General features: G+C 35.4%; 56 protein-coding genes, 1 tRNA gene and 1 other annotated feature (2 of these 58 cut by a window edge). Of the genes, 44 read left to right on the top strand and 13 right to left on the bottom strand.

From position 1 onward, the window contains the following. The 8 genes from BN1225_RS04945 to BN1225_RS04910 form a co-directional block, all read left to right on the top strand. Window positions 1–885, top strand: the 3' portion of a protein-coding gene (locus BN1225_RS04945; protein WP_041138689.1) for an alpha-L-fucosidase. The gene continues 402 nt to the left of window position 1, outside the view; 885 of the gene's 1287 nt are visible here — the last part of the coding sequence; the start codon falls outside the window, past its left edge; it ends in the stop codon at window positions 883–885. Then, window positions 882–1349, top strand: a complete 468-nt coding sequence (locus BN1225_RS04940; protein ID WP_041138688.1) for a metallophosphoesterase family protein — start codon at window positions 882–884, stop codon at window positions 1347–1349. Before BN1225_RS04945 ends, BN1225_RS04940 begins: the two co-directional genes overlap by 4 nt. Before the next feature lie 78 nt (window positions 1350–1427). Then, window positions 1428–1925: an outer membrane protein assembly factor BamD gene (locus BN1225_RS04935; protein WP_041138687.1), complete on the top strand. Its 498-nt coding sequence runs from the start codon at window positions 1428–1430 to the stop codon at window positions 1923–1925. Window positions 1926–1936: 11 nt separating this feature from the next. Next, window positions 1937–2254 carry a hypothetical protein gene (locus BN1225_RS04930; RefSeq protein WP_041138686.1) on the top strand — a complete coding sequence of 106 codons (318 nt, stop codon included), beginning with the start codon at window positions 1937–1939 and terminating at the stop codon, window positions 2252–2254. A 110-nt stretch (window positions 2255–2364) separates the two neighbouring features. Further along, window positions 2365–2441 (top strand) — tRNA-Arg (locus tag BN1225_RS04925). Window positions 2442–2573: 132 nt separating this feature from the next. Next, window positions 2574–2924 carry a MazG nucleotide pyrophosphohydrolase domain-containing protein gene (locus BN1225_RS04920; RefSeq protein ID WP_197066536.1) on the top strand — a complete coding sequence of 117 codons (351 nt, stop codon included), beginning with the start codon at window positions 2574–2576 and terminating at the stop codon, window positions 2922–2924. 80 nt (window positions 2925–3004) lie between these two features. Continuing rightward, the gene (locus tag BN1225_RS04915) at window positions 3005–3406 is read left to right on the top strand and encodes a MerR family transcriptional regulator (protein WP_041138684.1); all 402 of its coding nucleotides are present in this window, start codon (window positions 3005–3007) and stop codon (window positions 3404–3406) included. A gap of 123 nt (window positions 3407–3529) precedes the next feature. After that, the gene (locus BN1225_RS04910) at window positions 3530–4441 is read left to right on the top strand and encodes an AEC family transporter (RefSeq protein ID WP_041138683.1); all 912 of its coding nucleotides are present in this window, start codon (window positions 3530–3532) and stop codon (window positions 4439–4441) included. On the opposite strand, the gene BN1225_RS04905 is transcribed toward BN1225_RS04910, so the two are convergent. Further along, the gene (locus tag BN1225_RS04905; RefSeq protein ID WP_041138682.1) at window positions 4431–5300 is read right to left on the bottom strand and encodes a LysR family transcriptional regulator; all 870 of its coding nucleotides are present in this window, start codon (window positions 5298–5300) and stop codon (window positions 4431–4433) included. The two genes, BN1225_RS04910 and BN1225_RS04905, sit on opposite strands and share 11 nt — an antisense overlap. Before the next feature lie 76 nt (window positions 5301–5376). Here BN1225_RS04905 and BN1225_RS14040 point away from each other — a divergent pair, with 76 nt between their 5' ends. Continuing rightward, a complete protein-coding gene (locus tag BN1225_RS14040) occupies window positions 5377–6771 on the top strand; it encodes a carboxylesterase family protein (RefSeq protein ID WP_052466356.1) in 1395 nt (464 codons plus the stop codon). A gap of 200 nt (window positions 6772–6971) precedes the next feature. Continuing rightward, a complete protein-coding gene (locus tag BN1225_RS04895) occupies window positions 6972–8213 on the top strand; it encodes an acyltransferase family protein (RefSeq protein WP_041138681.1) in 1242 nt (413 codons plus the stop codon). Window positions 8214–8224: 11 nt separating this feature from the next. Here the strand turns inward: BN1225_RS04895 and BN1225_RS14035 are convergent, their stop codons facing one another. After that, window positions 8225–9337 (bottom strand): helix-turn-helix domain-containing protein, encoded by a 1113-nt coding sequence (locus BN1225_RS14035; RefSeq protein WP_052466354.1) that lies wholly within the window; start codon window positions 9335–9337, stop codon window positions 8225–8227. A 238-nt stretch (window positions 9338–9575) separates the two neighbouring features. Between BN1225_RS14035 and BN1225_RS04885 the strand changes: the two genes are divergently transcribed. The 5 genes from BN1225_RS04885 to BN1225_RS04865 all read left to right on the top strand — a co-directional run bounded on the left by BN1225_RS04885 (window position 9576) and on the right by BN1225_RS04865 (window position 14228). After that, window positions 9576–11036: a flotillin family protein gene (locus BN1225_RS04885; RefSeq protein ID WP_443984282.1), complete on the top strand. Its 1461-nt coding sequence runs from the start codon at window positions 9576–9578 to the stop codon at window positions 11034–11036. Between the two features lie 163 nt (window positions 11037–11199). Beyond that, complete coding sequence (locus BN1225_RS04880) at window positions 11200–11400, top strand: FeoA family protein (protein WP_317621627.1); 201 nt, start codon at window positions 11200–11202, stop codon at window positions 11398–11400. A gap of 10 nt (window positions 11401–11410) precedes the next feature. Continuing rightward, window positions 11411–11632, top strand: a complete 222-nt coding sequence (locus BN1225_RS04875) for a FeoA family protein (protein WP_041138679.1) — start codon at window positions 11411–11413, stop codon at window positions 11630–11632. A gap of 50 nt (window positions 11633–11682) precedes the next feature. Further along, window positions 11683–14061: a ferrous iron transport protein B gene (gene feoB / locus BN1225_RS04870; protein WP_041138678.1), complete on the top strand. Its 2379-nt coding sequence runs from the start codon at window positions 11683–11685 to the stop codon at window positions 14059–14061. A gap of 23 nt (window positions 14062–14084) precedes the next feature. Next, window positions 14085–14228, top strand: a complete 144-nt coding sequence (locus BN1225_RS04865; protein ID WP_041138677.1) for a FeoB-associated Cys-rich membrane protein — start codon at window positions 14085–14087, stop codon at window positions 14226–14228. 158 nt (window positions 14229–14386) lie between these two features. On the opposite strand, the gene purM is transcribed toward BN1225_RS04865, so the two are convergent. The 3 genes from purM to BN1225_RS04850 form a co-directional block, all read right to left on the bottom strand. Next, window positions 14387–15637, bottom strand: coding sequence for a phosphoribosylformylglycinamidine cyclo-ligase (gene purM, locus BN1225_RS04860; protein ID WP_041138676.1), 1251 nt, complete (start codon window positions 15635–15637; stop codon window positions 14387–14389). A 131-nt stretch (window positions 15638–15768) separates the two neighbouring features. Further along, on the bottom strand, window positions 15769–16104 hold the full coding sequence (locus BN1225_RS14840; protein ID WP_041138675.1) for a hypothetical protein: 336 nt from the start codon (window positions 16102–16104) through the stop codon (window positions 15769–15771). Window positions 16105–16107: 3 nt separating this feature from the next. Beyond that, complete coding sequence (locus tag BN1225_RS04850; protein WP_041138674.1) at window positions 16108–16299, bottom strand: hypothetical protein; 192 nt, start codon at window positions 16297–16299, stop codon at window positions 16108–16110. Between the two features lie 160 nt (window positions 16300–16459). Between BN1225_RS04850 and BN1225_RS04845 the strand changes: the two genes are divergently transcribed. The 4 genes from BN1225_RS04845 to BN1225_RS04830 are packed head-to-tail and all read left to right on the top strand — an operon-like array spanning window position 16460 to window position 22900. After that, on the top strand, window positions 16460–17824 hold the full coding sequence (locus BN1225_RS04845) for a Wadjet anti-phage system protein JetA family protein (protein ID WP_041138673.1): 1365 nt from the start codon (window positions 16460–16462) through the stop codon (window positions 17822–17824). Continuing rightward, the gene (locus BN1225_RS04840) at window positions 17825–18448 is read left to right on the top strand and encodes a DUF4194 domain-containing protein (protein ID WP_041138672.1); all 624 of its coding nucleotides are present in this window, start codon (window positions 17825–17827) and stop codon (window positions 18446–18448) included. Beyond that, a complete protein-coding gene (locus BN1225_RS04835; protein ID WP_041138671.1) occupies window positions 18417–21719 on the top strand; it encodes an SbcC/MukB-like Walker B domain-containing protein in 3303 nt (1100 codons plus the stop codon). The genes BN1225_RS04840 and BN1225_RS04835 overlap by 32 nt, the downstream gene beginning before the upstream one ends. Then, complete coding sequence (locus tag BN1225_RS04830; RefSeq protein ID WP_041138670.1) at window positions 21698–22900, top strand: Wadjet anti-phage system protein JetD domain-containing protein; 1203 nt, start codon at window positions 21698–21700, stop codon at window positions 22898–22900. The genes BN1225_RS04835 and BN1225_RS04830 overlap by 22 nt, the downstream gene beginning before the upstream one ends. Window positions 22901–22954: 54 nt before the next feature. Here the strand turns inward: BN1225_RS04830 and BN1225_RS04825 are convergent, their stop codons facing one another. After that, entirely contained in the window at window positions 22955–23497 is a 543-nt protein-coding gene (locus BN1225_RS04825; RefSeq protein ID WP_041138669.1) for a beta-class carbonic anhydrase, read from the bottom strand. Between the two features lie 193 nt (window positions 23498–23690). Here BN1225_RS04825 and BN1225_RS14735 point away from each other — a divergent pair, with 193 nt between their 5' ends. The 8 genes from BN1225_RS14735 to BN1225_RS14030 all read left to right on the top strand — a co-directional run bounded on the left by BN1225_RS14735 (window position 23691) and on the right by BN1225_RS14030 (window position 31246). Further along, the gene (locus tag BN1225_RS14735) at window positions 23691–23828 is read left to right on the top strand and encodes a MerR family transcriptional regulator (RefSeq protein ID WP_156133048.1); all 138 of its coding nucleotides are present in this window, start codon (window positions 23691–23693) and stop codon (window positions 23826–23828) included. A 325-nt stretch (window positions 23829–24153) separates the two neighbouring features. Then, window positions 24154–24933, top strand: coding sequence for an ATP-dependent sacrificial sulfur transferase LarE (gene larE, locus BN1225_RS04820; RefSeq protein ID WP_041138668.1), 780 nt, complete (start codon window positions 24154–24156; stop codon window positions 24931–24933). Window positions 24934–25153: 220 nt separating this feature from the next. After that, on the top strand, window positions 25154–25897 hold the full coding sequence (gene larB, locus BN1225_RS04815; protein WP_041138667.1) for a nickel pincer cofactor biosynthesis protein LarB: 744 nt from the start codon (window positions 25154–25156) through the stop codon (window positions 25895–25897). Beyond that, window positions 25894–27144 (top strand): nickel pincer cofactor biosynthesis protein LarC, encoded by a 1251-nt coding sequence (gene larC, locus BN1225_RS04810; RefSeq protein ID WP_041138666.1) that lies wholly within the window; start codon window positions 25894–25896, stop codon window positions 27142–27144. Before larB ends, larC begins: the two co-directional genes overlap by 4 nt. A 94-nt stretch (window positions 27145–27238) precedes the next feature. Then, window positions 27239–28249, top strand: coding sequence for an aldo/keto reductase (locus tag BN1225_RS04805; protein ID WP_041138665.1), 1011 nt, complete (start codon window positions 27239–27241; stop codon window positions 28247–28249). Between the two features lie 17 nt (window positions 28250–28266). Beyond that, window positions 28267–29421, top strand: a complete 1155-nt coding sequence (locus tag BN1225_RS04800) for an aldo/keto reductase (protein ID WP_041138664.1) — start codon at window positions 28267–28269, stop codon at window positions 29419–29421. Window positions 29422–29563: 142 nt separating this feature from the next. Then, window positions 29564–30565 carry a C45 family autoproteolytic acyltransferase/hydrolase gene (locus BN1225_RS04795; protein ID WP_041138663.1) on the top strand — a complete coding sequence of 334 codons (1002 nt, stop codon included), beginning with the start codon at window positions 29564–29566 and terminating at the stop codon, window positions 30563–30565. Between the two features lie 123 nt (window positions 30566–30688). Next, complete coding sequence (locus BN1225_RS14030; protein ID WP_052466352.1) at window positions 30689–31246, top strand: 2'-5' RNA ligase family protein; 558 nt, start codon at window positions 30689–30691, stop codon at window positions 31244–31246. Between the two features lie 146 nt (window positions 31247–31392). Here the strand turns inward: BN1225_RS14030 and BN1225_RS04785 are convergent, their stop codons facing one another. Genes BN1225_RS04785 through BN1225_RS04760 form a run of 6 tightly spaced genes read right to left on the bottom strand, consistent with a single transcriptional unit; the run spans window position 31393 to window position 37574 of the window. Further along, a complete protein-coding gene (locus BN1225_RS04785; RefSeq protein ID WP_041138662.1) occupies window positions 31393–32640 on the bottom strand; it encodes a nitrogenase component 1 in 1248 nt (415 codons plus the stop codon). Then, complete coding sequence (locus BN1225_RS04780) at window positions 32637–33935, bottom strand: nitrogenase component 1 (RefSeq protein WP_041138661.1); 1299 nt, start codon at window positions 33933–33935, stop codon at window positions 32637–32639. Before BN1225_RS04780 ends, BN1225_RS04785 begins: the two co-directional genes overlap by 4 nt. A 1-nt stretch (window position 33936) precedes the next feature. Beyond that, complete coding sequence (locus tag BN1225_RS04775) at window positions 33937–34755, bottom strand: ABC transporter ATP-binding protein (protein ID WP_041138660.1); 819 nt, start codon at window positions 34753–34755, stop codon at window positions 33937–33939. A 2-nt stretch (window positions 34756–34757) separates the two neighbouring features. Beyond that, a complete protein-coding gene (locus tag BN1225_RS04770) occupies window positions 34758–35762 on the bottom strand; it encodes a FecCD family ABC transporter permease (protein WP_074434801.1) in 1005 nt (334 codons plus the stop codon). 9 nt (window positions 35763–35771) lie between these two features. Beyond that, on the bottom strand, window positions 35772–36809 hold the full coding sequence (locus tag BN1225_RS04765; RefSeq protein WP_041138659.1) for an ABC transporter substrate-binding protein: 1038 nt from the start codon (window positions 36807–36809) through the stop codon (window positions 35772–35774). Between the two features lie 18 nt (window positions 36810–36827). After that, window positions 36828–37574 carry a nucleotide-binding protein gene (locus tag BN1225_RS04760; protein WP_041138658.1) on the bottom strand — a complete coding sequence of 249 codons (747 nt, stop codon included), beginning with the start codon at window positions 37572–37574 and terminating at the stop codon, window positions 36828–36830. Between the two features lie 367 nt (window positions 37575–37941). Between BN1225_RS04760 and BN1225_RS04755 the strand changes: the two genes are divergently transcribed. Further along, entirely contained in the window at window positions 37942–38661 is a 720-nt protein-coding gene (locus BN1225_RS04755; protein WP_052466349.1) for a DUF3298 domain-containing protein, read from the top strand. Window positions 38662–38672: 11 nt separating this feature from the next. Here the strand turns inward: BN1225_RS04755 and BN1225_RS04750 are convergent, their stop codons facing one another. Beyond that, on the bottom strand, window positions 38673–39338 hold the full coding sequence (locus tag BN1225_RS04750; protein WP_041138657.1) for a Type 1 glutamine amidotransferase-like domain-containing protein: 666 nt from the start codon (window positions 39336–39338) through the stop codon (window positions 38673–38675). A gap of 164 nt (window positions 39339–39502) precedes the next feature. Between BN1225_RS04750 and BN1225_RS04745 the strand changes: the two genes are divergently transcribed. From BN1225_RS04745 to BN1225_RS14835, 16 genes are all read left to right on the top strand, one after another. Continuing rightward, entirely contained in the window at window positions 39503–40423 is a 921-nt protein-coding gene (locus BN1225_RS04745; protein ID WP_041138656.1) for a DUF3196 family protein, read from the top strand. Window positions 40424–40488: 65 nt separating this feature from the next. Next, window positions 40489–41763 (top strand): trigger factor, encoded by a 1275-nt coding sequence (tig, locus tag BN1225_RS04740; RefSeq protein WP_041138655.1) that lies wholly within the window; start codon window positions 40489–40491, stop codon window positions 41761–41763. Window positions 41764–41812: 49 nt separating this feature from the next. After that, window positions 41813–44137 (top strand): endopeptidase La, encoded by a 2325-nt coding sequence (gene lon, locus BN1225_RS04735; protein WP_041138654.1) that lies wholly within the window; start codon window positions 41813–41815, stop codon window positions 44135–44137. Window positions 44138–44186: 49 nt separating this feature from the next. Beyond that, complete coding sequence (yihA, locus tag BN1225_RS04730) at window positions 44187–44789, top strand: ribosome biogenesis GTP-binding protein YihA/YsxC (protein ID WP_041138653.1); 603 nt, start codon at window positions 44187–44189, stop codon at window positions 44787–44789. A 146-nt stretch (window positions 44790–44935) separates the two neighbouring features. Then, complete coding sequence (locus tag BN1225_RS04725; protein WP_052466347.1) at window positions 44936–46684, top strand: EAL domain-containing protein; 1749 nt, start codon at window positions 44936–44938, stop codon at window positions 46682–46684. 149 nt (window positions 46685–46833) lie between these two features. After that, window positions 46834–47535: a polyphosphate polymerase domain-containing protein gene (locus tag BN1225_RS04720; protein WP_041138652.1), complete on the top strand. Its 702-nt coding sequence runs from the start codon at window positions 46834–46836 to the stop codon at window positions 47533–47535. Further along, window positions 47528–48199: a DUF4956 domain-containing protein gene (locus tag BN1225_RS04715; protein ID WP_041138651.1), complete on the top strand. Its 672-nt coding sequence runs from the start codon at window positions 47528–47530 to the stop codon at window positions 48197–48199. Before BN1225_RS04720 ends, BN1225_RS04715 begins: the two co-directional genes overlap by 8 nt. A gap of 8 nt (window positions 48200–48207) precedes the next feature. Then, on the top strand, window positions 48208–49839 hold the full coding sequence (locus tag BN1225_RS04710; protein ID WP_052466346.1) for a carbohydrate-binding domain-containing protein: 1632 nt from the start codon (window positions 48208–48210) through the stop codon (window positions 49837–49839). A 90-nt stretch (window positions 49840–49929) separates the two neighbouring features. Further along, window positions 49930–50694 carry an HAD-IIB family hydrolase gene (locus BN1225_RS04705; protein WP_041138650.1) on the top strand — a complete coding sequence of 255 codons (765 nt, stop codon included), beginning with the start codon at window positions 49930–49932 and terminating at the stop codon, window positions 50692–50694. Window positions 50695–50742: 48 nt separating this feature from the next. Beyond that, window positions 50743–51555, top strand: coding sequence for a hypothetical protein (locus BN1225_RS04700; RefSeq protein WP_041138649.1), 813 nt, complete (start codon window positions 50743–50745; stop codon window positions 51553–51555). Further along, a complete protein-coding gene (locus BN1225_RS04695) occupies window positions 51552–52472 on the top strand; it encodes a hypothetical protein (RefSeq protein ID WP_041138648.1) in 921 nt (306 codons plus the stop codon). The genes BN1225_RS04700 and BN1225_RS04695 overlap by 4 nt, the downstream gene beginning before the upstream one ends. Before the next feature lie 99 nt (window positions 52473–52571). After that, entirely contained in the window at window positions 52572–53648 is a 1077-nt protein-coding gene (locus BN1225_RS04690; RefSeq protein WP_041138647.1) for a hypothetical protein, read from the top strand. A 64-nt stretch (window positions 53649–53712) separates the two neighbouring features. Beyond that, window positions 53713–53916: a binding site (T-box leader), on the top strand. A 39-nt stretch (window positions 53917–53955) separates the two neighbouring features. Further along, complete coding sequence (locus BN1225_RS04685) at window positions 53956–54579, top strand: DMP19 family protein (protein WP_041138646.1); 624 nt, start codon at window positions 53956–53958, stop codon at window positions 54577–54579. Between the two features lie 10 nt (window positions 54580–54589). Further along, entirely contained in the window at window positions 54590–57223 is a 2634-nt protein-coding gene (locus tag BN1225_RS04680; RefSeq protein ID WP_041138645.1) for a valine--tRNA ligase, read from the top strand. Window positions 57224–57300: 77 nt separating this feature from the next. After that, a complete protein-coding gene (locus BN1225_RS14730) occupies window positions 57301–57447 on the top strand; it encodes a hypothetical protein (protein ID WP_156133047.1) in 147 nt (48 codons plus the stop codon). 114 nt (window positions 57448–57561) lie between these two features. Continuing rightward, a protein-coding gene (locus BN1225_RS14835) for a hypothetical protein (RefSeq protein WP_187117533.1) crosses the window boundary here: on the top strand, window positions 57562–57671 show its 5' portion. Its footprint extends 49 nt past the window's final position; 110 of the gene's 159 nt are visible here — the first part of the coding sequence; the start codon lies at window positions 57562–57564; the stop codon falls past the right edge of the window.

Raw genomic sequence — 57671 nt, 5'->3', positions numbered from 1 at the left:
TATGGAGATAAACAACATCCGGAAAGAAGAAATGAAGCTTTTAAAGATACATTGCATGATTTTGATCGTTATTTAACATATATGCATGGACAAGTTGAAGAATTGTGTACACAATACGGACCGATTGATATCATGTGGTTTGATTTTTCTTATGACAACATGACAGCGGAAACTTGGAAAGCTCAAGAATTAGTAGAGATGGTTAGAAAACATCAGCCGGATATTATTTTAGATAATCGTTTGGAAGTCAGCGGTGAAGGATTTGGTTCACTGGCAACGCAGCATCCAACGGATTATTCAGGGGACTTTGTTTCACCAGAACAGGTCATTCCTCCTTATGGCATTTTAGATGACATGGGAAATCCGGTATTATGGGAAGCCTGCATTACAATGAATGATAACTGGGGTTACCATTCTGCAGATCATAATTTTAAAAAATCATCGACTATCATTCGTAAATTAGTGGAATGTGTATCAAAAGGCGGAAACATGATCTTAAATGTCGGTCCAGATGCACGCGGACGTTTCCCTAAAGAATCTATTCGTATTTTAAATGAAATTGGAGAATGGATGGCAGATTATTCTAAAAGCATTTATGGCTGCGGACCTGCCGAACTCACAAAACCGGATAACGGACGTATGACCCGAAGAGGAAATAAACTTTATTATCATATAATGGAAATGTCAATTGGCGGAATTCCACTATTTGGCATTCGTAAAGATCAGATTGAATCGATTATTTTATTAAATGATGGAACAGAAGTGAAAGTGATGGATTACTGGACCGTTAATAACTATCCGGATATTGTTTTCATCAATTTTGCCGGAGCAAATGATTTACCTAATCCTATCGATACAGTATTGGAGATTACCTTAAAATCGTGAAAAAAATAGTCATCATGTCTGATAATCATGGTCGGGCTGCAGATGTAATTCAGGTGTTGGAAGATAATGAAGACGCTGATTTATTTATTCATTGCGGTGATAATGAAGGCTATGATGATCAGTTATCAGAATTTGTAGCTGTCCGCGGAAATAACGATTGGACGTCAGATTTAAAGGATTATGAGATTATTGAATTTGAAGGGTATCGTATAGGTGTTGTCCATGGTCAATATTTTGGCTATTTCAATAAAGAAGAAGCAATGAAAGAATTTGCAAAAGAAAATCAATTGGATATTCTTTGCTGTGGACATACACATATGCCAATGAATATCGATATTGAAAACATCAAAATAATTAATCCGGGATCAACGCATTTACCTCGTGGTGGATCACCGGCAAGCTATGCTGTTCTTTATATGGATAATGGAAAAATGAATGTGGAATTTATTGAAATGAGATCGTAATGATCTCTTTTTTTGTATAAATTTTTATAAGAAACACACATTATATTGAAAGCTATAAATAGAATGTGAGGGATGATGATGAATCATACATTGAAAAAGTTAATAACATTTTTTATCTTCAGCATGATGATCTTTGTTTTAAGTGGGTGTCAATCCAGTCCTAAAACAACAGCCGAAACATTACAAAAGGATGTTGAAGGAATGATTGATAAAGGGAAAAATGAAGCTAAAAACATCGGCAATAATTTAGAGAATGATGTAGAAGAAGCCATTAAATATATTGATACCCATATGCAGGACCCATTTTCTGATTATGAAGTGACGAAACAAATGGGATATTATAGTTCTTATTTAGAAAATATTGCCGGGACAAATGAAGAGGCAGGCAATCATGAAATTGCAAAACTAGGAAAAAACGTACGCAGTTTCATCAGCAATGTCAGCGGTGGAATTGAAAGTGAAACCAGCGAAATTTCCACTGGATTAAAGAATGATATATCGACTGGATTAGGTAAGATTAACGAAGCAAAAGATGATATGGTACATAAATTCAGCGAAATGATTAAGAACGGATAAGGAGGATAACCATGAATAAGAAAAGTAAGAATAATTTAGAACAGGCTGTTGATTTTGTAGATGATAAAGTAATCGATCCAATTGCCAATAGTGATATGGCAAAGAAAATGGGCGAATACGCTAAAGATGCGAAAAGAATGGCAAAAGATGGTGTTGAAGAAGCCAGTGATGGTATGATGGAACTAGGCGAAAATGTCGCTTCTATGCTTGAAGCGTTTAAAAACCATCAGGAAGTAGAAAAGTTGGAAAAAGACGTTAAAAAAGGATTTGACAAACTAGGTAAATCTGCTCGTAAAGTCGCTAACGATGTAAAAGATATCGTTGACTAAAATGAAAGAATCTCACATCCATTAGGCTGTGAGATTTTACTAATTTTATCAAAAAATGATTGACTAATAAGTTGATTAATGATAATATGTAAAAGCAGTCAGTAAGAGATGTCTACGTAGCTCAGCTGGATAGAGCACACGCCTTCTAAGCGTGCGGTCACAGGTTCGAATCCTGTCGTGGACGCCATTTGAATTTGAACACACTTCGGTGTGTTTTTTTCTTTCCTTTTAAAAGATGAATTGTGGAATTTTAAAGATTAAGGAATATAAAAATTAAATCAGCAAAATTATGCTATAATGGTGAAAACGGAGGGATATTATGTCAAAGCAGATAGAATTGTATGAACGATTATCAGAAACAAATACATTGCAGGAAGTACAGGAATATATTAAGCAAGTCATTGAACTGCGTGGATTTGATCAGCAGGAAATTGAAAAAACAATGTTGATGATGACAGAAGAAGTGGGAGAACTGGCTAAAGCGATAAGAAAAGATGCTACAGATTTAAGAACGGATAAGAGTAAGATCAGTCATTATGATACGATTGAAAGTGAAGTGGCAGACACTTTTATTGTCCTTTTAAGTATTTGTAATAAATTAAATATTGATTTATTTAAGGCGTTAAAAGAGAAAGAAATGCAAAATTGTCAAAGACAATGGACAAAATAATAAGATAAAGACTATCTTTTCTTGACATTTCCTTAGTTTAATGATAATCGTTATATAGATTTATTTAAACGGAGGATATTATGGGATATACAATAGGACAGGTTGCGGAAAAATTGAATTTACCCAGTTCAACGATTCGTTATTATGATAAAGAGGGTTTATTGCCCTTTATTGAAAGAAAGAGTTCAGGAGTGAGAGTATTTTCTGAATCTGATTTGGGAATGCTTGGGATTATTGAGTGTTTAAAAAATACCGGTATGCCAATTAAAGATATTAAGCAATTTAGTATTTGGTGTGCAGAAGGAGATGCCACTTTGCAGCAGCGTTATGACATGTTTTTAGAAAGAAAACGGATTGTTGAAGCACAAATGGCAGAACTTGAAAAATCAATGAAAACAATTGAACATAAATGTCAGTATTATAAAAAGGCATTGGAAGCAGGTACGGAAAGTATCCACAAACAAGCTGCAGCAAGAAAATAGCAGAAGCTATTTCATTGTTCAGCTTTTTGTTTTATATAGATTTAAACCTATAAATATATAATCATATATATATTTTATATTATGAAAGCGTTTGTATATAATAGGGTTAAAGGAGGAATGAGTATGAAGCTTGTCTCAATTTTATTTCAGCAAATCACGATTATGTTTATCTTCATGTTTATTGGCGTACTCTTGTTTAAAACAAAAAAGCTATCCATGGAAGGAAGTAAGGCTTTAGGAAATATATTGATCTATGCTGTTATGCCAGCCGTTGTGATTAAAGCCTTTTTAAATGAAATGACCACGGAACGTTTAAAAGGCTTAGGAATTGCTTTCGGTTTTTCTTTAGCGGCACTTTTATTAGCCATGATTGTTTCCCAATTCGTTTTCAAAAAAAGACCCATTGAAAATTTTGGGGCGTCTTTTTCCAATGCCGGTTTTATCGGAATTCCTTTAGTTTCTGCCTTATATGGTGATGAAGCGGTCTTTTATGTATCTGCTTTTGTTGCATTGCTTAATCTATTGCAATGGACATATGGTGTTTTTGTGATTACTAAAAATAAAAAAGCCATCTCGTTAAAGAAAATATTTACCAATCCAATTTTAATCAGTTTAGCAGTCGGACTTATTTTATTTGTTTGTCGTATACAGGTGCCAATGATCGTCAGCAGCAGTATTCAAGGAATCGCCAGTCTGAATGCACCGCTTGCGATGTTTAGTTTAGGCACTTATTTAGCTCAAGTCTCATGGAAAGAAATCGTGACAAACCGTTATGCTTATTTAAGCAGTATCGTGCGACTGCTTGTCATTCCTTTGCTGACATTGGGGATATTGTTTTTTGTTCCTAATACCTATCAGACTATGAAAATGGCAATTTTAATTGTCGCTTCTACCCCGATCGGGTCTAATGTTGCCATCTTTGCACAAATACATAATCAAGATTATAAACAAGCAGTACGGATTGTATGTTTAAGCACGTTGTGTTCTATTCTTACGCTGCCAATGATCATGATGCTTGCGGATATTATTTGGTAAACTGTTGAAAATACTCTATAATATGTGCAGTTAGGGCTTTAGCGGAGCTGCTTTGATATTGATCTTTTTGCCAATGCAGATAAATATAGCGAAAACAATCGATATCATGAATAGGCTTGATGACTAAATGGGGATAAATATCCTGTTTCCATGTGATTTCCGGAATCAAAGCCACATCCATGCCAAGATTCAATAATTCACGAAATGTATTGGGATTATCACTGTAAAGATGGATATTAGGTTCAAAATGACATTGCTGACAGTAATAATGAAGCAGTTCATACAGATTACTTTGAGGGTCCAGACTGATAAATAAATCCTCTTTTAGATCCTGTAAAGCAATACTTTCTTTGGAAGCGAGCGGATGATCAATCGGTAAGATTGCTACCAAGCGCTCTTTAAGTAAAAGATAATCGTTGGTATTAGCCTGACGTGCTGCATAAAGCGTAAGATTACTTTCGTTAGGGAAGGGTTGATTACTTGTAGATTGACTGATCATGAAATGAATATCCGGATGACGTTGGCGGAATGTTTTGAGTAAATCAGGCAGAAGAGAAGATGCCGCTTGAATTTTAAGAGAAACGGTTGAATGGTTTATACCTTTCAAATCGGCAATCTCACTTTGAATATTCTCAAGTGCAGTAAAAATATGCTGACCATAACGTTCAACGATCCGACCGTATTCATTTAATTGAAGATGTTTCCCTTGACGATCAAATAAGGGGGTATCCAGTTCGTTTTCTAAACGTTTGATCGTCTGGCTTAGCGACGGCTGAGCAATATGCAGGTCTTTAGCGACTTGGCTCATATTTTCCTTTTTGGCTACCTGCATAAAATAGTATAATTGTAGTAATTCCATATGCTTTCCCTCTTTCATTATAATAAAGTATAAAGGAAACCGAAGATTTAAGCAATTGAATAGGAGAGATAAGAAAATGATCATTGAAACAAAGTTTGGGAAAATAAAAGGATATAAGGAAAATGGTTTATATTTATTCAAAGGAATCCCCTATGCTGTAGCAGAACGCTTTAAAGCACCACACAGTATATCTTGGGATGGGATATTAGATTGTACCCATTTTCGTGATAAAGTCGCTCAAATTGTGGAAGGAGATACGGAAACAGAATGCAGTGAAGATGGTTTGAATCTGAATATTTATACACCTTCTTTAGATGGGACGCTGCCTGTTTTAGTTGAAATTCATGGGGGAGCATTTCAAAGCGGCAGCAATCAGAAAATGGATCCCCATCATGTCATTGGGAATAGGAAGTTTGTCTATGTAACGATTAACTATCGTTTAGGTGTGTTAGGCTATCTTTATTTAGGGAAAGAGGAGTTTTCGGCATCGGGGAATAATGGAACATTGGATCAAATTGCAGCGTTAAAATGGATTCACGACCATATTTATCAATTCGGCGGAGATCCTAATAAGGTTACGGTTCTAGGCAGCTCAGCAGGCGCAAAGTCATTAGGTGCCATCATGATGCATCTTCAGGCTAAACAGTATTTTCAGCAGGTAATTTTAGTCAGTGGGGCTGCACAAAGTGTTCGTGATATGCAAACTGCCCAAAAGATTACCGATCGCTATAAAAAAATCATGAAGATCAATGATGTTCGTGATTTACTGACAATGCCGGTATCTGAACTATTGAAAGGACAAAAAGCGTTATGTGAAGGATTTGGCAGTACCTGTGTTTTTGGACCGGTTGCTGATGGTATCGTTATTCCTGTTGACTTTTATGAAAAACTTGAATCTAAAGACTATTGGCAGGGGAAAGCCATCATTGGCAGTTCCAAGCATGAACTGACCTTTTTTAAGATGATGGGCATTGATTTTCAGCTTTACGGTAAGCAAATTGCCAGAGAATTATTTGGTCAAAATGCAAAGATTGCCATTGAGGATGCTAAAACTTTAATGACAACCTATAGTGAAGAAGAGGCTTGGGTCAAAGTGCTGTCTGATTATATGTATCGTACATATAGCTATCGTTTGGGTAAAATTTTAACCAATAATGGCAGTACGGTCTGGCAATACAGCACAGAGTTTCTGCCGGCATGTCATTGTATGGATCATATCCTTTCGTTTGAACCGAGAGCAAAGCTGGAGAAATATTTTCCCAATACTCAAGATAAAAGCGAAATTGTAGAATTAGGTGATCAGATTAAAGAAGCCTATCTGTCATTTGTTGAAGAAGGTAAACCAAATATCGAAAACTGGAAGCCATTAAACCAAATGCATTGTCAGATGATTTGGGACCGTCCAAGTCATGTTGAAATGATTGAAGATGAAGTATGTGATCGTTTTCCCAATCAAGTATATAAATTATAATTAATAACGGTAATATAAACTGTATTCTTTGTTATGAAAACAAAATGAATGAGAGTCATCATGTAAAATGATACTCTTTTTTTATACTTTTAAAGGGAACAATCGATAGCTGAATAAAAAATAAGATGACAAAAAGACATATTCATTATATATTAGTAAGTAATTATGATAATTTATAATGAAAGTTGGATATGTGTTGAATGAAGTATAAGAATGAAATAGTAATTGTAATTGTTGTATCGATGCTTATTTTGATTTTAAAATGGATCAATGTTTTTCAAATAGAGAATGGTTTTGGAAACCCGTGGGTGATTTTAGCTATGATAATTGGGTTTAGCCTGATCGGTATTCGCCTTCAAAAAAGTATGGATAATAATTATCAGCATCATAGAATGAACTACAACAATTTAGATGTTTTAAAGTATCTTTGTGCTGTATTAATTATTATTTTGCATTTACGTCCTTTTTTTGATTACTCTAACCCTCTTGACCTCGCTTTTAATAATATCATTACCCGGGTATGTGTCCCATTGTTTTTTTTGATTACCGGTTATTTTACAGCCATTAAAGAAAAAAATCAGACGAATTATATCAAAGGACATATAGCTAAAATGATCCCTTTATATTTAACCTGGAGCGTGCTTTATATTCCGATATTAATTCATGATGCGATTCGCTACTTACCAACGATTCAAGGTTATTTGAACAATCTGCAGCTCTCGACACCAATCTTGATGGTGTTGCTTGTTGTGTCATCTCCGCTGGTCTTGATCATAACATTAGTTTATACAGGAGTTTATTATCATTTATGGTACTTCCCTGCAGTTATGCTGTCATTGCTGGTACTAGGAAAATGGAAAGAACGTTTCCCGGTAAAAAATCTATTGATCTTATCTTTTGTTTTATTGCTTTTTGGAGCAACGGAGACTTACTATGGAGTTTTACCATTGACCATTCAGCAGGTGATTACTTTCTATTATAAGGTATTCTTTACGACCCGAAACTTTCTTTTCTTTGGCTTGTTTTATGTAGTATTAGGATATTGTATGGGGAAAAAGAAAGAACTTTATTCAGAACACTGCGTATCCAAATTGATCATTTCGATGTTTTTTCTAGTGTTTGAGGCAATTATTCTGCATGATTTTGATCGTCTCAACAGCAATATTTTGCTTTCCTGTATACCTTTAACGTACTATTTGTTCATCTTTACTTTATACTTGACCCGTAAGAAAGAAAAAAAGATAAATCTCCCATATCGAGATTTATCTAAATATTATTACTTGGTTCATCCGGCTGTTATTGCGTTATGTTTTTCAGTATTTCACATCTTAAGCATAGAAACAGATCCATATTATCAGATTGCGGTCATTTTATTGTTTACACATATTGTTTCTTATCTCTTTATCCTTTTGAAACGGTACTGCAAACGATTGCCCATTTGATTTAAGGTATCTTATTCAGGATAAATTTCCTCCTTGGATATGATCGCACTCTCATCATTGATATAGATGCTGATCGATTTTGCTTGCTGAGTAATTTCAAATACATGGATGTACTTATTGGCAAGAAGGACATTGTTTCCTCTGATTTTAATTGTTAAATCTCCTTTTTCATATTCGGTGTTGATCTTTGTATAATCTAAGGCTTGACCGATGACGATCAAATATTGTTTCTTATTTGATGGATCATTTACAATCAATGTGTCTTCTTCAAAGAGAAAGTTAGGCTTTGCGAGCAGTTCTTTCAATAAAGTCAAACGTGTAGCTTTATCGACTTCTTTTAAAACTTCACTTTGATTATCGATGATGTGTTCAAAGTTATAATGACTTAAGTCATCAGCGAACATCTCTAATCCAATCTCGAGCATACCATCATAGTAATAGAGATCCCCTGTACTAAAATCCATATAATTACCGTTTTGATTAAATAGAAAATAGGTTCTTTGCTCATCTTGATAGATATGAATTTTTAATAAAGCTTCCTTTTGGTATGTAAAATGCAGGGTGGCACACCATTTTAAATTGGATACAGCGTTCAATTCTTCATTTGCAATTTTAATGAGCTGATCTACTTTTATGTTTTTTAAAAACTGAGTGTGTTTGTGGGTATCATAAACATTCAAATAAGCGTTACTGATTGCTATGTCATTTCGACCTACTGGCTTTACAGGTGACCGATAATTTAAACTTGCTTTATTGACCATATCGCCGCTGACCAGTAAATTTTTATTGGTATACTTACTTTGAAAACCTCTTGAATCACGATAATATAAAACAGTGAGCCAAAAGCATAAGAAACATAGAACGCCAATCATGTATTGATAGCGTTTTTTCTTTTGTTTTTCCTTTTTCGCAATATATTGATTGCCATCGAGCAGTTGTTCATAATCCAATTCTAAGATTTTGGCAAGATGGGGAATGGTTTCGATATCCGGATAGCCACTGCCGGTTTCCCAGCGTGAAATCGTTTTATTGGATACGTGCAGAAGATCAGCTAATTCCTTTTGTGTAAGGTGTAATTGAGTGCGTCTTTCTTTGATTAATTTACTGAATTCATTGGTTGTCATAAGAACCCCTCCCTACTTACAGAATATCGGCTAAATAAAGATTCGTCAATCAAATGAGGTTCTATGATTCATAGACTCTTATTTGCAATGGATTTCTTAAAGAAAAGAGAGTATTTTTATGAAAAGGATTGAATATATAATAAAAGGCATAAAGATCACCAGACGAGTTTTGTCGATATTTGTTGCCCTAATAAAAAGAAAAATGGTAAAATAAAGATAAGAAAAGGGAGGGATGGACATGGAGATTATGGATATGCTGACAAGCAATCTGCCGGTCATTATTGGCATTATTGTTTTCGTTTTAGTCGTGGTTATCGTAGTTACAGGGTATGTGAAGGCTTCTCCGGATACGGCTTACATTATTTCCGGGTTAAGAAAACAACCTAAAGTATTAATTGGGAAAGCGGGGATCAAAATACCTTTCTTAGAAAAGAAAGATGAATTGAATTTACAGTTAATCCCGATTGATGTTAAAACATCAAATGCGGTACCAACAGCGGATTATATCAACATTAATGTAGATGCAGCTGTTAATATTAAAATCAGCGATGATCCGGATCGTTTAAATCTGGCGGCTCAGAACTTTTTAAATAAACCGGTGGAATATATCGCCAATGTTGCAAGAGAAGTATTGGAAGGGAACATGCGTGAAATCGTAGGACGTATGAACCTTGAAGAAATGGTATCCGATCGTCAAAAGTTTGCAGAGCTGGTCAAAGAAAATGCAGAACCTGATTTAGCGAAAATGGGATTAGATATTGTCTCTTTTAATGTTCAGAATTTTGTAGATGGAAATGGGGTAATTGAGAACTTAGGGGTTGACAATATCGTTAAGATTCAAAAGAATGCCGCTATTTCCCGTGCTGTCAGTGAAAGAGATATTGCTCAGGCACAGGCGAAAGCTTCTCAGGAAGCCAATGACGCAAAGGTTGATGCCGAAACAAAGATTGCTGAACGTAATAATGAATTAGCAATCAAACAAGCGGAATTGAAAAAGATTGCCGATGCAAAGCAAGCCGAAGCTGATGCAGCTTATAGAATTCAAGAAGAACAATCTCGTAAATCCATTGAAGTAGCAACTGCGGATGCCAATATCATGAAGCAGGAAAAAGAGATTGAATTAAAACGTAAAGAAGTAGAAGTCAAAGAACAAAGCTTGGATGCGGAGATCAGAAAACAGGCGGAAGCGGAAAAGTTTGCTTCACAACAAAAAGCTGATGCGGAACTGTATAAACGTCAAAAAGATGCAGAAGCCAAACTCTTTGAAAAACAAAGAGAAGCCGAAGCTAAGAAAGCCGATGCTGAAGCGGTGAAGTATCAAATGGAGCAGGAAGCTGCCGGGATTGCCGCAAAAGGGGAAGCTGAAGCAAAAGCAATTGAAGCAAAAGGGGTTGCAGAAGCAGAAGCTTTGAATAAAAAAGCAGAGGCCATGAAGAAATATGGAGAAGCAGCAGTGATGGAAATGTACTTCAATATGCTGCCTAAAGCAGTGGAAGCCGCCGCTAAACCATTAGAAAAAGTAGATAAGATTACGATGTATGGTGAAGGAAACAGTGCAAAACTCGTATCAGATATCGTAAAAACAGCGACTCAAGTCAGCGAAGGAATGAATGAATCGATTGGAATTGATTTGAAAAGTGCCATTGTAGGCTTTTTAGGTGGAAAAATGACAGATCAAGGAAACGATGACGATAAGTAATGAAGAGAAGTTCATAGAGTAATCTGTGAACTTTTTTAGTTTAGAACGAAAATTCATTTTAAAAGTTATCTCTTTCTAACAAAATGACTTGACAACCGGACGATGTTAGAATATACTAACATTAGTAAAAAAAAGAAAGAAGATGAAGATGATGCCTTTGAGTATGGTGAAAATTGGGGAACCCAACGTTATTTGTAAGATTGGCGGTAAAGAGGAGACGCGCCGTTTTTTAGAAAATCTTGGTTTCGTACCGGGGGGAACAGTGATGGTTGTTTCCGAAATAGGTGGAAATATGATCGTTAATGTCAAAGATTCAAGAGTTGCTATCGGTAAGGATATGGCAAATAAAATCATGGTTAGATAGGGGGATTTACATGAGAACATTAAAAGAAATCAAGTGCGGTGACACTGTAAAAGTGATAAGGCTGGAAGGTGAAGGACCGGTTAAGCGACGTATCATGGATATGGGAATAACCAAAGGTGTTGAGATTTTTGTAAGAAAAGTAGCACCCTTAGGTGATCCGGTAGAAGTGACTGTACGTGGTTATGAATTATCATTACGTAAGGCAGATGCTTCCATGATTATCGTGGAATAATTTTTTTGAGATAAAAGTTAGGAATAACTAACATAGTGGGAGGAAATAGAATGATTAAAATTGCTTTAGCCGGGAATCCCAATTGCGGGAAAACAACATTATTTAATGCTTTAACGGGATCTAATCAGTTTGTTGGAAACTGGCCGGGGGTTACCGTAGAGAAAAAAGAAGGAAAATTAAAAGGACATAAAGATGCCGTAATCATGGACTTACCGGGGATTTATTCACTTTCCCCTTATACATTGGAAGAAGTAGTAGCAAGAAATTACTTAATCAATGAAAAACCGGATGTTATTTTAAACATTATAGATGGAACAAATATTGAAAGAAACTTATATTTATCGACGCAATTAATGGAATTAGGGATACCTGTTATTATTGCTGTCAACATGATGGATATTGTAAAAAAATCCGGAGATCAGATCTATATTGATCGTTTGAGTGAAAAATTAGGATGTGAAGTCGTAGAAATTTCAGCTTTAAAAGGGGAGGGAATCAAAGAAGCAGCAGATCGTGCTGTTTGGTTAGCACAGCAGAATAAAAAAACACCGGCTGTTCATCATTTTCAAAGTGAAGTGGAAACGATCTTAAATCGCATTGAAGATAAATTAGGAAGTCAGATTCCTAATGAACAAAAACGATTCTTTGCAATCAAATTATTAGAAAAAGATGATAAGATAGTGACGTTGATGAATGTTGTTCCCAATGTTGAAGATGAAATCAAAGAGATCGAAGACATGATGGATGATGATACGGAAAGTATTATCACAAATGAACGTTATCTTTATATATCATCGATAATTGATGAATGCTGTAAGAAAAACAGTAAAGGGAAACTCACCGTTTCCGATAGGATCGATCACGTTGTCACGAATCGCTTCTTAGCACTGCCAATCTTTGCCTTAGTTATGATCCTAGTCTATGTTGTTTCGGTGACAACGGTAGGAGGCTGGGCTACGGATTGGGCGAATGATGGTGTCTTTGGTGATGGGTGGCATCTCTTTAGTATCGGCACCACCGATTATGAAAATGCTGTCGAAGAATATGATCGAGCAGAACAAATTCTAGTTGCTTTTGATGAAGGGGAAGATGTTGCTCAAATCATGGATGAAGAGGAAAATGTAACGGAAACAGTGACACTTAACGATTCGGTTGTTTCTAAAGCAAATGAAATTGCAGAAGCCGGAGAGCCGGATCCCTCTGAATTTGGTGTCTGGGTGCCGGGTATTCCGGGAATTCTTGAATCAGGATTAGATGCATTGAATTGTGCAGATTGGCTTAAAGGCTTGATTTTAGATGGTATTGTTGCCGGCGTAGGGGCAGTTCTGGGGTTTGTTCCGCAGATGTTAGTTTTATTCTTATTCTTAGCGTTCTTGGAAGCCTGTGGTTATATGGCACGTGTTGCTTTCATTATGGATAGAATTTTTAGAAAATTTGGATTATCTGGAAAATCATTTATTCCCATGCTGATTGGAACAGGCTGTGGTGTTCCGGGGATTATGGCTTCAAGAACCATTGAAAATGATCGTGATCGAAAAATGACAATCATGACCACTACATTCATTCCGTGCAGTGCTAAATTACCCATTATTGCTTTAATTTCAGGAGCTTTATTCCATGGTGCGTGGTGGGTAGCTCCAAGTGCTTATTTTGTCGGAATTGCGGCGATTATCTGTTCAGGAATTATGCTTAAAAAAACAAAGATGTTTGCCGGTGATCCTGCTCCGTTTGTTATGGAATTGCCTGCTTACCATATGCCCACTGTGAGCAATGTTTTAAGAAGTATGTGGGAACGTGGATGGTCATTTATTAAGAAAGCAGGAACGATCATCTTATTATCCACTATCTTTGTTTGGTTTACTTCATACTTTGGCTGGATTGACGGACAGTTCAGAATGCTCGATGCAATGGAATTAGATCATAGTATCTTGGCTTCAATCGGAAATGCGATTGCGTGGATTTTTACACCGTTAGGTTGGGGAGACTGGAAATCCGCTGTAGCCGCTATTACCGGATTAGTGGCTAAAGAAAATGTTGTGGGTACATTTGGTATCTTATTTGGTTTCTCGGAAGTAGCTGAAAACGGAACTGAAATTTGGACTATGTTAGCAGCCAGTATGACTGCTGCCGCCGCTTACTCCTTCTTAGTCTTTAACTTGTTATGTGCTCCATGCTTTGCGGCTATGGGGGCTATTAAACGAGAAATGAACAACGCAAAATGGTTTTGGTTTGCAGTGGGATATCAGACTGTATTAGCCTATGCTGTAGCATTGTGTGTCTATCAGTTTGCCACTTTCTTTACTACCGGGGCATTTGGTATTGGAACGATGATTGCGTTAGTGATTACGGCAGGCTTCTTATTCTTGCTGTGCAGACCTTATAAAGAGAGTCAGCGGTTAAATGTAAGCAGTGTAATGAGTTCTAAATAATCCATTTAGAAAGGAGAACGATAATGGGAACTTTATTAGTAGGGTCAATCGTGGTCTTGGTTGTTGTCATGATCATTCGTAATATGATAAAAGATAAAAAAGCCGGGAAATCCATTCAATGCAGTTGTGGCTGTGGACACTGCCCGAGTCAGTGCCATCACGAATAAAACAATCGCGATTTTCTATGTTTATTTAATTAAGAATATCTTTGGTATAACAATGAAAAAATGAGTATGCATTTAAGTATACTCATTTTTTATATATCCTGTATTTGTTTTGGTTGATCACTTAATAACTCATTAGCTAAATATAATCAGCGGTTGAGTTAAAGCCAATTTAATTGTTGAGTGAAGGTGATTTTTGTATGGCCTTTTTTTATTTTACCAATCTTATAGCAAGGATAGTATTGCTGTATATGATGTTGGACTTTTTGAACTCGATGCGGCGGTACTACCACATTGAAGCCGACACCGCAGTTAAATGTATTCAGCATCTCTTCGTCACTGATATTTCCGTGAGTTTTAATAAACTTAAAAATAGGCAGTAATTGAATTTTTGATAAATCGATTTCAGCGGTGAAGCCATCAGGAATAATACGTGAGAGATTGCCTTCGATGCCGCCACCGGTAATATGTGCCATACCATGCAGACAGTCTTGTGCAAACAAATCCTTTAAAGCTTTGTAGTAGGGCGTATGAGGCTTCATGATTTGTTCGATAAAAGTGATTCCGTCGATTTTATCTAATTTGATCTGCGGCATTTGATCCATCATTAAACGTACTAAGGAATAGCCGTTGGTATGGAGTCCATTTGAAGCAATGGCTAAAACAATATCCTCCTCTTCAATCGCCCTTCCATCACAAATCTTTTGCTTTTCCACAATGCCGGCAATGCTGGAAGTTAAGACATAAACGCCTTGATTTAACACTTGTGGCTGGATAGAGGTTTCACCGCCAACCAATGAACATTCGTTTTCTTTACAAGCATCTGAAATTCCTTTTACTAATGCATTGATAGTATCTTTTTGTGCGTTTGCACAGACAATGGTATCAAGGACAGCTAAAGGTTTTGCTCCCATCACGATGATGTCGTTTACTAAATGATTGATCATGTCATGGCAGATCGATTCACTATATCCATATTCCATCGCTAATTTCTGTTTTGATCCGGGTTCTTCGGATTTTAAGACAAGGACCGGCTCTTTAATATTGGGGTAGTGAATATCATATAGAGAAGCAAATGGACCTAAACCATTTAAAACACGCTGATCTTTTGTTTCTAAGTGCTTTGCCATCTCTTTTTTGATAGTATCCGTATACGTGATATCAATCCCGGCTTTACTATAAGAAAGTCCTTCTTTAACTTTCTCATTACCGATAAGAATTTCATCCACAGTGACATTCAGTGCTGTGGCAAGTTCATATAATGATTCAATATTGGGATAAGTCGATCCATTTTCCCATTTCGATACAGCTTGAAAAGAAATATTTAAACGATCAGCTAATTGTTGCTGTGTCAAGCCTAACCCTTTTCTCTTTTCTGCAATAAAACGTCCTACTTTGATGCTGTCTAACATATGTTTTCCTCCTTGCTTTCTATCTTGATTATAATTGGTAAAGTAAAACAAGTACAATAACGCTCTATTAGAATTTAATGGCTTAATTCAACTGTAGATAGAATAAAACAAGACTCCCAAAGAGCCTTGTTTTATTTTGCCCGACGCAAAAACTCGAAAAAAGCAAAGATGATAGAGATGATTGTCAATACGGAAACAATAAGTTGAGACATATTGGTGGCATATTCAGCCAGTTCGGGAACGATTGCACCTAGAACTAAAAAGTAGATACACCAGATTAACCCTAGAATCAGAAAGAGGAAAGTAAGATATTTCATGATGTTGGCTATGATTTTTATCATATGCCCGGTCGCCGCTATTTGTCGCTCACTGTAAGTCTTTTTTAATACTAATCGCCAACTTCCGATTAAAAAACCGACAATGATGCCCAGTGAAATACCTACACAAATATTATAAAAGAAATCCATACTCTATTCTCCTTTTTCAAAAATCCGATCAATTTGACGAAGACAGCTATGAGTGCTGATTTCTGTTGGAATCATGCCAATATCAACCAATCTTTCTCTTGCGTATTGATCAATGATATTTCGATGCTGATTCATCACTGCTGTAACCATGTTGGAAGCGGAATAACTAAGACTGACATATTCATATTTTTTCATTCGCTGATCTCCTTTATTCTTTTATTTCATTCTAACATGGCATTTGTTATTGAATCAACATACAAATATTTAAGAATGAGAGTGTTGCGTCAACAAAAATGTCTATTTTTAAACAAATATGATATAATAACTAATAACAGATACGTGAAGGAGAGATATGATGTACAGTTTTAATAAAACCTTTCCAACAGGCCTATTCAATATCTTCAATTCTTCTAATCCAAATAGAGATTATTACTTTAGATCAATACTTGCTTTATTTGAGGATTATATTAATACAGGAGAGTATTTAATTCGTCAGCGTGCTACCTATGTGATTAGTCAAGAGTTAAACCAAGATCTTTATAGTTTTAATGATGAAGTAGTATCAACAGATATAAGTGAAACGGTGGAGAAACAAAAGGCTACTGCAATTTTAAACGGTTTAGTAAATTCTAAGTGGTTAGATACAGAAATACAACTAGATGTGACGTACTATTTATTTCCAAATTATTCTTATGAAATTATAGAGGCAATTTATAAAATAGTAAATCCAGACGAGGATGAAACTATTAATTATGTTTATAGTATTTATTCAAGTTTGAAACAAATAAATAATAACGAAACAATCCGAAATCAGTTTAGATATCTTGAAATTGCATCAAAGAATGCGGAATCACTTAGTAATCGTTTATCGATTGCGACAAATTTAATCAAAGAATATTTTGGAATGCTACAAGAATTAACACGTCCTGAGGATTTGTTAAATCAACATTTTAATGATTTTATTGATAATGTAGTTAAACCTTATTATCATCGTTTAAAAACAGAGGATAATGTTTATCGTTATAAAAATGATATTTTAACTATTGCAAATAAATTATTAGATGATCATGATTATCAGGATAAATTATGTAAAATTGCCTTACAAAAAACTAAAATTAAAACACCTGCTGATGCTAAAGAGTATGTTTACAAATTAATCACTAAATTAATAAAGATTATTGTTAATTTGGATAAAAAAATTGATTTACTTGAAGAAAAACAAAATCAATATGTTCATACAACTTTACAAAAAATAGATTATTTACAAAAACAGGATAGAGATTTAGTTAGTAATCTGAGCCAAATGTTAATGAAAATGACAGAGGAAAAAACTAGGTATCAAGATATATCAGAAAGAATAAAATTAACATCACATCCAACTTTCAATCAACAAAGTTTATATATGAATAAAAAAGCAAAAAGAAAATTTTGTCCACAGGCGGTTCTAATTGCACAACCATCACCAAGTAAACCAAGAAAAAAAAAAAAATATTCTAAAAAGCAAGTTTTAAATTTTGTAAATATGTTATTAAGTAGTGGAATAGAAGAATCTAATGCTATTGAGATTATAAATGATGAAACTTATTTTTTTATTGTAATGACTTATTACTATGGTGTTTTAGGGAATGATATGTATGCTATAGAATTTGATGGAGTATCAGAGTATTCAAATCGAAATTATAAAATACCACAATTTAAAATTATAAAAAAGGAGAAGTAAATGGAAGCGTTAATAGCATATGAAACTTTTTTAGATCAAGATAAAGAAGAATTTTCACGTTGTGTTCGACTATTATTAAATCAAACATTTATTTTAGAAACAAAATTTAATAAAAATAAAAACATGATGGAAAATACAAAAGAATATTACTTTATAGATAAACACTTCATGTTGTTTGAACAGTATTTTTTTATGATGGGGTATGAGCTTGAGCGCTACGATAAAGAAGGAATTTTATATTTAAAAACAAATGGACGTCAAATAGTTCACTTAAAAGAGGATATAACAAAGATGTTACTTATTATTAAATTATTATATGAAGAGAAAATAAGATCTATTACATTAGATTCAACTGTGTATATTAGTTTTTTTGAAATAAAACAAAAAGTTGATGTCTTTAAACTGTTTGATAAAGCATTATCACCAAATGCTTTATCAAATATATTCAAAGAATTATCTAAATATCAATTGATTGAATACATAATTCAAGGTTCTGATGAAGGTAAAATTATTGTATATCCTAGTATTCGATATATTCTTATCAATAAGGATATAACGGAAATATTATCCAGATGGAAAGGAGAAGAAGCTAATGAAGATATTAAAGAGAGTCCAATTAGTTAATTGGAGTTATATCAGCTATCGTTTATTAAGTTTTTCTGAACATGTTAACTTTTTTACTGGGCCCTCAGGGAGCGGTAAATCAACTGTGTTAGATGCACTTCAAGTAGTTTTATTAGGAGATACAAACGGTAAAAGAATTTTTAATAAAGCAGCCAAAAAAGAATCAAATCGAGAGTTGATTGAATATTTGCGAGGAATGCAAACAGAAAATACTGAAAAACAATATTTGCGAAACCAAGATTTTGTTTCACAAATTGTATTAGAATTTGAAGATGATATCAGCCATATTGTTTTTTGCTTAGGTATTGTTTTTGATGTTAAAGTAAATAATCCAAATGAAGCAGAAGAGGAACATCATTTTTTCTTTTATAATCATCCATTGTCTGATCATTATTTCTGTACCCAAAATGATGAGATGAGGTATCCTTGGTCAATTCGTGATTTTATACATGAATCAAAAATTGATAAAAAACTAATTATTTATCCAAATAAAAAACAATATCAAGATGCTTTTTTATCTCGGCACATGGGTGAATTAAATTATAAATATTTTGATTTATTTAAAAAGGCTATAGCCTTTAATGTAGATATGGGAATTGACCAGTTTATTCGGCAATTTGTTTGTCAAGAAGATCATATTAATTTAGATAAAATGTTAAATTCATTTAGAGATTATAATAAAATGTTAAGAATTATTAAAACAACAAAAGAAGAAAAAGTTTTACTTGAAAAAATAGAAAATAGTTATTATGAATATAAACAAGCTGAATATCAAATTTCTAAGTATAAATATTATTTAAATCGAATTGAGATAGCTTTAATAAGACAAAAATATCATAACAAGTTATATTCCAAGGAAGAATGTTATAAGAAAATTCAAATAATTGAACATGATATTGAAGAAATAGAAAAGAGAAAAATAGTAGCTAATTCACAATTGGAACGCTTGAATGCTGATTATGCAAAAACAGGTGTAGATAATAAAATAAAAGGAATTGATTTAAAGATAGCAGAATTAGACAATCAAAAACTTTCTATTCGTAATGAGGCCTATGAATATGAAAATTTTTATGATAAAATGAAAAATTTATATGATTTTAAATTATTAAATCAAAATTTAAATCACTATTTAAAAACATTTGTAGAAAAAAATTTTATGATAGAAAATTATAATGATTTTATAAATGAACTAAAAAATGAGATAGCAAAGCATCTAGCCGATTTGGATAACTTAGAACTATCAATAAAAAAAATTATAGATGAAAGAAATGAAATGGCGGATCAATTAACCCAATTAACATCTGGTAAGAAAACATATGATGCTGTTCTTATAAAATTAAAAGACGAATTAGAGACATTATATTTTAACTGTTATCATGAAAATTTAGAAAGTTCTTTTTTGGCAGATTTAATAGATATTAATGATCAAAATTGGAGAAATGCAGTTGAAGGGTACATGAATAAACAAAAAACTTATTTAGTTGTTTCTCCAGAGATTTATGATAAGGTGGAAAAGTGTTATAAAAAATTTAAACATAATAAAAAATATAGGTTGAGTATCATAAATACAAAAAAGATGCAAAATAAAAATTATAAGATTTCTCCTAATTCATTATCTGAGTGTATTACTAGTGAATATCATTATGTAAAAAACTATATTAATTATTTATTAGGAGATGTTATAAAGTGTGATGCTGTTGAAAAACTAAAGAATTTTCAAACCGCGATCACTTCTGATTGTCATTTGTATTCTGGATACGTGCTGTCCTATATTAATCCATTTTATTATACGCATAATGCGCTAATAGGAACCCGCTCTATGCAAATTCGTATTGATACTTTAGATTCGGAAATTAAAAATAAGGATAAAATCATATCAGATATGATAGAAACTAAAAAAGGACTAATTGGAACACAAATTAAGAATTTGCAGATTAATTATCCAAAAATAGATATTTTAAATTATCAAGATTTAGATAAGCAGATTAAAAATATTAATTATCAAATAAATCAAGAAAAAGAGTATAAAGTTAAAATTACTCAAGAACAGGAAATTGATTATGAAACATTAATTTATAGTCAAAAAAATAAAATTAAAGATATAGAAAATGACATGATAAAGCAAAGAGAACAAAAAAATAAAAAAGAATTTGAGCTTGAAGGTCTTCAATGTGATTTGAATATTTTAAAAGATCAAATAGATGAATTAAAATCTGATATTAAGGATAATATTTACTTAAATGATTTTGAACTATTTATAAAAGAAAATAAAGATTATGTAAAGGCAAAATTATTAGTAAATGATAGTATAAAGCAGTTGGAAAATAACCTTCCTCATTTAAGCACACTTTATAAACAAGCTAAAGATAATTATCATAATAAATTTATAAACTCTACTTTTGATCGATATAAAGATAACAATGATGAATATAATGAACGTTTACAAGAAATTATTATGGCAAGATTACCGGAATATGAAGAACAGGCAACTGAAAGAAGAAATCAAACAAATATTGAATTCAAACAAGATTTTCTCTATAAAATAGCTAATAGAATGGAAGAAGCGAAAAATAGTATACATGAAATTAACAAAGATATAGAGAGTATCTCTTTCGGAAAGGATACATACAAGTTCACTGCAAGAAAGCCGACAAAGCCACCGTTTAGTGATTTTTATGACATGCTTATGGATCCAGGTTTCAAAAACAGAGAAAATGTGTTTGGACTTGATTTTGATGAAAAATATTCAAAAATGTTATCTTATATGCAGATAACGTTAGAAATTTTGAATGATCCACAATCTATTGATTATAAGAGGAGAAAAGATGAGCTGGATAAATTAGGCGACTATCGAAATTATTTTGAATTTAGTATGATTGGGCGAAATGAAAATGGAATAGAGGAAGATTTAAATAAAACACAAAATAAAAATAGCGGTGGCGAATCACAAAACCCATTATATTTAGCTTTATTAACAGCTTTTTACCAAGTGTTTAGAATGAAACATAGAGATCGAGAACGGCACTTACCATTGAAATTAATTATTCTTGATGAAGCTTTTAACAAAATGGATGGTAATAAAGTGAAGTCAAGTATTGAGTTAATTCATAAACTGGGATTACAAGCTATTATTGCAGCTCCGGATTATCATTTGGAAAATTATGTTGAAGTAGTTGAAAAAGTATTTGAATTTGAAAGTGAAAATAAACAAAATATTAAAATTGCTGAGTTTGAAAGAGGAGATCCTTTATGGGAAAGTCTATCCGAGTAGAACTTTATGACGAAATAATACGTCATTATCAGAAATCGCAAAATTTAAAGACAGGTCATAGTAGTTGGAAAACTTTATCTATAAGAGATAGTAAAAATAAAACCTTAACTGATCTTGATCAAAAACACTTATTGCTTCAAGAATGTATCAAGTTAGAAAAAATGGGATATTTAAAGATAAAATGGTTAGAGCGAAACAATATTATTGATAATATACAGTATCATATTGACTTTATGTCATATTACTATGAACAAGGCACATTAAAAGATAATTCTTTACATAATAAAGAGTGCCTAAAATTAATTAAGAAAAATATTAGTATGGTAAAACAAGATTGGATTAGATTAGCTTTAGAACAATTCTATCACGCCCAAACAAATTTGGTTAAAATAGATAAAAATAAGGTGACTAATATACTTATAGCTTTATTAAAAATTGATGAGATGATGAATATGGGAAAAGACAAAGCGATGCGTGTTTTTTCAAAAGAATGCTATAATGATTCAAAGTTTTTTGAAAAAGAAGTCAAATCTACGATTGTTTCATATATTAAAAAATATTATTTAGATGAGTACTCGGCATTTGATGAATCACAAATATTAAATTCAGTGGGAATTAATAAAGGGACACTAGAACTTATTTTTAAAGGAGCTATTATTATCGAATTACAAGGCGAAAAAATCGATTTATCGTTTTTTGAAGATGGTATACCTATTTTAAATAGAACTTTAAAAAAAATAACTAAGACTATTATGAAAGATAGTATAAAAAGAGTAATTTCAATTGAAAATAAAACAAATTTTTTAGAAGCAACATATGATGAATCCATTTTATATATTTATACGCATGGATTTCCTACTCACATTGAATTATCATTTATTAATACAATATTGAGCGATAATCCAGATGTTGAAATGTACCACTTTAGTGATATAGATTTAGGCGGTTTTAAAATATTTGAGTATCTACAACGAAATTTAAATTGTAGTTTGATACCTAAACAAATGGCAATAGAACAATTGATAGAATATTACGACTATTGTGAATCTATTGATGAAAACTACATAAAAAAATTGAAAAAGTTGGATATTCCAGTTTTTAAAGATGTTATTGAATACATGATTAAAAATAAAGTGAGATTGGAACAAGAAGCTTTATTAATCGAAAATGTATCTAAATAAAAAGACTAAACAATATGGATGAATATAACATTTATATTATTTGGTCTTTTTTTACTATTTAATATTTATTAATTCACCTGTAAGAGAATCCATGATGTACCCATAAATATGGATATCTTCCGGGATCAACGGATGTTTTTCCAACATTTCCACACTTTGTCTTACTGAAGTATCCGCATCTTTAAAACCGGCAAGCCAACTTTCAAACTGCACCCCACAGTATTTAACAAAGTCAATGGAGTCTTCCTGAATTCCTCTTTCTTTCATTTTGCTGATCATTGCTTCATAATCGACCGATTGAACACCACAGTCGGTATGTCCGACAATCATAATATCTTGAACACCTAGTTCATAAATCGCAATCAATAAACTTCTGACGGCACTGCCAAATGGGTGAGTAATCATTCCGCCGGCATTTTTTATAATCTTGGCATCCCCATTTTTAAGCCCTAAAGCAGCTGGCAGAAGTTCTGTTAAACGTGTATCCATACACGTGACGATGGCTAGTTTCTTTTTAGGGTATTTACCGGTTTCGTAAGGTTTATATTTTTTATCTTCCACAAATTTTTTATTATAATTTAAAATATCCTCTATCATATGCTTTCCTCCTTCTTGGGATTATAGCACTATTCTTGTGAAGCACAAGAAAAAAGTGCAGTAGTCAGATCACTTCTATTGAATTTACTATTGCAATCATGAACTTACTTTTTCATTTTACTAAAATAATTTGCGAAAAAACTTGACTTAGAGTGAACTCGAAGGTGTATCTTAGAAGCATGGAGATGGTAAAATGATGATTGCGGAAGGAAGCAGACAGTTTTGCCTTTCCAGTGATACATTTCGGGATTATGAAAGAATTGAACGGATTCCACCTATTCATAAAAATGGGATATGTGACGATCAGGAAGAAGCTTTACAATGGATGTGAGCCGTGGGCTTTCCAATCGAAGTTCTTCATGAATAGATGGAACTTTATCGTCAGAAAGAGGAAAACTATGTTGTCCGACAGGCATTACCGAAAGAACAGTGTGACTGCTTAATCGAACATATTGATGCAATGAAGGATACCTTAGGCAAATGAAATCATAAAATCGATCGTGATCATCAGATAGCAATGAATGGGAATGTATAATACTTGGCTGCTTCATTGAATCATGTTTAAACTCCCTGTTTGAAGCATTCATATATTTTGGGTAGCCAAGCCATTTTAGGTTATCGATTCTTGGTGTAAGATAAATGGAAAGGAGTATTAAGTGGATAAATTAGATGTACTAAAGAAAAAATTAGCAGCGTATCAAAAAGTAGCGATTGCATACAGCGGCGGCTGTGATTCAAATTTCTTATTGAATGTTGCAATCTTGACATTGGGGAAAGAAAATGTATTGGCTGTCTTGTGTGTAGGGGACATGATGTCTAAAGAAGATCTGGCAGAAGCCAGAACATTATTAAAAGATGTCAGACATGTAGAGATTCCTATTGATGTACTAAGTGTAAGTCAATTTAAGCATAATGCACATGATCGCTGTTATCATTGTAAGAAAATGATTATGAGTCAGGTGATCAAAGCCGCACATGCACAGGATTTTGAATATGTCATGGATGGGAAAAATAAAGATGACGAAGGGGTTTATCGTCCGGGTATTCAAGCTTGTTTAGAATTAGGAATCCTTTCACCGATGGCAGAATGCCAACTAACGAAGCAGGAAATCAGAGAGTATTCAAAAAGTTTAGGTATTGTGACACATGATAAGCCGGCAAATGCTTGTTTAGCGTCACGCTTTAACTATGATACGCTTTTAACCAAAGAAAAATTAGACAGAGTGGATAAGGCAGAAGCATTATTGCACCAATTAGGAATTTATTATGTAAGAGTAAGAGTGCAGGGTGAACTGGCACGCATTGAAGTAGAAAAAGAAAATTTTGCCAAAGTGATGGCCCATTTAGAAGTAGCAGAGGCATTAAAAGCGTTAGGCTTTCGATATGTCACTTTAGATTTAGATGGAATCACAAGCGGAAGTTACGATAAAAAATAAATGTTCCAGCATATTGAAGTGTATGAAGGGTTATAGAAATAACCGCGAAAGGGAACAATGAAACCATTAATAACGAAAACAATTTCATCAATACTGCGATTCTGGGAAGAAAGCATTTGTCACGGATTTAGACTTACGTTGACTTTGCAATATAAGATTTCCGGACTTTTTGACGTTGTTTAAAACATATATACATAGATAAAAGAAAGAGGTGGTTAAGATGAAAGTAAAAGAAATATTAGAAAAAGTAAAAAAGAATGAGCTGTCGATTGAAGAAGCAAGTGAATTGATTGATAATCCATTAGATTATGCGACGATTGATTTTAATCGTGAAAAAAGAACCGGAGTACCGGAAGTGATTTATGGGGCCGGTAAAACGAAAGAACAGATTGCCGGTATTATTCAAAATATGTTGGATCACGAGGTTTTGAATATTTTAGTCACACGGTTAGATCAAATAAAGTATACTTATTTAAAAGAACGTTATCCGGATTTTGTTTATGATGAACTTGCTGAAACATTTTTATTAGATCAAAAGCCAAGACCTAAAAATAAAGGCTTGATTGTCGTGGCATGTGCCGGGACATCGGATTTACCGGTAGCTAAAGAGGCTGCCATTACCGCCGAGTATTTAGGTAATGATGTGGAATTGATTACCGATGTAGGAGTAGCGGGGATTCATCGTCTCTTTCGTCGGATGGATGTCATTGAAAAGGCAAGTGTCATTATTGCAATTGCCGGGATGGAGGGGGCATTGGCATCCGTGATTGGCGGCTTAACGGATAAACCTGTCATTGCTGTTCCAACTTCGGTTGGGTACGGTGCCAATTTTAATGGATTGGCAGCTTTGTTAGCAATGCTCAATAGCTGTGCCAGTGGAATCAGTGTTGTCAATATTGATAACGGATTTGGTGCCGGATTTATGGCACATACGATTAATAATCTAGGAGGAAAGAAAGAATGAAAGCATTATACTTTGATTGTACCAGTGGAATCAGTGGAAATATGACATTGGGAGCTTTAGTGGAAATATTAGGAGATCATACTTATTTACTTAATGAATTAAAAAAATTGAATGTCGATGGGTATCATATCCATATTTCTAAAAGTGTTAAAAATGGGATTACCGGGACTTATGTAGATGTTCATTTAGAAAACGCAGATCATCATCACCATGATCACGAGGGGCACAGCCATGAACATAAGCATGAGCATGAAGAACACCATCATGATCACGCACATCATCACGATCATGATCATAGCCATCATCATGTACATCGTAATTTATTTGATGTCAATAAAATCATTGATGACAGTGAGATCACCCCTTCGGCAAAAGCCTTGGCAAAACGTATTTTCTTACGTGTGGCTAAAGCAGAAAGCAAAGTGCATAATGAAACACTGGAAAATGTTCATTTTCATGAAGTGGGAGCCATTGATTCTATTGTCGATATTATCGGAACAGCAGTGTTAATCGATAAAATCTCACCGGATATTATTTACAGCAGCATTGTCAATGATGGATATGGCTTTATTGAATGTGCCCATGGGACAATTCCGGTACCGGTACCGGCAACAAGTGAAATTTTTGCAGCAAGCAATGTCATTGCCAGACAAATCGATATTGATACGGAACTGGTGACTCCAACAGGGGCAGCGATTATTGCCGAACTTGCCAGCAGTTACGGTACTATGCCGGCAATGAATGTGGAAAAGATCGGTTGGGGAAGCGGAACGAAAGATTTGAAGATTCCCAATGTCTTAAAAGTTGCATATGGTGAAGTTGAAAAAGAAGCAGAGGATATTATTGTGATTGAAACGAATATTGATGACTGCAGCGGAGAAATTTTAGCTTATACTTTAGAACAGTTATTTAAAAATAAGGCTTTGGATGCATTCTTTACACCGATTTATATGAAAAAGAATCGTCCTGCCTATCGTTTAACCGTCGTGTGCAAAGAGGAGGATCTGACAGCCATGCAGACTATCATCTTTAAGCAGACAACAACGATTGGGATGCGTTATCGTCGTGAACAACGGGCAACGTTAGAACGCAAGATTAAAGAAGTAGATACTCCTTATGGAACAGTAAAAGTAAAAGAAGTCAAACACCAAGGAAACACTTATACGTATCCTGAATATGAAGATTTGAAACAAATCGCTGATGATAAGGGCATTGCCATCAAAGAACTTTATACATTGTTTAAGTAGACCGTACATACGGTCTTTTTTGATAAAATCCTTGACTTAGAGTTTACTCTAAGTGCTATGATGTACGTAAGGAACATCAAAGGGGGAATAAAGAATGGAATATGTCACATTGGGAAGAACCCAAATAACGGTGAATAGAAATGGATTTGGTGCATTGCCTGTACAGCGTGTGTCTAAAGAAGAAGGAGCAAGACTGCTAAGAAAAGCTTATGACAATGGCATTAACTTTTTTGATTCAGCAAGAGCTTACAGTGACAGTGAAGAAAAGATTGGATTGGGATTAAGTGATGTGCGTGAGCATATTTATTTAGCGACAAAAACGATGGCAACAACAGTAGAAGCTTTTTGGAAAGATTTAGAAACAAGTTTAGAAATGATGAAGACCGATTATATTGATATTTATCAATTTCATAATCCGTCATTTTGTCCGAAACCAAAAGACGGAAGCGGCTTATATGAAGCCATGTTGGAAGCAAAGGAACAAGGAAAGATCCGTTTTATCGGGATTACCAATCACCGTCTGCCGGTCGCCATAGAAGCAGTGGAATCGAATTTATATGATACCGTACAGTTTCCTTTTAGCTATATTGCGGATAAAAAAGAGGAAGATTTAGTACGTTTATGCAAAGAAAAAGATATCGGCTTTATTTGCATGAAGGCTTTATCGGGCGGATTGATTACACGTGCTGATGCCGCGTATGCTTATTTAGCACAGTTTGATAATGTATTGCCTATTTGGGGAATTCAAAAGGACAGTGAATTAGATGAATTCATTCGATTTAATGAACAGCCGCCTGTTATGAATGATGAGATTCAAGCCTTGATTAAGCACGATCGTGAGGAATTAGCAGGCGATTTTTGTCGAGGGTGCGGGTACTGTATGCCTTGTCCGGTCGGGATTCAAATCAATACCTGTGCGAGAATGTCTTTATTATTAAGACGTTCACCTGCCGGGGGACATTTATCGGAAAAAGGGCAGGCAATGATGAAAAAAATTGAGGATTGTCTAAATTGCGGTCAATGTAAATCACATTGCCCATATGGGTTAGATACACCGGAATTACTAAGAAAGAATTATGAGGATTATAAAACCTTTTTAAAATAAAACAAGGGAGAAAAAATATGGAATATCGTATTTTAGGAAGAACTGGCATAAAAGTCAGTGCTGTCGGTTTAGGCGGTGAAGGCTTTGAAGGAAAAAATAAAGAAGAGACTCAGGTCATTATAGATCAAGCAGTGGCGGAGGGCATCAACTTTATTGATATTTATAATTCCAATCCAAATGTAAGAAGTTATGTAGGAGAAGCGTTAAGCCATTATCCACGAGAAAGTTTTGTGATTGAAGGGCATTTAGGATCGATGTGGGAGAATGGCCAATATCGTCGTACCCGCAATATGACAGAAGTAAAAGAAGCTTATGAAGATTTTTTAAAGCGAATGCAGTTAGATTATGTGGATGTAGGGATGATTCACTATGTAGATGATCAAAAAGATTTTGATCAAATATTTAACGGACCAATGATGGACTATGCAAAAGCGCTGCAGCAAAAAGGTATAATCAAACATTTAGGGTTATCTACCCATAATCCGGATATTGCCTTTAAGGCAGTAGAGAGTGGATGGATTGATGTCATTTTGTTTAGTATTAATGCCGCTTACGATATGTTGCCTGCTAGTGAGGATGTTAATATATTGTTTGAGGAAGATACCTTTAATGATCGTACTTATGAGGGTGTTGATCCTAAGCGTGACCGTTTATATCAGACCTGTCAAAATGAGGGCGTGGCATTAACGGTCATGAAAGGGTTTGGGGCAGGAATCTTATTAAAAGACGAAACCTCTCCATTTAAAAGAGCCTTGACCCCTGTGCAATGTCTGCATTATTGCTTAACACGTCCGGCCGTTGCTTCGGTAGTGGTGGGGATCAGCAATGTCGAAGAATTACTAGCGGCTTCTGCTTATGCCACAAGTACAGATGAAGAAAAAGATTACAGTCCAGTATTAGCCAATGCCCCGCGTTCAGTCTTTAATGGTCATTGTATGTATTGCGGACATTGCGCCCCTTGCACAAAGAAAATTGACGTTGCCATGGTCAATAAATATTTGGATTTGGCATTAATTCAAGAAGAAGTACCGGAAACTTTACAAAATCATTATGACTTATTAGAACACCATGCCAGTGAGTGTATTGAGTGTGGGGCTTGCATGCGAAACTGTCCATTCAATGTGGATATTATTTCCAAGATGAAACAAGCCGTAAAACTATTTGGTCATTAAACCTATGAGAACATTATTTTATTAAAAATAATGTTTTTTTCCTAAATTAAAGTTATTTATTTAATGTTTGACAATAAATTTTTATTGTGTGACAATCAGCTTAGAGTTAGCGCTGGCTCTTTAAAAACAAAAGGAGAGCAATATGAATCATTCAGAATTTAAAGGAACACATTATCAATCAGGTTATGAATTTGGCAGTAAACGATTAAAAGCAGGAATCACTTTAAATACACTGCCCATTCTATTTAATGAACCGGAGAGACTGCAATATGTTAGAGAGAGTCAGAAAATTTATGAAGTTTATTATCCGGAGATTTTAGAAGAAATTGAAGGCGTTGCCGATGGAGTGCAAATGGACAGTCAAATATTAATGACTTTCTTATTAAGTATGTATAGTTATACGGCGAATAATTTTTGTACCAGTTTTGCCATTCATAAAAACGGAAAGACTTTTTTGGGACGTAACAGTGATTTTGCTTGTCATTTAGAAGAATCTTATGACAGTTGTTATTACAGTTTAGATGATTGTTATGCTTTTATAGGCAATACGACAGCATTTACGCAAATGGAAGATGGAATCAATGAACACGGCTTAGCAGCAGGACTGACTTTTATTTATCCGGTAGTGCGAAAGCCGGGATTTAATGCCGGATTTTTGGTTCGTTATATTTTAGAGAAGTGCAGGAATGTTAAAGAAGCGATTGAAACATTAAAAAGACTGCCTATCGGTTCTTCTCAAACCTTAGTATTGGCAGATCGTTACGGTGATATTGCATTAGTGGAATGCAACGCTGAAAACATAGAAGTTCAATACGCTCCTGAAAATGGCTTTGTCGTTGCTGCAAATGATTTTCATTTACCCACAATGACAACATATAAAGTTCCGATTGAAGATGGTATTCATTCAAAAGAACGCTATCAGACGGCTTTTGAAGCATTGACTCAATGCGACATCCCAGATATTCCCTTTATTAAAAAGCTATTGTCAGGGGAAATGGGATTTATGTGTCAATATGACCGTAAGCTAGGCATGGACACTGTATGGTCTAGTCTTTATGATTTGAATACAGGAAAGATTTATCGGGCAGAAGGAAATCCTTCACGTACTGATTTTCAAGAGGATCATCGATTGAATAAAGAATAGTACGTTAGGGGAAAGCAATCTGACTTTTCCCTTTTGTTATATTAATAAAACGATTATACTAAGATTAAGGAAAAATATTTCTATAGCAAAAAATCAGTATCATGTGGAAAAAGGAGGGCTAGCATGGTCACTTATGCAGTAGTGGGGTTGTTAGATGAAAAGACAACGCAATATTTTCAAACGATGTGGAAGGATTTAAAGGAACGTCAGATAACGGATTATGGGACAAGCTATCCTCATCGTTATCCTCATCTAACGTTCGCTGATTATACGGACATTGATCTAACAAGAGCAGCTGCTTTATTTGATAGGGTGCTTCAAAATCAAGAACAAATCGAATTATCTTTTTTGGTATTAGGAACATTTCTTAATACCAAAACATTATTTCTGGCGCCAACCTTTTCACAAAAACTATATGACTTGCATGCTTCTATTCATGATCATCTAAAAGAATTTGATAGGGATCAAGATTCTTTTTATCTTAAAGGACGCTGGAATCCGCACTGCACGATTGCCAGTCGTTTAAATGCATCAGAAATGAGTGAGGCTATTCACTATTGTCAGCTGTACTTAAACCCAATGAAGGTGCGGGTGGTTGAGATTGCACTCATAGAAATTACTGTGAATGCAGCTCATATAGTAGTGAGTGACCGTCTATTGTATTCGAAAAAATTGGAATGAGAATCTAATATACTGTAACGCTTGTTGCCGTTTTGATTTTAAGAAAATTCTGTCTAAAGGATTAATGAAATTTATATAGAAAAAAGCCAATGATTGAGGTTCAGGAATCATTCGCTTTTTTAATTATTCAGTTTTTTATTCGCTTTTTACTGCATCATGAAACGGATCGTCATATCATTTTTGTATGCCATGACTTGTTCCATGATCAGATCGGCACCATTAATCCCCATAAAAGGCATATGGATGGCAATCACGCTACCATGGAGTATTGGAAATGAAATCAGCATCTTAACAGTATTTTCAGCGGCTTCATTTAAAACCGGAGCACTTCCTAGAAGCATTGCATTATCGTAGGAACGAATAAGATCTAACTTATCTTTTTCATCTTCATAGAATTCTATATAATCCGGAAGATCTTTGCAGTATTTTAAGCTGTGTGATGAGATTCCTTTTACTTCATAGAAGAGTTCGTTCTTGAAGAATTCACCGATCCCCTTTACAACATAAGCCGCGCCTTCAATGATAACTTTATTTTTTAATCCTGAAAACATAAATTGTCGTCCACTGAGCTTGACCCATTGAATCTTTTTATCAAGCTTACTTATGTAGGCAGCATTGGGTTCTTTATTAAGAATATCGGCAATCATCAAGATCCAGTTTTTGGTTCCTTCATAGCCATAAGGGGCCCCTTTAGCTAATTTGGTATTTCCGCGAAGTGCAATTGTTTCTCCGGCCTGCTTTGCTTCATCTCGGATTATTAAGGTTAACTCTGCTTTAGCACATTCTTTTATGGCATCATAATCACAGTCATAGGGGAGAACACAGGTCGCTTCCATATGAAAGCATTCTTTCATAATTTGTTTGATTTCATTGACATCAGACCCAATTCGATAAATATCGTGACAGGCTCCGATAATGTTGTAAGTACCGATTACTGTTTCTTTTGTTGGTTCAACCATTGCTTTTACTGCGGCGCTTAAGGCATCACGGATACCAAGCGCATAGTCACCGCGGAAACCGCCATGTTCAAAAGGGATCAGCTTAGCCGTTACTTCTTTGCTCATCATGCGACAGGTACCCTTGATATCTGCAGCAATAACAGAAGTTAAAGAGGAACCCACAACAAAAATGCAGCGAGGATGATAACGCGCATCCACTTCTCTGATGGCGTTTTCTAATCGGGAAATATCGCCCATGATAATATCATTTTCATCAACATGCGTACTAAAGAAATTCTGCTGAACAGGGATTCCCAGATCCCCGATGATTTCTGTCCCGTAGTGTGTTGTCCCTGCCGGTCCGTATTCGATGACTACGCAGTCACGTATCGGTAGCGCTGACCAAAGAATTCCCATGCGATCGGATGCGATCGGAAATTGTCTGTATAAACTCATGATAATGCTCCTTTCTCTAAGTCACTGAGCTGTCTTTTCTTCTTCAAACCCGTAGAGAAGATATCAAGGATATGGCGTGAGAGTTCAAAGCCAATATAATCATTTCCATGCGGCAGACCGATACCGATAATACCGTGACTGAGCAGTACATCACGTTCTGCTGGGCCTAAATAAAGATCCGGTTTTAAAATTCCGTACACATCACGCAGTGAGGCCAGATTTGCAGAACGTGTTATGAGCGGATCGCATTGCTGCAGAATTTTGCTGACATGAATAATATCGTGATCTTCAAAGTCCTTAGTTTGAATCATTAGAGGGTTCATGCCTAGTGATACTAAAAAGGCATTGAGGACAAATGTATCGACGGAACTGTTTCCGTAAATATAAGTTCTGTTCTTTAATATTGGCGAGCATTCTTGAACATACTGTTCTAAAGCTATTCTTTTTTCCTGAATGCTGTTGGGAATTTCTTTATTGAGCTGCTTGAATAAGAGCTGATAGCCTTCTTCGATATCACTTGGAGTGCAACGGTCATAGAAAGAAACATAAGGAATTCCAAACTTCTTTTCCATTTCCTGTGCCAATACTAAGGCTTGGCGGCTGCACACAATATTCATCTTTGCATTAGCGGCCTGTTTCAGTTCTTCTAATGACGTGTGAGAAGGGAAGGCGAGATTAATTTTAATATCAGCTTCTTTCAAGTATTGAGCTAACTCACTGTTTCCTGCTTGTTTTCCTAAAAGATTGATGCATTGTGTATTTTGTGACGGCGCTTCCATTAAACTCACACAGGCTTTCATCGTATTTTGGACTCCCAGCATATGTCCGTCGCAGCGAAAATGATCAGTATGAATAACCGGCATGGTAATCCCATGTTTTTTACTTAGCACATCGGCTATGGCATCGATATCTTCTCCTGTCATTTCCGGTACACAGGTAGTAACCATGAAAATGACCTGCGGATGATATTCTTCGACTAATACATCGACAGCTTGTTCCATTTTCTTGCGGCAGCCAAATGTAACGTCATGGTGGTTCATGACAAAAGATACACAACGTCCATTGATTCCTCCGAACTCTTCGTAAACTAAAGAAGTGCTTTTTGTATAATACGTGCATTCTTCGGTTCCAATCACTAGCATTAAAGCATCTTCAATTAATCGAATGGTCATGGCACTGCCAAATAATGGGCAATGCGTACCCGGATAAGTGACAGACGAAAGAGGCTTAATATCTTTTAATTTTTTTATTTGTGATAAGCGATTTAACGCAAAGGGTAATGCTTGAACTTCCATTCTATATCCTCACTTTTCTATTCGTTAAACTATGATAGGCGATCACTGGCTTAGACTGGTTTTCTAAATAAATGATTTGACAAGAAACATGATATACATCTTGGATCATCTGTTCAGTGATAATCTCAAGTGGTGTGCCATGGGCTACTTTTTTACCGTCTTTTAAGACAATGATCTGATCACTGACTTCCATAGCTTGTTCAATATCATGCAGAACCATGACAATGCCAATTTTAAATTTATGATTTAATTCTTTAACCAGCTCCATAATCTCAATTTGATGAGCAATATCTAAATAGGTGGTTGGCTCATCAAGAAACAGGAATTCCGGTTTTTGAGCTAGCGCAGTAGCAATCCAAGCACGCTGGCGTTCACCGCCGGATAAACTGGAAACACGGCGTTTACGCATATGATCAATGGCAGCCGCCTGCAATGCCCAGTCCACGACGTCTTTATCTTCTGTGCCTTCTGTTTCATACCATTTTTGCCAAGGAATACGTCCGTAAGCAACTAGTTCTTCTACCGTGATATCGGCAGGGGTAAACTGAGATTGTGAAAGAACAGAAATCTTTTTTGCCAATTCTTTTGTCGGCATTTTTTGAATGTTTTTTCCTTCTAATAAAATGTTTCCGCCTAACTTGCGTAAAATACGCGTAATGGTTTTTAAAGCGGTTGATTTCCCGCATCCATTAGGTCCAATCAACGTGGTAATCTCATGCCGTTTCAGACAAATATCCATGTCCTCGATGATAACACAGTCATCATAACCGGCACGAAGATGTTCCACCTGTAAATCTTTTTCTTTTTTCATTGTTTCCATCTTTAACACTCCTTACGTCCACGGCGAAGTAAATATAAGAAGAAAGGTCCGCCTAATACTGACATGACAATTCCCAAAGGAATTTCCATGGGGGAAACGATCGTTCTTCCTACGGTATCTGCAAATAACACGACAATTGCTCCCATCAGCATACTTCCGGGTAGCATCGATTTATGATTAGAGCCCATTAAGAGACGAGCGATATGGGGAACAATCAAACCGACAAAACCGATCATTCCTGCAACGGCAACGGTAGAAGCAGCAAGAAATGCGGCTACTGCGGATAAAATAACACGCATTAAATTGACGCGCAGACCTAAATTTTTTGCCATATCGTCACCAAGCTGTAAAGCATTGGCAGCTTTAATGCAGAATAACGCTAAGACTAACCCGATCGTGCCATAAATAATCAGCACATTTGTCTGACTCCAAGACTTTGCAGAGAGGCTCCCGTTCATCCATGATAATACGCCTTGCAGATTATCTGAATTTAAAAGCGTTAAAAATGAAGAAACACCGCCCAGCATTGTATTGATAGCAGTTCCGGCTAATATGATACGTACCGGATCAACGCCGCGCTTCCATGCCATGACATAGATTAAACAGCAGGCTCCGGCAGCCCCCACAAAGGCTAATAACGGTAATGCCCCTAATAATGAGGGGGTGACTAAAAAAACGATGGTAGCGACAACACTGGCTCCGCTGGAAACCCCGATAATACCGGGGTCTGCCAATGGATTTTGCATGACAGCTTGTAAAAGCGTACCAGAGGCGGCTAAACACATTCCTACAAATACTGCAAGGATAACTCTCGGAAGACGAAGATTAATAATAACCGTATGAACCGTACTGTTTGTATCAAACAAAGATTCAATGATCTGAGAATTTGTGTAAGAGACACTTCCGATTCTTAACGCAATTAAGGCTAATATCCCTAGTAGAACAAAACATGTGATAATGACAGTACTTTTACGTAAAACACTAATATGATCTTGACTTCCTTTCATATCGTTCTCCTATAACTTTGGTAAGGCTTCCATTAAATATTTATAGCAAGTAAAGATTCCAAGTCCTGTTGTTCCGGGGAAGACATCTGTCCCTAGATATAAGATTTTATTGTTTTTCACTGCATCAATCTTAGACCACACAGCAGAATTATCAGTAAATTCTTTTTCATGATTGTTTTTATAAGTTTCCGTAGTAATTGAGATTCCTGCTCCGGCTCCTGATGGCTGAGTAATAATCATCGGCGGATTTTGTTCGACAATCACTTCAGTGCTGATTTGCAGTGTCTGTGTACCCATCACCGATTCTAAACCTTCAATAGTATCTGCCATATTGACAAATCCTAAAGACTCCATCATATTGCCTAAAGAGGTTTTGCTTGTATTGGTATAGGTAAACGGTGCTTCTAAAAGAATCATCATTTTTTGTCCCTGTAAATCGGCATTATCTTTTTTCCATTGTTCAATATCTGCTTCTAATTGATCAAAACGACTCATTAAAGTTTTTACTTCTGCATCTCTATGGAATCCGTTTCCATATAATTCCACTTGTGCTTTTACTTCATCAATGGCACCTGAATCCATAGTATTAGTGACTGTATAGTAAACGGCAATGCCTTTTTCTTCAAAAAAATTTCCATAAGCTTCTTTTTTTGAAGCGGACATGATGATCATATCTGGTTCTAAAGCTAAGACACTTTCTGTATCCAATGTTTTAGCTGTAAAAGGCAAACGTTCTGCTTTTAATTCTTTTGCCCAGTCAGAGCTTTCATCTAAAATATCGGGCACCGCAATCATTTCTACTCCTAGATTATGTAGGATTTCAGTTGGACCTAATGTCATTACAACAAGGCGTTCCGGTGTTTTTTCTAATTCAAAGGTTTCCGGAAGCCCATATTTTTCCTGCGCTTCTTTTGAATAGGCCAGTGTTACTCCCTGAGTGTTCGATCCGCCATTTTTATTATCCTCTTTTTTAGTATTGGCACTGCACCCGGCAGCAAGTATTCCGACTAATAGACAAGCCGTTAACTTCTTTATTAAATTTTTCATTTTTCTTTCCTTTCCTCTTTAAGCTTTCATCATGTATTGTGCTAAATTACTGTATGCTTCTTTCATCGCTGAATCTTTCAGCGCTTCAAAAATCGTACATCCCTGATTTTCTGCCACCTGAATATCCTGACAGCGAGGAATTTCAGCAATGATTTCAGTGCCGATTTCCTGACCCGCCTGTTCAACGATCTCGCGTTCATTTTCAATGTTTTTGCAGTTTAGGATCAATCCTTTTAAACGAGCATAGCCGCGTTCCTTAAAGGTATCAATGGCAGAAGCGATATTGGTTGCAGCATAAAGACTCATCATTTCTCCGCTGGAAACAATATAGACATCCTCAGCATAACCACCACGAATCGGCATTGCAAATCCCCCGCAGACAACATCCCCAAGAACATCGTAAAGAACAACATCCGGCTGATAAATCTCAAAGGCATCGAGTTCTTCCAGTTTTTCAAAAGCGGTGATAATCCCGCGCCCGGCACAGCCGACACCCGGAGTAGGACCTCCTGATTCCACACACAAAGCACCATGATAGCCTTCAAAAACAATGTCCTCTACCTTTAGTTCATCTCCTTTTTCTCGAATCTGATCTAATACAGTTGGAATGCGTTTTCCGCGCATTAAGTTTTTAGTAGAATCAGCTTTCGGATCACAGCCGATCTGCATCACTTTTAACCCCATTTCTACAAGCGCCGCTGTAACATTTGACGTTGTTGTAGATTTCCCGATACCGCCTTTTCCATAAATTGCGATCTTCTTCATAACATCCTCCTCTATATTGTTAGTTAAAGCTAACTTACAATTACGAAGTATATCATACTCTAAAAGTTAGGTCAAGTTAACTTTTGTAAAAAAACAAATTATTTGATTTGTTTTTATGAGTTTTAATAAAATATTTTTATATTGATTAAATTTTATTAATTTTTTCACATGATTTAAAGAGTTTACATAAGATCAAGACACGCGATCTTATAAAATAAAAAACATCTGTTTGAAAAGAGAGGTTTCAAATATAAAATGATGCGTATATTAAAAATAGAAAAGAGATGCTTAATTTTTAAATTGTTGTGCTTTAAGTTAAGTTATTTACCATACTAAGAATGGGAGATGATAATGAAAGGAGGCACACATGAAAAAAATAAGAGATGTGCTTTTGGCAAGTATGCTTATGATATCTTTATTATGGCAGTCTGCTGGGATTCATGCAGCCACTCCACAAGAAGAAATCATGAAAGGCAATGTACAGTTTGTGACGGTCAGCAATGATACTTACCATCTTTACGGAGCAGAAATCAATGTGGTGATTAAGCATATTGAACATGTGGAAAACAAAGAAGTAGAGAAGAGAATCAATGCTTTGATCGATCAGTCAATTGAAGATATTTTGACTAAACAGGAGCAGGAATTAAAAGGAATCTATCAGGAAAATCACCAGATTCATACTGAAATCAGCCTGAATTTAAGTGATTATTATGTGAGTGATGCACTGGTTTCTTTTAGTATTGATTTTTTAGAAATCATGGCTTCCTCTTTTCAGGAGAAAATGTATCATACGATTGATTTGAAAACCGGTGAGGATTACAAGATCGAACATTGGTTAGGTAAAGATTATGCTACGATTGTAAAAGATGAAGTGGTTAAGCAGATTGATTTACAGAATAAAGAAAATGGAAGTGATCTTTATTTTATGGATGAAATCAATAAGCTGACGATTTCTTCCGATCAGTCCTATTATATTAATAAGGATGGACAAGTAGTAGTGACCTTTCCAAAATATCAGATTGCTCCCGGTTATCTGGGATTGCCAGAATTTATCATTCCCGTTAACATTAAAGAGGTCACTTCATAGTGACCTCTCTCTTATAAAAATAGGTGAACATCGCCGATACAAGTGAGCTGACCGTTTTCTACGATAATGGCACCTTTATCACCGATAGCGTAAACCGGTAAATGATAATCATTTATCGCTTGTTGAATGGCGGTTTGCTGAAGCGATGTGTTTTCAAAGTGACATTCGATATCAAAACCGTGCAGAATATTTAAACCGTTCATATAAAAATAATGATCATAGTCCTCATCGGGTGTCATGTGAACACGATGAAGCTGAATCATCGCGCCCGCACTAAAGTCCATGATCAGACCATTGAATTGTTCTAAAGAGTTGACTAAATCAAATTCAATTAAACGTTCTTTTAGTTGGTCAGGCAGACCGCCGGTAAAATAAATGATATCCGCATTGCGGACGAGCTGTTTGGCATCGGCTTTATCTTTTGCACTGAAATAATTCATCCAGTAAATTTGTGAAGCAGGGATGCCATAGTGGTGAAACCCGTTCATAATCGAAGCATAGTATTTTCCAAAATCAGGATGATACAACGCATCGAAATCCTTTTGCGAATGGACCTCATCTTGATGGAAAGAAAATGGAATAATCAATACCTTATCGGTAGGATGAATGTAGTTCTTAAAAGTGGCAAAGCACCATTCTTCATTCGATATACTTTCCATATGTAAAATATTGGTCATGATATAAACCTCCTTTTTTACAGTATATTCGCTTTTAAAAGTGGGAACAAGAAGATATTCATAAACAATAGAACAAAATGATTGATTTAATTTTAAGATATGATATAATCGTAGCGTAATAGTTAGCACTTGTGTGTTATGAGTGCTAGAATGGAGGTGAGGATATGGTAGAAGAATATATTGAAGCCGGTGAATACAGCGAGGCTTTAAATTTGCTGCATGATATTGAGGATGAAAGAACACGTTATTTGCGGCTGGTCTGTTTATTTGGACTAAAAGAACTGCAGCGAGCGAAAGAGGAAGGCAAGGTTGCCAAGGCGATTGCAGGAGATACCTATTATGATGTTGTATCCATCTATCTGTCAGTATTAAAAGAACTTGAAGAATATGAAGAAGCCATTGACATTGTGGTAGAAGAACTTTCCATGCCATATATTCCTTATCAATATGAAACATTATTTAATGCTGCTTATGATGAATTGCTTCTTTCAAAGCAGGAAGCGAATGCAATGCTTGAAACAAAGACCACAATCTTTAAGGAAGAAGAAATTGAACGTGTTTTAACTAATTTTACGAATGAGGATCTGCTTTATATGGCCATCGATCAGATGCAGTCCATGAATATTCGTGCGCTGCTTTATTGTATTCGTCCGTTTCTGCTTAATCCCGACTCCCCTTCATTAGCGAAGTCGCTGATTATTGAAATACTGATTGATCAGCAGGTGGATGAGGAATTAGAAATATGGAAGCATGGTCAACGTTACGAGATTAATCCATCTTATTTAAGCAGAACAGACGAAAGTGAAGCTTACAGTGAAATCGGTGATCAGCTGATCAACCATCTTGAAAGTGATAATCCATCTTTATTATTAGTATGCTTGGAATTCTTGAATTATTTTATGTATGATCAGTTCCCACGCTATATTGATGAAGAAGAATTTGCCTTGATTGCTGCCGCTATTCACTATTATTTGGCGACGCTTCAATACATCGAATTGGATCTTGAAGAGCTAAGTTACAACTATGGAGTTGAAAGTCAGGAAATATTAGATAAAATTCAAATATTGAAGCAAATCACGGTATAAATTGTTTGATATATGCCTAATTATCATGTATAATAAGGTACGATTGAAATTGGAGGAATTATAAAATGAAAAGTAATTGGACAAAATTAGAAGGTAGCGTTGGGGAATTAACAGCTGAATTCACTGGTGCTGAATGGAAAAAAGCACAAGAAGAAGCTTTCAATAAATTAGCCAAAAACGTTAAATTAGATGGATTTAGACCTGGTAAAGCACCTGCTGCTTTAATTAAGAAAAGAATCCCAACAGCAACAATGCTGCAGGAAGCATTAGAAATTATTTTATCAAAAGAATATGCTGCATTATTGCAAGAAAATAATGTAGAACCTATCGCTCAGCCAGAATTAAGCGTTGACAGCATCGATGAAGAAAAATGTGCCGTTAAATTCAAAGTGACAGTTAAACCTGAAGTAACTTTAGGACAATATAAAGATTTAGACATCAAAAAAGCGGCTGTCAGAGTCACTCAAAAAGAAATTCAAGCAGAATTAGAAACTTTAAGAAACGAATTTGCAGTGCTTGAAACAAAAGAAGAAGGAACAGTAGAAAACGGTGATACAGCTGTGATCGATTTCGAAGGTTTCTTAGACGGTGTTGCATTTGAAGGTGGAAAAGGTGAAAGTCATCCATTGGAAATCGGTTCAGGATCATTCATTCCTGGATTTGAAGAACAAGTAATCGGAATGAACACTAATGAAACAAAAGATATTACCGTGACATTCCCAGAAGAATATCAAGCACCAGAATTAGCTGGAAAAGAAGTAGTATTTAAAGTAACTGTTCATGAAATCAAAAGAAAAATCTTACCTGAATTAGATGATGAACTGGCAAAAGATACAAACATTGAAAAAGTAGAAACTTTAAAAGATTTAGAAGCTCACGTAAAGGCTCAGTTAAAATCTCAAAAAACAACAAAAGCTGAAAATGAATACAGCGAAGCTTTATTCAAACAAGTAGTTGAAAACGCAACAGTGGATGTACCGGAAGTCATGGTTGAACAAGAAATGCAGCAAATGTTGCAGGAAATCATGGGTAATTTACAACAACAAGGATTAGACTTTGAAACATTCAAAGCGATTACTGGAAAAACAACAGAAGATATCAAAGAAGAAATCAAAGAACAAGCTGAAAGCAGAGTGAAGTTAAACTTAGTATTAGCTGAAATCGTTAAAGCTGAAAAATTAGAAGTAACTGAAGAAGAAATGAATCAGGAATTAGAAAATATTGCAAACTATTATGGTAAAGATGTTGAAGAAGTGAAAACTGTATTTGCTGGACAAATGGGAGCTATCGCAAGCGACATCTTAAATAGAAAAGCCATTAAGGTCATTAAGGGCGAATAATTAAGACGCTTCAAGCGTCTTATTTTAAACACTTAAGGAGGTGTACGTTATGTCAAATGAAGATAAAGTGGTATTAGAGTTACCGGTCATCTGTACAAGAGGAATGCTGGTATTTCCTGGAAATCGCTTGTCATTAGACGTCGGAAGACCAAAGAGTTTAAATGCGATCAATGATGGAAACAATTTATACGATAAAAATATCGTCTTTGTTTCACAGATCAATCCTTTGGATGAAGATCCTGGATATGAGGCTGTTTATCATGTCGGAACACTTTGTAAAATCCAAAAGAAAATTAGACGAGATAACAGTGGGGTTATTAAATTAACGGTTGAAGGTGAAAAACGTGTCAACATTCTTTCACTGGAAACTAAAAATGAATGCTTATATGCAAAAGTAGAAGTTTTGATGGACGAACATGGTGATGAAAATGAAGAAGTAGCTTTAGTAAGAAGAATCGCTTCTTCTTTGGAAAATGCCGGAAATCAAATGGTGGGAATGCCACGTGATGTATTAAATAGTTTAACAGCGGGGGTATCTGCTGGATTCCTATCTGATTCTATTGCTCATTATTTACCAATGAAATTGGAAAATAAGCAGAAATTATTGGAAACATTAAATGTAAATGATCGTTTAATGCTTGTCATCAATGAAATGGAATCTGAAAAGATGATCAATGAAATTGAACAAAGCATTAATAAGAAAGTAAGAGATAGCATTGATGAAAATCAGCGTGAATATTATTTACGTGAAAAGATCAGAGCGATTAAAGATGAATTAGGCGATACGACAAATAAAGTGGATGATGCGGATTCAATTCGTGAAATGATTGAAAAGAACCCTTATCCGCAATACGTTAAAGATAAAGCGGAAGAAGAATTAAAACGTTTTGAAATGATGCCGCCGGCATCTTCTGAAGCCAATGTTGTACGTAACTATTTAGATTGGTTATTGAAGACTCCATGGTATCAGGAAACACAGGACAACGAGGATTTAGAAGCTGTTGAGAAAGTCTTAAATGAAGATCATTACGGCTTGGAAAAAGTAAAAGAACGTATTTTAGAACAATTAGCCGTAAAGCAAATGACACAGTCATTAAAAGCACCGATCATCTGTTTATACGGACCACCGGGAGTTGGGAAAACCAGCTTAGGAAAATCGATTGCTCGTGCTTTAGGACGTAAGTTCGTGAAAGCTTCATTAGGTGGGGTGACAGATGAATCAGAAGTAAGAGGACATCGTCGTACTTACTTAGGTGCTATGCCGGGACGTATCATTCAAGGAATGAAAAAAGCCGGTGTCGTGAACCCTGTCTTCTTATTAGATGAAATTGATAAAATGTCAAGAGACTATAAGGGAGATCCTTCAAGCGCAATGTTGGAAGTATTGGACCCTGAACAAAATTCTCAATTTTCAGACAATTATTTAGAAGAGGCTTATGACTTATCAAAAGTTCTGTTTATTGCGACTGCGAATAGTTTAGACACGATTCCGGGACCGTTAAGAGATCGTTTGGAAATCATTGAATTATCTTCTTACACAGAACAAGAAAAAGAAGTTATTGCCAAAGAACACTTAATTCCTAAGGAATTAGTAGCACATGGTTTAAAATTAGATCAGTTGGCATTCTCTGATGAAGCCGTGATGTGTATCATTCGTCACTACACAAGAGAAGCCGGTGTGCGTCAGTTAGAAAGACTGATTGCGAAAATTTGTCGTAAAGTAGACGTAAAAATCTTGAAAGAAAAAGTAGAGTCTGTTTATATCGATGAAAAAGATATCGAGGATTATCTTGGTAAAAAGATTTTCGATCATACAAAGAAATTAAAAGAAGCACAAATCGGTGTAGTAACAGGATTAGCTTATACTCAATACGGAGGAGATATCCTGCCAATTGAAGTGAACCATTTCAAAGGAACAGGTAAACTTATCATCACCGGTCAGTTAGGAGATGTCATGAAAGAATCTGCATCGATCGCATTCAGCTATATTAAAGCAAATGTAGAACGTTATGGAATCGATCCTGAAATCTTTGAAAAACAAGATATTCATATTCATGTTCCTGAAGGAGCAATCAAAAAAGACGGTCCAAGTGCCGGTGTAACGTTAACGACGGCGATTTATTCTGCCTTTACGAATAAACCGGTAAGAAGCGATGTTGCTATGACAGGTGAAATCACATTACGCGGTAATGTACTGCCAATCGGCGGATTAAAAGAGAAATCAATCTCAGCGCACCGTTCAGGTATTAAGAAAATCATTATCCCTAACGATAATCAAAAAGATATCGAAGATATTCCACAAGTTGTCAGAGATGAATTGGAAATCGTTTTAGCGGATAATATTGACACAGTATTAGAAAATGCATTAGTATAATAAGGTAGTGTAAAGCTACCTTATTTTTCTTAGCAAAGCAGGTGAAAAGATGAAAGTAATAAAAGCAGAATATATATTAAGTGCTGCCTGGCAGTCACAATGGCCAGAAGAAAGTGTGCCGGAAGTGTGCTTAGCGGGGCGAAGCAATGTTGGAAAATCCAGTTTTATCAATACGATGCTATCGCGAAATGGATTAGCGAAAGTATCGGGAACCCCTGGAAAAACCCGAACTTTGAATTTCTTTAATGTGAATGACAGTTTGTACTTTGTCGATGTTCCCGGATACGGATATGCCAAAGTAAACAATAAAATTAAAGAACAGTTTGGTGAAATCATCGAGACTTACTTAAATAATCGTAAAACTCTGAAATGTATGATTTTATTGGTAGATCTTCGCCATAAACCAACACGTGACGATATTACTATGTACGAATATGTTAAATATTATAATATTCCGGTTATCGTGGTAGCGACAAAAGAAGACAAAGTAAAACGCAATGATCTAAAAAAGAATGAAAAATTAATCAAGGAAACCCTTGGTTTTCATGAAGAGGATTACTTTGTCCGTTTCTCTAGTTTAAAGAAAATAGGAATGGAGAAAGCATGGTCTTATATCTTGGAATTATGCGGATTAGAAGACAACGAAGCCTAGTTAGGGCTTTTTTTATTTGCAGATATTAAGTAGAAGATTGCAATTATACGTAAACACCTTGAAAGTTAAATTTAAAACGCCTAAAATAAAGATAGTTACTGCCAGATAAAATGATAATATCAAGCAGTATTAAAGGAGGCAGTTGAATGGCAGATGTAGAAGAACAATGGATTGCATTGACCAGAAAGGTTGTGGGGTTATATTTTGTTACTCATGAGTATGCATTGCTTACCTCTTTTATTTCTAAACGGATTTCATGGATTGGGACATTAGAAAATGAAATATATCATCATAAAAATGATATCTTACATTTCTTCAATAAAGAATGTGACGTATACAAAGGGGAATATAAATTGTCTGATGAACAGTATCACGTTGTTAAGATCAATGATCAAACGGGGATTGTTTGGGCGACTTTCAATATTCATGCGTCTGACTTACCCCCTGTATCAGTACGTCTTTCTGTTGTTTGGGGCAAAGAAGAGGAAGAATGGAAAATTTTTCATGTGCATCATTCGATTCCGGAGCAAATTCAGAGTGAATATTATTTTAATGTTGAGAATGCGAAAGCAGCTTATCAAGTCATGGATGAACGGGTAAAATTAGCGGCTACTACCGATAGTGTGACGCATATCCAAAACAGAAATGGTTTTTGTAATACCGTTGCCAAATTAAGACATGAACATCCTGCGCAAAATTATGCCTTAATCAAGTTTAAGGTGCAGAACTTCCGCTATATCAATCAGCGCTATGGCTACAGTAATGGAGATCGTCTGCTTGAAAATATTGCGAAGAATATGAAACAAACATGTAATCCGGAAGAGACTTGCGGAAGAATTGAAAAAGATACCTTTGCGATCCTTTATCAATTTAAAGACCGCGAGTCCTTAAATCAACGTTTATATCAGCTCAATGATGATTTGATTGATAAAAGAATGAAAAGAAAATTGTTTTCAGAAGTCCAATTGTTGATTGGGGTTTATCTGATTCCTAAGAATTCAATGGAAAGCATTCCAGCGATGCTGGATAAAGCGTTAATTGCACTCAATCAGATTGATGAAACACAGCGTGAAAAAAATATTCTTTATTATCAAGAAGAAATGATGGAACAGCAGTATCACAATAATTTCATCTTAGAACAGGCAATGATTGCTTTTGAAAAAGATGAATTTAAGCTGTTTATTCAGCCACAGTTTGATATTGAAAGCGGAAAGACGGTTGCCGGTGAAGCGCTGACAAGATGGATTATGGAAAACGGTGAAATGATTATGCCAAATGAATTCATTCCGTTATTTGAACAACATGGGTTTATTTGTGAATTTGATTTCCATATGCTGGAAAAACTATGTCAGACATTGCGCCGTTGGATGGATGTCGGCATGGAAATTCAGCCGATCAGTATCAATCAGTCGCGAATGCATATTGGAGAAGCAAATTATTTGGAACGTTTCTGTCATATTGTCGATAAGTATGCGATTCCCCATTGCTTTATTACGTTTGAATTGACGGAATCTGCCTTTGTGGAGGAAAATGAGAGAATGCTGACATTAGCCAGTCAGCTTCATCAAATGGGCTTTCAGCTTGCCATCGATGATTTTGGCACCGGATATGCTTCACTAAGTTTGCTAAGTGTCGTATCGGCAGATATTCTGAAAATCGATAAGAGCCTGTTAGACGGCAGTGAAGTGAACCATCGATCATATGTCATTTTAGAAAAAGTCATTGAAATGGCACATGATATGGGGATGATTGTCGTTACTGAAGGCATTGAAACAAGGAAACAATTAAAGTTTTTAAGAGAATTAAATTGTGATGTTGGACAGGGATATTTAATCAGCCGTCCCGTTGCCGCAGAAGAATTTAAAAAACACTGGCTGAACCCTGTTATCTCCTAATAATAGATAAAGCACACATCAAAAAATATGTGTGCTTTTATATTTCTTTTTTTCTAAATAACCGAAACCAAAATATAAATTTTACATATCCTTCCCATATTTTAAAGTTTTCTTTTTTATACAATACATCTATGTAAAGGAGGAAATCAATGGATCATACGATGGTATTTGCTCGTGTAGAAAAAAAATATGTATTAGATGAAGAAATGTATCATTTATTAATGAACGAAATTAAAGATCATATCCAACTGGATCAATATGGAAAACATACGATCTGCAATTTGTATTTTGATAATGACCATGATGAATTGGCACGCAGTAATTTTCAAAAACCAATATATAAGGAGAAATTGAGACTGCGAAGCTATGGTGTACCACAAATTAATAGTCTCGTATTTTTAGAGATGAAAAAGAAATATAAAGGTATTGTTTATAAACGTCGTATTAGTTTGACACTTGATGAAGTAGAGATGTTCATACAAGGAAAATGCCCAATAAAAGATCAGATTGAAAAAGAAATTCAGTATTTTATTCAATTTTATCATCCATATCCTAAAATTTATCTTGCTTATGAAAGATGTGCATACTATGGAATTGATGAACCGGAATTGCGAATGACATTTGATGAGAATATTCGCAGTCGACAGAAAGACTTGTTTTTAGAATATGGAGATGATGGGCAATTATTGTTTAATGAACAAAGATATCTGTTGGAAATTAAAACAGTTGATGCTTATCCGACTTGGCTGATTCAAGCATTAAATAAATTGGGTATTTATCCGGCATCATTTTCAAAATACAATAATGTTTATAAAAGTTTATTTTTAAAGGAGGCATACGTGTGTGTTTGATAGTATTTTAAACGGATCAGTGTCACTGACCCTGGGAATAATGGCAATCTGTACGATCACCTCTCTTATTATTGGGGTGTTGATTGCTTATGTATATAAATTTGATGAGATGTATTCACGACAATTTGTGATGACTTTAGTCGTATTACCTACACTTGTACAAATGGTAATCATGATGGTCAATGGCAATTTAGGAACCAGTGTAGCTGTATTAGGAACTTTTGGACTTGTTCGTTTCCGTTCTCTACCGGGAAGCTCCAAAGATATTTGTTTTATCTTTTTTGCAATGGCAATCGGTTTGGCAACCGGAATGGGATATATCGGTTTTGCTATTGTAATAGCAGTGGTTGTATCTCTCATTATTCTTATTTTAGGTAAATCATCTTTTATTCGAATTGATCCGGCGAAGCGTGATTTGCATATCACGATTCCGGAAAATTTAGATTATACAGAGATATTCAACGACTTATTTGAACGTTATACGATAAAAGCAGAATTAGAACGAGTAAAGACAACCCATTTAGGAAGCATGTATGAATTGCGTTATGTGATCATATTAAAAGAAGTTCAAAAAGAAAAAGAGTTTTTAGATGAATTGCGTTGCAGAAACGGTAATCTTACTATTGTAAGCGGTCGTATCCAAAACGTTCAGGAAGAGTTATAGGTAGAAAAATGAAATATATATTTAGAACTTCACTCTTTGTTTTTGCGCTGATAATTTTTTTAAGTGGCTGTCAAAAAAAGGATCCAGCAACATTGGTTGATGAATCTTTGTCAAAAGGCAATATGATTATTTTTAATGATGTGATTGGATATAGTGGAAATGGTATTACGGTTAATAATCAGAAAGTAATGATTACAGAAGGTGGCAGTTATTTTATCTCTGGTAAAAGCGATCATGGACAAATCGTTGTTGACGCTAAAAATCAGGAAGTTCAGCTCGTATTGGATGGTTTAGAATTGACGTGTATGGATGCTTCTCCCGTGTATATTATAAATGCTCAAAAAGTGACAGTGACACTTAATGAATCGACAGTCAATACCCTTACAGACAATAGTATTTATACTTCAGGGGATGAATCCTCTGCAACTCTTTTTTCTAAAGCTGATCTGATACTTAATGGAACAGGGAAGCTGATTGTGAATGCCAATTACAACGATGCTATTTTGTCCAAAGATATCTTGCTTATTGAAAGTGGGAAATATGTCATCAATTCTGTCGATGATGGAATTATTGGTAAGGACAGTCTGACTATTCAAAGTGGGACTTTTGAAATGATAACACAAGGAGATGCCTTTAAAACAACCAATGAAACCGATACAACTTTAGGTAATATGTTGATACAAAATGGTACCTATCATATCCAAACTCAAGGAGATGGTTTTCAATCTGTGAATCAACTGTTGATTCAAGATGGTCAATTTCTCATCAATACGACCTCAACCGATCTCAACAGCAGTACAAAAGGAATTAAGGCTGTCACATTGTTAGAGATTGAAAATGGTGGTTTTAATATCGATAGTGTGGATGATTGCCTTCATTCTAACGGAGATATGGAACTGAAAGCCGGCAATTTTGAGTTAAACAGTAAAGATGACGCTGTTCATAGTGATGGCAGCTTAACGATTCAAGGCGGAACGATTTCAATCTTTTCAAGCTATGAAGGCTTAGAAGCAAATGAAATTATCATCAATGGTGGTGATATTGCAATTAACAGTAGTGATGATGGGCTCAATGCCGCCGGTGGAAATGATCAATCCAATAGTAATGGGCGCTATGGTGGAGATATTTTTAACAGGAGCAGCAACTCAAAAATTACAATCAATGGCGGAACAATTCTAATCAATGCGGATGGAGATGGTATTGATGCGAATGGATCAATTTATATTAATGGTGGAACTATCTATGTCAATGGACCTGAAGATCAAGCGAATAATGCCTTAGACTATGATCAAGAATGTGTCATCAGTGGTGGAACGCTTCTAGCTTTAGGACAAACTTCTATGTTACAAGGGGCCTCTTCCAATTCTACGCAAGTAAGTTTTTTAATTGCTCTTAGTACACGCTATAAAGCGAATACGGAGGTTGTAATCAAAGATAGTCACGGACAGATTGTTTGCAGCTATACCGCTTTAAAAGCATTTCAGTCGATTGTTTTCAGTGACGGTCAGTTAAAGCAAGGAGAGACATATACAATCGAACTTGATGGGAATAATACTACGATTGCTTTAACTTCTATAGTGACAACATCAGGGAATACAGATGAGCCTAGAGGAATGGGACAAAATAGAGGAGGATGGTAAACATCTTTCCTTTTCATTTTCGGTAAAACCATTTTAAATCAAATAGGTTCTATGTTACACTTTGACTAATTAAAATTAAAGGAGCAGCTTATGAAATATTTATTTTTTGATATTGACGGTACATTAGTCGATGAACATAAACATTTACCTGAAAGTACAAAAAGAACCCTTGAAAGATTAAAAGAAAATGGACATTTTATTGCCATAGCGACAAGTCGTCCCTATGTGTTGACCTATTTACAGGCAGAAGCTTTAAATATTGAAAATTATGTGTGTGATGGTGGGGATGGATTAGTGATAAATAATACCATTATCGAATTATTACCATTAAATCTTGAAGATTGTTTGGCAGTGGCAAAAGAGTGCCTCATCCATCAGATTCCTATTGCGACCTCCATTGATACAACCAACAATCGTTACAGCACCGATGGCAAATTTATTGCGTTAAACCGCTCTTTAGAGAATGCTTTTGACTTTGTGACGAAAACAGATTTTGATGTCCTGCAAGCAAAAACTATCCATAAAATGTGTCTGCATCTTACACTCAAAGAAGAATCACTTATCCCTTCGTTGAAAAAAGTGCCTCACTATCGCATTTCTCCGACTTGCATCTTAGTTGAAGCAATCGATAAATATCGCGGGATTGAAAAAATGGTCGATTACTTACAGGGTAATCATCAGGAGATCATTGTCTTTGGAGATGGCATGAATGATATAAAGATGTTTGAACAAGCTCCCTACAGTGTAGCGATGGGAAATGCGGCAGAGCCGTTAAAGAAAATCGCATCTTATATTACGGAGGATATTCACGCTGACGGAATCGAAAAAGCCTGTAAACATTTAGGACTGATTTAAGCATAAATCTGTCCTTTTTGCATATTCTTTTTTTAGGAGGGGAAAAATATGCAAAAAATATATCTCGAAAAATTAGTGGACTTAGATCATCAAATGAATGAATTATTGAGTATTTCCGTAGATGAATCCATCAACTACAAAATTGAAGAATCCGGAATGCGCGCACAAGGCAGAATTGATATCATCGGAGAGTATTTGAAGATGGCTTCAAAAGAACGCTTTAATGAATTTTTAGAGATCGATATCTTAGCACCTTTTGAAAAGATTACCGATCAACGAGATTTCAGTATCAAAGTAGAAGATTTTGATTATAAGATTCAAGCCGGAAATTTATTAGTGACCGTTCAGGCGAATGTTTATGGTGTAGAAGCCAGCGAAGACCGTTTTTATAATGATCAAAGCTTAAGAGAAGATGAAGAATTGGATCAGGAACTGATCGATGAGATTAAAGATGTTATTTCTTTAGAACCACCGGAAGTAAAAACAGAAGAACCTGCACATGTGCATGAAAAACGTATTGATATCATGCCGGAAGTGACCGAAGCAGTTGAAAAAGCAGTCGTTCAGCCTATACCGACACCTACAGAAGCCGAGGTCATCCAGCCAGTCACAAAAGAAGTGGTGAAAGAAGTTGTTGTGGAAGCACCGGTAACAAAACGTGATCCATCTATCGATGATTTAATTGAAATCTCAGATCAAAGTGATCTTGTTCCTTATTATATTTACGTGGCATTAGATAATGATGATTATGATACTATTGCTACTAAATATAATGTACCTGCCGCAATGATCAGAGACTACAATCATGATGCTATGATCTCTAAAGGTACTTTGATCATTGTTCCATACTATGAATCATGATCGATCTGATAAAAAATGAATATAATTTAGATATTATTGGAATGATCAAAGTTAATGAAAATGTATATAAATTAAAAGTAGCAGACGGCTTCTTAGCTTTGAAGTTTACTGAATCGTATTCATTTGCACATAATTATTATTATATTAAAACGCTGCGTATCAATTGCTTTGTACCGGTGATTTTAAATCTCCAGCAAAGCCCTTTGACACGCTATCAGAATCAATACTTTTATCTGATGCCTTGGTATGAATCCGATCTGGTGCCAATGCGGGAATTAAAATTAAAATTTTATTTTGAAACATTGGCATGGCTGCATAATCATACTTTTTATAATGTGAAAGTCAGCAAACAATATTATGAAAAGCTATGTAAAGATATTTACGGCATCATTCAGGAAAGAGCGAACTATTACTATCAGTTGTTAGTATATTGTGAACAGTCGTTCGATCGTTCACCATGGCAATGGATGCTTTTGATGAATTACTATCGCATTGAAAACAGTTTAAATTGTGCCTATAAGTATTTAGAACAGTTTCAATCGATGGTCTGCAGCAAAGAGTATGTCCGTGTTTCGCTTGTCTATATGAATTTTAAATACCAGCATATCTATCTGAACTATCAAAAACTGATCTCAATCGATCATATGAAGATCGATATGCCTATCTATGATATTTTTAATATGTATCAGCAAACCACCGATACATTATTCGATTTAGACAGCCTGTTTCAATTTTATCTGAATAAGGTAGTGCTTTATAATGATGAACGGGTGCTGCTGGCGGCATTATTGTCCATTACACCGATCGTGGAATTAAAAGGAAAGAATATTGATAACGTGATTCAGCTGTCACGTCTTGTCTATTACATGGATTCGGTTTGTCGTTTATCAAGTCAACTGGTTAACTTTGAATGCTAAAGGGGTAGGAAATTGAGAGATTCCTATGCCTTTTTTATTTTATGAAAGCGTTGACATTTTGCAAAGGGTTTGATACGGTAAAAACAGGGAGGGAGAGATATGAAAAAATTAATTGCCTTATGTTTATTGGTTTGTCTGCTTGGCTGCCAGTCAAAGCCAAAAGAAAAAGAACCGGAGGAGCCTTATGTAAAGAACACTGAACGTTATCGTTATACCTTTGAATCGATGCCAATCAGCGAGGAATTGACAGAGCTTTTAAATGGAAATCATTTTATTTGGTTTTACAAAGCTTATAATGGAAAGCTGTTGTTAGAGCAAAGAGATGACACGGTGTTGGATCAGGTAGGAAGAACGAAGGCTTTATATGAGTATGACTTAAATACTCAAGAGTTAAAGAACTTAACGCTGCCTGGGGATAATATCAAAATTCGGGATGCTATCTATTATCAAGATCAGTATATCTATATTGTGCAATATAAAGGCGAACATTTAACCAAAATTATTGCAGAAAATCAAAACCAAGAAAAGACGATACTGTTTGAAGAAACAGGAATCCCCTCGATTATGGGACAGTCTGCATTTGAAATCGCAGAAGATGGACTTTATTATTGTTTTCACCAAGAGTTGGATAACCAACGTTATACCAAATATCAACGAATTACGCCAAAATTAGAAGTTGAGCCATTGTGGGAAGAGAAAAATGATTCCGGGAAAGTAATAACTCTCATCAAACTCTCAAAAAATGCTGCCTTAATGATGAAAGACGGAACATACATCTATTTAAAAGATGGTAAGGAGTTAGTAATTAATTCTGAATCGGATAGAAAGTTCACCTGTCTTTTATCAGATTATTTAATCTTTGATGAGGCGCAATATTTTGATTTAGCGACAAAAGAGTGGAAAAGTTTGGCTGATACAACATTACCGAATCTTTCTAAGTCAAGCTATATTGATAATAATACAGTTTTGTATGTCGATGATTCAAAAGAAGTGCATGCCAGTTATTTTGTTGATGGCAGTATCGAAGACGAAAAAATCGGAGAGATCACAGGGGGTTCCGGGTTGAATTACTACTGGATTAATGATCAAGGGATTCTCGCTATTCACTCTTATACAAAAGGGACGGACAATATCTTAGCTTTTTATCTGATTCACCGAGAAGCCATTGAGCAATAGGAGAAGAAACTGAATAATAAATGATGAAGTTGATTGACTTCATCTTTTCTTTTTGCTATGATTTTATAAAGTGAAGAACAGGAGGAGTACTCCATATTTGAAAGAAAGAGAGTCTTTGGCAGGTGGGAAAAGACATTCAAAGTGGACGAAGGTAGCCTGGGAGCTTATTTGATGAAGGAAGAGTAGTTAAATACGTGTCGCCGCGTTAAGGTGTTGAGGCATAGCAATATGCGAATTAAGGTGGTACCACGATGATTTCGTCCTTAGACAGGACGTTTTTTTATTTAAAAAAATGGAGGAAATGAGTATGTTAATGTTAATTTTGCAGGTATTTTTAGCTTTCTTTATTGCGTCAATGGTTGTATCGATGTTTAAAAACAAAAAACAAAAAGGTCAGCAGATGGCAGATTTGCAAGAAAAATTGGCGGCTTATGAAACGATCACTGAAGAACAAATTTTAAATGCGACAGATGATGAAGCGATTGAAGCAGTGACGTATCATATGTTAGATAAGGTTGATTCTGATTATAAAGCGGCAATGGATGAGTACAATGAAGAAGAAAAACAGTTTTTTACGATGTATCAGCTGCAAGCCGTCTGTGAATCACCGAGAAATTCAGTCAATGACTTCTTTGTCAGTGCAAAAGAATTAGTGAAATATGTGCCGATTATGTTTGATGAATTGGGGATGCCAGAAGGCAGTGCGATTTTTAATGAAGCTAGAGCACTTTATTTAAAGTTTGAAGAAGAGTATAAACGGGATATCGATGAAGTCGTGGAAGAACTGTATAACGAAGAAGGGGAAGAAGCAGTCGAAGAAAAGAACTTCTATGATTATACAAGAGAATTAAAAGAGATTTTTAAATCAGAAACATACAAAACCGCTTTAGCGAAATATGTGAAAGACCATGCTGAACGTTTTGTAGGATAGGGGGATGAATATGAAGAAAGAATTAGCACCAAAATATGATCATCATCTGGTTGAAGAGGGAAAATATGCCAAGTGGCTGGAAAAGAAATATTTTGAAGCAGGGGATACAAGCAAAAAGCCTTATGCAATCGTGATTCCACCGCCCAATGTTACCGGGAAACTGCATTTAGGACATGCTTGGGATACAACGCTGCAGGATATGATTATTCGCTATAAACGTTTGCAGGGATATGATGCTTTATGGCTGCCGGGAATGGATCATGCCGGGATTGCCACTCAGGCAAAAGTAGAACAACGTTTACGTGAAGCAGGATTGTCACGCTATGATCTGGGTCGCGAAAAGTTCCTAGAACAAGCTTGGAACTGGAAAGAAGAATATGCCGCTACGATTCGTCAGCAATGGTCTAAATTAGGCTTATCCCTTGATTACAGTAAGGAACGTTTTACTTTAGATGAAGGGTTAAGCAAAGCTGTTCGTAAAGTATTTGTTACCCTCTATGAAAAAGGGCTGATCTATCAAGGGGAACGTATTATTAACTGGGACCCGGCACAGCGTACGGCCTTATCGAATATTGAAGTTATCCATAAAGAAGTAGAAGGGGCAATGTATTACTTCCGCTATCAGTTAGTGGATAGCGATGAACAATTGGTCATTGCGACCACACGTCCGGAAACGATGTTTGCCGATACAGCGATTTTTGTTCATCCTAAGGACGAACGCTATCAGCATTTGATTGGTAAAAAAGCAATTAATCCGGCAAATGGCGAAGCCTTAGAAATCATGGCAGATGATTATATCGATATGGACTTTGGAACAGCGGTAATGAAATGTACGCCGGCACATGATCCAAATGACTTTCAATTAGGGAAAAAATATCATATGCCTATGCCGATTTGTATGAATCCTGATGGAACGATGAATGAATTGGCACATAAATATCAAGGGATGGATCGTTTTGAATGCCGTAAAGCATTGGTAGCTGATTTTCAAGCGGCAGGTGTCGTGGAAAAGATTGAAAAACATATTCATCAAGTAGGACATTCTGAAAGAAGTAATGCTATCGTTGAACCTTATTTATCAAAACAGTGGTTTGTCAAGATGGAACCTTTGGCAAAACAATTATTAGATAATCAAAAAACAGAAGGGAAAGTGAACTTTGTACCGGAACGTTTTGAAAAAACAGTGACACAATGGATGGATAATATTGAAGATTGGTGTATCTCTCGTCAATTATGGTGGGGACATCAAGTTCCGGCATGGTATCATAAAGATACCGGAGAAATCTATGTAGGGATGGAAGATCCAAAGGATCAAGAAAATTGGATTCAGGATGAAGATGTTTTAGATACGTGGTTCTCAAGTGCTTTGTGGCCATTTAGTACATTGAATTGGCCGGACGAAGAAAATGAGTTATATAAACGCTATTTCCCGACTAATGTATTGGTGACAGCGTATGATATCATTTTCTTCTGGGTAAGTCGTATGATGTTTCAGTCCTTAGAGTTTACGGATCAAAGACCGTTCCAAGATGTTTTGATTCACGGATTGATCAGAGATGCGGAAGGAAGAAAAATGTCGAAATCGTTAGGAAACGGTGTTGATCCAATGGACGTTATCGATCAGTATGGAGCCGACGCTCTGCGTTTCTATCTTACTACGAACTCAGCACCGGGAATGGACCTTCGTTATGTTCCAGAAAAGATGGAATCCACATGGAATTTTATCAATAAAATATGGAATGCCGCACGTTTCGTATTGATGAATACACCAGAAGACTTAGAATATCAGGATATTACTTTAGAAAACTTAAATATTGCCGATCGTTGGATTTTATCAAGATTGAATTCAGTGATTAAAGTTGTCGATGAACAGATGGATAAATATGAATTTGTGAATGTAGGCAGTGAACTTTATAAATTTATCTGGGATGATTTTTGTTCTTGGTATATCGAATTATCAAAAGTAAGCTTAAATAGTGATAATGAGCAGGAAAAAACAGCGACAGTTCATACATTGGTTTATGTATTGAACGCGATAGTTAAACTTCTTCACCCGTTCATGCCATTCGTGACAGAAGAAATTTATCAGTCAATTCCGCATGCCAAAGAGTCTATCTGTATCGAAGACTGGCCGAACGCTAAAGAAGAATTTAACTTAGCCAAAGTGGAAGAAGAAGTGGCTTATCTCATTGATATCGTAACCGGAATTCGTGAAATCCGAGCGAACTATACGATTAAAAATGCAAATGAGATCCATTATATGATCATTTCTTCTGATGATCAGTTGGCAAAACGTTTGGAAGCTTATGCTCCTTTTGTGAAAAAGCTTTGCAATGCAATCAGTGACGGTACAAGCGTTGAAGTGGCTTCTAAAGATGTTGCGACGGCGACCATTAAAGGCGGAAATAGAATTCAAGTATCTTTAGCCGGTTTAATTGATTTTGAAGAAGAAAAGCAAAAACTTGAAAAAGAATTGAATAAATTAACAGGAGAAATCAAACGCTGTGAAGGAATGCTGGCAAATCCGAACTTTGTGGCAAAAGCACCGGCAGCTAAGATCGAAGCAGAAAAAGAAAAACTGGAAGATTATCGTAAAAAATATGAAGCAGTTAATGCACAATTAAAACAAATGACACAAGGGTAGAGAGATGTTCTCTATCCTTTTTAGTATGCTGAAAGAAAGGACAGTATAGTAAAAGTGGGGAAGGAAAGGAGGAAAACATGAAAGAATTAAATCTACAGCAGATGCAGGAAGCTGACGGAGGATTTTTTGAAATTTTTGCTGTGTTGGCTTGCAGTTACTTGTTTTATCAGTACATGTGTGAACGCGGTTATTTCAAAGCTCAAGATTTTGGGAGATGGCTGTAATGAAAGAATTAAAGAAAGAAGAACTGTTCACTTTAAATGGGGGATCAGGTCATGTCTTTTTTGAAACAATTTGGTTGATTTTAAAACGCTGTGTTTATTTTAGGGGGTGAAACAATGAATGAGTTATCTATGAATGATATGGAAGCCATTGATGGCGGTGGTTTTTTAACGTATATTCTATATATCGCTATTGGTGGGGCTATCTATAAGATTATCACCTCAAA

This window comes from Beduini massiliensis, assembly GCF_000829905.1.
GTDB lineage: Bacteria > Bacillota_I > Bacilli_A > Erysipelotrichales > Coprobacillaceae > Beduini > Beduini massiliensis.
Note: the sequence above shows the minus strand (reverse complement) of the source record. Positions and strands in the feature narration are given on the sequence as shown.

Bases quoted from the DNA above. Each gene is read 5' to 3' on its own strand.
- BN1225_RS04825 (WP_041138669.1), bottom strand. From the start codon at position 23,497: ATGATAGAGGATATTTTAAATTATAATAAAAAATTTGTGGAAGATAAA.
- BN1225_RS04700 (WP_041138649.1), top strand. From the start codon at position 50,743: ATGCAAAAAATATATCTCGAAAAATTAGTGGACTTAGATCATCAAATG.
- BN1225_RS04920 (WP_197066536.1), top strand. From the start codon at position 2,574: ATGTCAAAGCAGATAGAATTGTATGAACGATTATCAGAAACAAATACA.
- BN1225_RS04845 (WP_041138673.1), top strand. From the start codon at position 16,460: ATGTACAGTTTTAATAAAACCTTTCCAACAGGCCTATTCAATATCTTC.
- BN1225_RS04780 (WP_041138661.1), bottom strand. From the start codon at position 33,935: ATGGAAGTTCAAGCATTACCCTTTGCGTTAAATCGCTTATCACAAATA.
- BN1225_RS04930 (WP_041138686.1), top strand. From the start codon at position 1,937: ATGAATAAGAAAAGTAAGAATAATTTAGAACAGGCTGTTGATTTTGTA.
- BN1225_RS04865 (WP_041138677.1), top strand. From the start codon at position 14,085: ATGGGAACTTTATTAGTAGGGTCAATCGTGGTCTTGGTTGTTGTCATG.
- feoB (WP_041138678.1), top strand. From the start codon at position 11,683: ATGATTAAAATTGCTTTAGCCGGGAATCCCAATTGCGGGAAAACAACA.
- BN1225_RS04750 (WP_041138657.1), bottom strand. From the start codon at position 39,338: ATGACCAATATTTTACATATGGAAAGTATATCGAATGAAGAATGGTGC.
- BN1225_RS04685 (WP_041138646.1), top strand. From the start codon at position 53,956: ATGTTAATGTTAATTTTGCAGGTATTTTTAGCTTTCTTTATTGCGTCA.
- BN1225_RS04765 (WP_041138659.1), bottom strand. From the start codon at position 36,809: ATGAAAAATTTAATAAAGAAGTTAACGGCTTGTCTATTAGTCGGAATA.
- BN1225_RS04850 (WP_041138674.1), bottom strand. From the start codon at position 16,299: ATGAAAAAATATGAATATGTCAGTCTTAGTTATTCCGCTTCCAACATG.
- BN1225_RS04680 (WP_041138645.1), top strand. From the start codon at position 54,590: ATGAAGAAAGAATTAGCACCAAAATATGATCATCATCTGGTTGAAGAG.
- BN1225_RS14035 (WP_052466354.1), bottom strand. From the start codon at position 9,337: ATGACAACCAATGAATTCAGTAAATTAATCAAAGAAAGACGCACTCAA.
- BN1225_RS04720 (WP_041138652.1), top strand. From the start codon at position 46,834: ATGGATCATACGATGGTATTTGCTCGTGTAGAAAAAAAATATGTATTA.
- BN1225_RS04915 (WP_041138684.1), top strand. From the start codon at position 3,005: ATGGGATATACAATAGGACAGGTTGCGGAAAAATTGAATTTACCCAGT.
- BN1225_RS04695 (WP_041138648.1), top strand. From the start codon at position 51,552: ATGATCGATCTGATAAAAAATGAATATAATTTAGATATTATTGGAATG.
- BN1225_RS04935 (WP_041138687.1), top strand. From the start codon at position 1,428: ATGAATCATACATTGAAAAAGTTAATAACATTTTTTATCTTCAGCATG.
- BN1225_RS04875 (WP_041138679.1), top strand. From the start codon at position 11,411: ATGAGAACATTAAAAGAAATCAAGTGCGGTGACACTGTAAAAGTGATA.
- BN1225_RS04880 (WP_317621627.1), top strand. From the start codon at position 11,200: ATGGTGAAAATTGGGGAACCCAACGTTATTTGTAAGATTGGCGGTAAA.
- BN1225_RS14030 (WP_052466352.1), top strand. From the start codon at position 30,689: ATGGTCACTTATGCAGTAGTGGGGTTGTTAGATGAAAAGACAACGCAA.
- BN1225_RS04800 (WP_041138664.1), top strand. From the start codon at position 28,267: ATGGAATATCGTATTTTAGGAAGAACTGGCATAAAAGTCAGTGCTGTC.
- BN1225_RS04775 (WP_041138660.1), bottom strand. From the start codon at position 34,755: ATGGAAACAATGAAAAAAGAAAAAGATTTACAGGTGGAACATCTTCGT.
- BN1225_RS04745 (WP_041138656.1), top strand. From the start codon at position 39,503: ATGGTAGAAGAATATATTGAAGCCGGTGAATACAGCGAGGCTTTAAAT.
- BN1225_RS04705 (WP_041138650.1), top strand. From the start codon at position 49,930: ATGAAATATTTATTTTTTGATATTGACGGTACATTAGTCGATGAACAT.
- larB (WP_041138667.1), top strand. From the start codon at position 25,154: ATGAAAGTAAAAGAAATATTAGAAAAAGTAAAAAAGAATGAGCTGTCG.
- BN1225_RS14040 (WP_052466356.1), top strand. From the start codon at position 5,377: ATGATCATTGAAACAAAGTTTGGGAAAATAAAAGGATATAAGGAAAAT.
- BN1225_RS04690 (WP_041138647.1), top strand. From the start codon at position 52,572: ATGAAAAAATTAATTGCCTTATGTTTATTGGTTTGTCTGCTTGGCTGC.
- BN1225_RS04910 (WP_041138683.1), top strand. From the start codon at position 3,530: ATGAAGCTTGTCTCAATTTTATTTCAGCAAATCACGATTATGTTTATC.
- lon (WP_041138654.1), top strand. From the start codon at position 41,813: ATGTCAAATGAAGATAAAGTGGTATTAGAGTTACCGGTCATCTGTACA.
- tig (WP_041138655.1), top strand. From the start codon at position 40,489: ATGAAAAGTAATTGGACAAAATTAGAAGGTAGCGTTGGGGAATTAACA.
- larC (WP_041138666.1), top strand. From the start codon at position 25,894: ATGAAAGCATTATACTTTGATTGTACCAGTGGAATCAGTGGAAATATG.
- BN1225_RS04830 (WP_041138670.1), top strand. From the start codon at position 21,698: ATGGGAAAGTCTATCCGAGTAGAACTTTATGACGAAATAATACGTCAT.
- BN1225_RS04805 (WP_041138665.1), top strand. From the start codon at position 27,239: ATGGAATATGTCACATTGGGAAGAACCCAAATAACGGTGAATAGAAAT.
- BN1225_RS04840 (WP_041138672.1), top strand. From the start codon at position 17,825: ATGGAAGCGTTAATAGCATATGAAACTTTTTTAGATCAAGATAAAGAA.
- purM (WP_041138676.1), bottom strand. From the start codon at position 15,637: ATGTTAGACAGCATCAAAGTAGGACGTTTTATTGCAGAAAAGAGAAAA.
- BN1225_RS04710 (WP_052466346.1), top strand. From the start codon at position 48,208: ATGAAATATATATTTAGAACTTCACTCTTTGTTTTTGCGCTGATAATT.
- BN1225_RS04905 (WP_041138682.1), bottom strand. From the start codon at position 5,300: ATGGAATTACTACAATTATACTATTTTATGCAGGTAGCCAAAAAGGAA.
- BN1225_RS04725 (WP_052466347.1), top strand. From the start codon at position 44,936: ATGGCAGATGTAGAAGAACAATGGATTGCATTGACCAGAAAGGTTGTG.
- BN1225_RS04835 (WP_041138671.1), top strand. From the start codon at position 18,417: ATGAAGATATTAAAGAGAGTCCAATTAGTTAATTGGAGTTATATCAGC.
- BN1225_RS04785 (WP_041138662.1), bottom strand. From the start codon at position 32,640: ATGAGTTTATACAGACAATTTCCGATCGCATCCGATCGCATGGGAATT.
- BN1225_RS04795 (WP_041138663.1), top strand. From the start codon at position 29,564: ATGAATCATTCAGAATTTAAAGGAACACATTATCAATCAGGTTATGAA.
- yihA (WP_041138653.1), top strand. From the start codon at position 44,187: ATGAAAGTAATAAAAGCAGAATATATATTAAGTGCTGCCTGGCAGTCA.
- BN1225_RS04755 (WP_052466349.1), top strand. From the start codon at position 37,942: ATGAAAAAAATAAGAGATGTGCTTTTGGCAAGTATGCTTATGATATCT.
- BN1225_RS14735 (WP_156133048.1), top strand. From the start codon at position 23,691: ATGATGATTGCGGAAGGAAGCAGACAGTTTTGCCTTTCCAGTGATACA.
- BN1225_RS04885 (WP_443984282.1), top strand. From the start codon at position 9,576: ATGGAGATTATGGATATGCTGACAAGCAATCTGCCGGTCATTATTGGC.
- BN1225_RS04770 (WP_074434801.1), bottom strand. From the start codon at position 35,762: ATGAAAGGAAGTCAAGATCATATTAGTGTTTTACGTAAAAGTACTGTC.
- BN1225_RS14730 (WP_156133047.1), top strand. From the start codon at position 57,301: ATGAAAGAATTAAATCTACAGCAGATGCAGGAAGCTGACGGAGGATTT.
- BN1225_RS04895 (WP_041138681.1), top strand. From the start codon at position 6,972: ATGAAGTATAAGAATGAAATAGTAATTGTAATTGTTGTATCGATGCTT.
- BN1225_RS04760 (WP_041138658.1), bottom strand. From the start codon at position 37,574: ATGAAGAAGATCGCAATTTATGGAAAAGGCGGTATCGGGAAATCTACA.
- BN1225_RS14840 (WP_041138675.1), bottom strand. From the start codon at position 16,104: ATGGATTTCTTTTATAATATTTGTGTAGGTATTTCACTGGGCATCATT.